This is a genomic window from Vitreimonas sp., from assembly GCF_035627415.1.
Taxonomy (GTDB): Bacteria; Pseudomonadota; Alphaproteobacteria; order Caulobacterales; family Aquidulcibacteraceae; genus Vitreimonas.
The window spans coordinates 216764-272994 of sequence record NZ_DASPLU010000031.1 but is presented as its reverse complement, the minus strand read 5'-3'; the positions used below and the strand labels follow the sequence as shown (position 1 = coordinate 272994).

The 56231-nt window shown below is 65.2% G+C and carries 53 protein-coding genes and 1 tRNA gene (2 of these 54 running past the window's edge); 24 read left to right on the top strand and 30 right to left on the bottom strand.

Going from position 1 to position 56231, the window contains the following annotated elements; genetic code table 11:
* Window positions 1-125, top strand: partial view of a hypothetical protein gene (locus tag VEA80_RS17460; RefSeq protein WP_325062058.1) — the 3' portion only. Its footprint begins 118 nt before the window's first position; the window shows 125 of its 243 coding nt (coding positions 119-243); its start codon lies beyond the left edge, outside the window; the stop codon is at window positions 123-125.
* Window position 126: 1 nt separating this feature from the next.
* Here the strand turns inward: VEA80_RS17460 and VEA80_RS17455 are convergent, their stop codons facing one another.
* Complete coding sequence (locus tag VEA80_RS17455; RefSeq protein ID WP_325062057.1) at window positions 127-507, bottom strand: helix-turn-helix transcriptional regulator; 381 nt, start codon at window positions 505-507, stop codon at window positions 127-129.
* Window positions 508-989: 482 nt separating this feature from the next.
* Between VEA80_RS17455 and VEA80_RS17450 the strand changes: the two genes are divergently transcribed.
* Both VEA80_RS17450 and VEA80_RS17445 read left to right on the top strand, forming a co-directional pair.
* Window positions 990-2150: a lactate 2-monooxygenase gene (locus VEA80_RS17450; protein ID WP_325062056.1), complete on the top strand. Its 1161-nt coding sequence runs from the start codon at window positions 990-992 to the stop codon at window positions 2148-2150.
* 34 nt (window positions 2151-2184) lie between these two features.
* Window positions 2185-3480: a citrate:proton symporter gene (locus tag VEA80_RS17445; RefSeq protein WP_325062055.1), complete on the top strand. Its 1296-nt coding sequence runs from the start codon at window positions 2185-2187 to the stop codon at window positions 3478-3480.
* Between the two features lie 129 nt (window positions 3481-3609).
* On the opposite strand, the gene VEA80_RS17440 is transcribed toward VEA80_RS17445, so the two are convergent.
* The 3 genes from VEA80_RS17440 to leuC are packed head-to-tail and all read right to left on the bottom strand — an operon-like array spanning window position 3610 to window position 6665.
* A complete protein-coding gene (locus VEA80_RS17440; protein WP_325062054.1) occupies window positions 3610-4611 on the bottom strand; it encodes a phosphoglycerate dehydrogenase in 1002 nt (333 codons plus the stop codon).
* Window positions 4612-4621: 10 nt separating this feature from the next.
* Entirely contained in the window at window positions 4622-5236 is a 615-nt protein-coding gene (gene leuD / locus VEA80_RS17435; protein ID WP_325062053.1) for a 3-isopropylmalate dehydratase small subunit, read from the bottom strand.
* Window positions 5226-6665, bottom strand: coding sequence for a 3-isopropylmalate dehydratase large subunit (leuC, locus tag VEA80_RS17430; RefSeq protein WP_325062052.1), 1440 nt, complete (start codon window positions 6663-6665; stop codon window positions 5226-5228). Before leuC ends, leuD begins: the two co-directional genes overlap by 11 nt.
* Window positions 6666-6855: 190 nt before the next feature.
* On the opposite strand from leuC, the gene VEA80_RS17425 reads away from it, so the two are divergent.
* Window positions 6856-8589 (top strand): IlvD/Edd family dehydratase, encoded by a 1734-nt coding sequence (locus VEA80_RS17425; RefSeq protein ID WP_325062051.1) that lies wholly within the window; start codon window positions 6856-6858, stop codon window positions 8587-8589.
* 37 nt (window positions 8590-8626) lie between these two features.
* On the opposite strand, the gene VEA80_RS17420 is transcribed toward VEA80_RS17425, so the two are convergent.
* The 4 genes from VEA80_RS17420 to VEA80_RS17405 all read right to left on the bottom strand — a co-directional run bounded on the left by VEA80_RS17420 (window position 8627) and on the right by VEA80_RS17405 (window position 12954).
* Entirely contained in the window at window positions 8627-10009 is a 1383-nt protein-coding gene (locus VEA80_RS17420) for an FAD-binding oxidoreductase (protein ID WP_325062050.1), read from the bottom strand.
* Window positions 10002-11183: a hypothetical protein gene (locus VEA80_RS17415; protein WP_325062049.1), complete on the bottom strand. Its 1182-nt coding sequence runs from the start codon at window positions 11181-11183 to the stop codon at window positions 10002-10004. The genes VEA80_RS17420 and VEA80_RS17415 overlap by 8 nt, the downstream gene beginning before the upstream one ends.
* A gap of 99 nt (window positions 11184-11282) precedes the next feature.
* Window positions 11283-11591, bottom strand: coding sequence for a DUF4387 domain-containing protein (locus tag VEA80_RS17410; protein ID WP_325062048.1), 309 nt, complete (start codon window positions 11589-11591; stop codon window positions 11283-11285).
* Window positions 11584-12954 carry an acyclic terpene utilization AtuA family protein gene (locus VEA80_RS17405; RefSeq protein WP_325062047.1) on the bottom strand — a complete coding sequence of 457 codons (1371 nt, stop codon included), beginning with the start codon at window positions 12952-12954 and terminating at the stop codon, window positions 11584-11586. The genes VEA80_RS17410 and VEA80_RS17405 overlap by 8 nt, the downstream gene beginning before the upstream one ends.
* A 214-nt stretch (window positions 12955-13168) precedes the next feature.
* On the opposite strand from VEA80_RS17405, the gene VEA80_RS17400 reads away from it, so the two are divergent.
* The gene (locus VEA80_RS17400) at window positions 13169-13537 is read left to right on the top strand and encodes a hypothetical protein (protein ID WP_325062046.1); all 369 of its coding nucleotides are present in this window, start codon (window positions 13169-13171) and stop codon (window positions 13535-13537) included.
* Window positions 13482-14075, top strand: coding sequence for a fumarylacetoacetate hydrolase family protein (locus tag VEA80_RS17395; RefSeq protein ID WP_325062095.1), 594 nt, complete (start codon window positions 13482-13484; stop codon window positions 14073-14075). The genes VEA80_RS17400 and VEA80_RS17395 overlap by 56 nt, the downstream gene beginning before the upstream one ends.
* Here VEA80_RS17395 and VEA80_RS17390 read toward each other — a convergent pair.
* Together VEA80_RS17390 and VEA80_RS17385 are read right to left on the bottom strand one after the other, a co-directional pair.
* Window positions 14026-14967, bottom strand: coding sequence for a LysR family transcriptional regulator (locus VEA80_RS17390; RefSeq protein ID WP_325062045.1), 942 nt, complete (start codon window positions 14965-14967; stop codon window positions 14026-14028). The genes VEA80_RS17395 and VEA80_RS17390 overlap by 50 nt on opposite strands.
* A gap of 121 nt (window positions 14968-15088) precedes the next feature.
* Window positions 15089-16516, bottom strand: coding sequence for an MFS transporter (locus VEA80_RS17385; RefSeq protein ID WP_325062044.1), 1428 nt, complete (start codon window positions 16514-16516; stop codon window positions 15089-15091).
* Window positions 16517-16838: 322 nt separating this feature from the next.
* On the opposite strand from VEA80_RS17385, the gene VEA80_RS17380 reads away from it, so the two are divergent.
* From VEA80_RS17380 to VEA80_RS17370, 3 genes are all read left to right on the top strand, one after another.
* Entirely contained in the window at window positions 16839-19193 is a 2355-nt protein-coding gene (locus VEA80_RS17380) for a TonB-dependent receptor (protein WP_325062043.1), read from the top strand.
* Between the two features lie 94 nt (window positions 19194-19287).
* Window positions 19288-20931: an MFS transporter gene (locus VEA80_RS17375; RefSeq protein ID WP_325062042.1), complete on the top strand. Its 1644-nt coding sequence runs from the start codon at window positions 19288-19290 to the stop codon at window positions 20929-20931.
* Window positions 20932-20944: 13 nt separating this feature from the next.
* Window positions 20945-22180, top strand: a complete 1236-nt coding sequence (locus VEA80_RS17370; protein ID WP_325062041.1) for an MBL fold metallo-hydrolase — start codon at window positions 20945-20947, stop codon at window positions 22178-22180.
* A 113-nt stretch (window positions 22181-22293) separates the two neighbouring features.
* On the opposite strand, the gene guaA is transcribed toward VEA80_RS17370, so the two are convergent.
* On the bottom strand, window positions 22294-23871 hold the full coding sequence (guaA, locus tag VEA80_RS17365; protein ID WP_325062040.1) for a glutamine-hydrolyzing GMP synthase: 1578 nt from the start codon (window positions 23869-23871) through the stop codon (window positions 22294-22296).
* Between the two features lie 268 nt (window positions 23872-24139).
* On the opposite strand from guaA, the gene VEA80_RS17360 reads away from it, so the two are divergent.
* The 3 genes from VEA80_RS17360 (at window position 24140) to VEA80_RS17350 (ending at window position 25733) form a co-directional block, all read left to right on the top strand.
* Window positions 24140-24361, top strand: a complete 222-nt coding sequence (locus VEA80_RS17360) for a DUF2061 domain-containing protein (protein WP_325062039.1) — start codon at window positions 24140-24142, stop codon at window positions 24359-24361.
* 73 nt (window positions 24362-24434) lie between these two features.
* A complete protein-coding gene (locus VEA80_RS17355) occupies window positions 24435-25418 on the top strand; it encodes a hypothetical protein (RefSeq protein ID WP_325062038.1) in 984 nt (327 codons plus the stop codon).
* Between the two features lie 81 nt (window positions 25419-25499).
* Window positions 25500-25733 (top strand): hypothetical protein, encoded by a 234-nt coding sequence (locus VEA80_RS17350; RefSeq protein WP_325062037.1) that lies wholly within the window; start codon window positions 25500-25502, stop codon window positions 25731-25733.
* A gap of 614 nt (window positions 25734-26347) precedes the next feature.
* Here the strand turns inward: VEA80_RS17350 and VEA80_RS17345 are convergent.
* A complete protein-coding gene (locus tag VEA80_RS17345; RefSeq protein ID WP_325062036.1) occupies window positions 26348-27562 on the bottom strand; it encodes an NAD(P)/FAD-dependent oxidoreductase in 1215 nt (404 codons plus the stop codon).
* Between the two features lie 73 nt (window positions 27563-27635).
* Between VEA80_RS17345 and VEA80_RS17340 the strand changes: the two genes are divergently transcribed.
* Entirely contained in the window at window positions 27636-27914 is a 279-nt protein-coding gene (locus VEA80_RS17340; protein ID WP_325062035.1) for a hypothetical protein, read from the top strand.
* A gap of 99 nt (window positions 27915-28013) precedes the next feature.
* On the opposite strand, the gene VEA80_RS17335 is transcribed toward VEA80_RS17340, so the two are convergent.
* The 6 genes from VEA80_RS17335 to VEA80_RS17310 are packed head-to-tail and all read right to left on the bottom strand — an operon-like array spanning window position 28014 to window position 34488.
* Window positions 28014-29294 (bottom strand): RsmB/NOP family class I SAM-dependent RNA methyltransferase, encoded by a 1281-nt coding sequence (locus VEA80_RS17335; RefSeq protein WP_325062034.1) that lies wholly within the window; start codon window positions 29292-29294, stop codon window positions 28014-28016.
* A gap of 56 nt (window positions 29295-29350) precedes the next feature.
* On the bottom strand, window positions 29351-29956 hold the full coding sequence (locus tag VEA80_RS17330; protein ID WP_325062033.1) for a Uma2 family endonuclease: 606 nt from the start codon (window positions 29954-29956) through the stop codon (window positions 29351-29353).
* 45 nt (window positions 29957-30001) lie between these two features.
* Window positions 30002-31462 carry an IMP dehydrogenase gene (gene guaB / locus VEA80_RS17325; protein WP_325062032.1) on the bottom strand — a complete coding sequence of 487 codons (1461 nt, stop codon included), beginning with the start codon at window positions 31460-31462 and terminating at the stop codon, window positions 30002-30004.
* A 57-nt stretch (window positions 31463-31519) separates the two neighbouring features.
* Window positions 31520-32713 carry a hypothetical protein gene (locus VEA80_RS17320; RefSeq protein ID WP_325062031.1) on the bottom strand — a complete coding sequence of 398 codons (1194 nt, stop codon included), beginning with the start codon at window positions 32711-32713 and terminating at the stop codon, window positions 31520-31522.
* A gap of 24 nt (window positions 32714-32737) precedes the next feature.
* Window positions 32738-33442 (bottom strand): RlmE family RNA methyltransferase, encoded by a 705-nt coding sequence (locus tag VEA80_RS17315; RefSeq protein WP_325062030.1) that lies wholly within the window; start codon window positions 33440-33442, stop codon window positions 32738-32740.
* Window positions 33439-34488: a Ppx/GppA phosphatase family protein gene (locus tag VEA80_RS17310; RefSeq protein ID WP_325062029.1), complete on the bottom strand. Its 1050-nt coding sequence runs from the start codon at window positions 34486-34488 to the stop codon at window positions 33439-33441. Before VEA80_RS17310 ends, VEA80_RS17315 begins: the two co-directional genes overlap by 4 nt.
* Window positions 34489-34719: 231 nt before the next feature.
* On the opposite strand from VEA80_RS17310, the gene hspQ reads away from it, so the two are divergent.
* Together hspQ and VEA80_RS17300 are read left to right on the top strand one after the other, a co-directional pair.
* Window positions 34720-35043, top strand: coding sequence for a heat shock protein HspQ (hspQ, locus tag VEA80_RS17305; protein ID WP_325062028.1), 324 nt, complete (start codon window positions 34720-34722; stop codon window positions 35041-35043).
* A 124-nt stretch (window positions 35044-35167) separates the two neighbouring features.
* Window positions 35168-35590, top strand: a complete 423-nt coding sequence (locus VEA80_RS17300) for an ester cyclase (protein ID WP_325062027.1) — start codon at window positions 35168-35170, stop codon at window positions 35588-35590.
* A 6-nt stretch (window positions 35591-35596) separates the two neighbouring features.
* On the opposite strand, the gene astB is transcribed toward VEA80_RS17300, so the two are convergent.
* The 7 genes from astB to VEA80_RS17265 all read right to left on the bottom strand — a co-directional run bounded on the left by astB (window position 35597) and on the right by VEA80_RS17265 (window position 44303).
* Window positions 35597-36946 carry an N-succinylarginine dihydrolase gene (astB, locus tag VEA80_RS17295; RefSeq protein WP_325062026.1) on the bottom strand — a complete coding sequence of 450 codons (1350 nt, stop codon included), beginning with the start codon at window positions 36944-36946 and terminating at the stop codon, window positions 35597-35599.
* Window positions 36943-38391, bottom strand: a complete 1449-nt coding sequence (astD, locus tag VEA80_RS17290; RefSeq protein WP_325062025.1) for a succinylglutamate-semialdehyde dehydrogenase — start codon at window positions 38389-38391, stop codon at window positions 36943-36945. The genes astB and astD overlap by 4 nt, the downstream gene beginning before the upstream one ends.
* Window positions 38381-39415: an arginine N-succinyltransferase gene (locus VEA80_RS17285; protein WP_325062024.1), complete on the bottom strand. Its 1035-nt coding sequence runs from the start codon at window positions 39413-39415 to the stop codon at window positions 38381-38383. The genes astD and VEA80_RS17285 overlap by 11 nt, the downstream gene beginning before the upstream one ends.
* Window positions 39412-40674 (bottom strand): hydrolase, encoded by a 1263-nt coding sequence (locus tag VEA80_RS17280; RefSeq protein WP_325062023.1) that lies wholly within the window; start codon window positions 40672-40674, stop codon window positions 39412-39414. Before VEA80_RS17280 ends, VEA80_RS17285 begins: the two co-directional genes overlap by 4 nt.
* A gap of 89 nt (window positions 40675-40763) precedes the next feature.
* A complete protein-coding gene (locus VEA80_RS17275; protein WP_325062022.1) occupies window positions 40764-41831 on the bottom strand; it encodes an OmpA family protein in 1068 nt (355 codons plus the stop codon).
* A gap of 188 nt (window positions 41832-42019) precedes the next feature.
* Window positions 42020-42997 (bottom strand): OmpA family protein, encoded by a 978-nt coding sequence (locus VEA80_RS17270; protein WP_325062021.1) that lies wholly within the window; start codon window positions 42995-42997, stop codon window positions 42020-42022.
* 280 nt (window positions 42998-43277) lie between these two features.
* Entirely contained in the window at window positions 43278-44303 is a 1026-nt protein-coding gene (locus tag VEA80_RS17265; protein WP_325062020.1) for an OmpA family protein, read from the bottom strand.
* A gap of 577 nt (window positions 44304-44880) precedes the next feature.
* On the opposite strand from VEA80_RS17265, the gene VEA80_RS17260 reads away from it, so the two are divergent.
* Together VEA80_RS17260 and VEA80_RS17255 are read left to right on the top strand one after the other, a co-directional pair.
* Window positions 44881-45303 carry a hypothetical protein gene (locus VEA80_RS17260; protein WP_325062019.1) on the top strand — a complete coding sequence of 141 codons (423 nt, stop codon included), beginning with the start codon at window positions 44881-44883 and terminating at the stop codon, window positions 45301-45303.
* Between the two features lie 46 nt (window positions 45304-45349).
* Window positions 45350-45425 (top strand) — tRNA-Lys (locus tag VEA80_RS17255).
* A 7-nt stretch (window positions 45426-45432) separates the two neighbouring features.
* Here VEA80_RS17255 and glpK read toward each other — a convergent pair.
* The 5 genes from glpK to VEA80_RS17230 all read right to left on the bottom strand — a co-directional run bounded on the left by glpK (window position 45433) and on the right by VEA80_RS17230 (window position 48998).
* Window positions 45433-46917, bottom strand: a complete 1485-nt coding sequence (glpK, locus tag VEA80_RS17250) for a glycerol kinase GlpK (RefSeq protein WP_325062018.1) — start codon at window positions 46915-46917, stop codon at window positions 45433-45435.
* 31 nt (window positions 46918-46948) lie between these two features.
* Window positions 46949-47263 carry a hypothetical protein gene (locus tag VEA80_RS17245; RefSeq protein ID WP_325062017.1) on the bottom strand — a complete coding sequence of 105 codons (315 nt, stop codon included), beginning with the start codon at window positions 47261-47263 and terminating at the stop codon, window positions 46949-46951.
* A 9-nt stretch (window positions 47264-47272) separates the two neighbouring features.
* Window positions 47273-47665 (bottom strand): hypothetical protein, encoded by a 393-nt coding sequence (locus VEA80_RS17240; RefSeq protein WP_325062016.1) that lies wholly within the window; start codon window positions 47663-47665, stop codon window positions 47273-47275.
* An 11-nt stretch (window positions 47666-47676) separates the two neighbouring features.
* Window positions 47677-47892, bottom strand: coding sequence for a hypothetical protein (locus VEA80_RS17235; protein ID WP_325062015.1), 216 nt, complete (start codon window positions 47890-47892; stop codon window positions 47677-47679).
* A gap of 143 nt (window positions 47893-48035) precedes the next feature.
* On the bottom strand, window positions 48036-48998 hold the full coding sequence (locus VEA80_RS17230; protein WP_325062014.1) for a nitronate monooxygenase family protein: 963 nt from the start codon (window positions 48996-48998) through the stop codon (window positions 48036-48038).
* Between the two features lie 242 nt (window positions 48999-49240).
* Here VEA80_RS17230 and VEA80_RS17225 point away from each other — a divergent pair, with 242 nt between their 5' ends.
* From VEA80_RS17225 to recQ, 7 genes are all read left to right on the top strand, one after another.
* Window positions 49241-51139: a methylmalonyl-CoA mutase family protein gene (locus VEA80_RS17225; RefSeq protein ID WP_325062013.1), complete on the top strand. Its 1899-nt coding sequence runs from the start codon at window positions 49241-49243 to the stop codon at window positions 51137-51139.
* Entirely contained in the window at window positions 51136-51837 is a 702-nt protein-coding gene (locus VEA80_RS17220) for a GH25 family lysozyme (RefSeq protein ID WP_325062012.1), read from the top strand. Before VEA80_RS17225 ends, VEA80_RS17220 begins: the two co-directional genes overlap by 4 nt.
* Before the next feature lie 190 nt (window positions 51838-52027).
* Window positions 52028-54181: a methylmalonyl-CoA mutase gene (scpA, locus tag VEA80_RS17215; RefSeq protein ID WP_325062011.1), complete on the top strand. Its 2154-nt coding sequence runs from the start codon at window positions 52028-52030 to the stop codon at window positions 54179-54181.
* Between the two features lie 3 nt (window positions 54182-54184).
* Window positions 54185-54532, top strand: a complete 348-nt coding sequence (locus tag VEA80_RS17210) for a hypothetical protein (protein ID WP_325062010.1) — start codon at window positions 54185-54187, stop codon at window positions 54530-54532.
* A 60-nt stretch (window positions 54533-54592) separates the two neighbouring features.
* Window positions 54593-55339, top strand: coding sequence for a lysoplasmalogenase (locus VEA80_RS17205; RefSeq protein WP_325062009.1), 747 nt, complete (start codon window positions 54593-54595; stop codon window positions 55337-55339).
* Window positions 55340-55544: 205 nt separating this feature from the next.
* The gene (locus tag VEA80_RS17200; RefSeq protein WP_325062008.1) at window positions 55545-55877 is read left to right on the top strand and encodes an endonuclease domain-containing protein; all 333 of its coding nucleotides are present in this window, start codon (window positions 55545-55547) and stop codon (window positions 55875-55877) included.
* 116 nt (window positions 55878-55993) lie between these two features.
* On the top strand, window positions 55994-56231 hold the 5' portion of the coding sequence (gene recQ, locus VEA80_RS17195; protein WP_325062007.1) for a DNA helicase RecQ. It continues 1601 nt past the right edge of the window; 238 of the gene's 1839 nt are visible here — the first part of the coding sequence; its start codon is at window positions 55994-55996; its stop codon lies off the right edge, out of view.

The following is a 56231-nucleotide window of genomic DNA, read 5'->3' as shown; positions in this document are numbered from 1 at the left end:
AGACGCTGGACGAATTGGTTCGAACGCTCGACATCGCGGAGATCTGCCTGCTCCGGCTGCAGGCGGGCCGCATGGATATCGAGGCGGACGAGGCGCCCCCTCCAGGAAGCGCCATCGGCGGCTGACTCAGTCTTCTCCAATGGCGTGGACCAGCTCGAGAATCTGGCGCCTCAGTCGCGGACTCTTGAGCGCCGCGTAGCGGCGGAGCAGCTCGCGCGCGCCGGGAAGGTCGAGAGCGGCGCTCATTTCCTCGGCGCCTCCGCGCGGTTCACTGCCCTTCAATCCGCTGAAGAAACTCGCGACCGGAACGTCGAGGGCGGCGGAGATATCCAGCAGCCGGCTTGAGGCGATCCGATTGACGCCTTTTTCGTATTTCTGCACTTGCTGGAACGTCACGCCCAGCAGCTCAGCCAGGCGCTCCTGGCTCATGCCGATCTCGATCCGGCGCACGCGCACCCGATCGCCGATGATCTTGTCGACAGCGCCCGCCGATCGTTCGTCACTCACGGCTCCACCCCCCGCGCGACTGCAACCCGCCGTTTAGCCCCACGGGCGCAAAGTGCAAGCGGCGCGCATGGGTTTACGCTTATCCTTTCCCCGCCTCCGGTCCCGCCGTTCGCACCCGCAGCGAACTGGCGCCGGCCGATTTCCGCGGCGCGCCTCGGCGCGCATGACGACTTCGAGATTGGCGCCGCTCTCGGCCTCCAACGATCTGATTGCGCGAGGACAGACGCGAGGTCTCGGCTCTGCCGGGCTTCGATCCCCATCCCGATTGCTCAGCACAGAAGCGGCCATGGGCGCCAGACCGGAGAAGCAGCCAAGGAGTCCGAGCGAGAACCCGCGTTCGAACGGCTCGCGCTCGTCCGAAGCCAGCGCCACATGCCCCTCGCACAACCCGTCTATGCTTGGCAAACATAGACTCATGTCATGGGCCCTGTTGCCCGTCGCTATACGGTCACAGACCATAGGCGCACAAAGCGGAGGACGACTTGACCCAGTACGGGGATTACCAACTCGCGATCTATTTCGCCGGCCTCAGTGGTCAACTCCCGAAGTACCCGGTGGACTTCGCTTCCTGGAAGGCTCGCGCCGAGGCTGCGATGTCGCCCGCGGTTCTGAACTATGTGCAAGGCGGCTGTGGGGATGAGCACACGCAGGACGAGAACGCACGCGCCTTCCAGAAGTGGGGCATGGTGCCCCGCATGCTTGTGGATGCGAGCAAGCGGGATCTGTCCATCGAGCTGTTCGGCTGCAAATTGCCTTCCCCGCTCTTCATGAGCCCGATTGGCGTGACGGGTCTATGCACCCAGGACGAGCACGGCGATCTGGCTGCCGCGCGCGCATCCGCTGAAACGGGCGTGCCGTTGGCCGTTTCCACGCTCACGAACGATCCTATGGAAGAGATTGTTAAAGCGGCTGGCGACACGCCGGCCTTTTTCCAGCTCTACACGCCGAAGAACAATGATCTGGCCGCCAGTTTGGTGCATCGCGCCGAGAATGCCGGCTATAAAGCCATCATCGTTACGCTCGACACTTGGGTGACCGGCTGGCGGCCGCGCGATCTCAACAGCTCCAACTTTCCGCAATTGCGCGGCCATGTGCTGCAGAACTATTTCACCGATCCCGTCTTTCTGAAATTGCTCGGCGGCAAGCCGCAAGACGACCTACGCGCCGCAGTCGGATTGTGGGCGAGCCTGTTCGGCAAAGTCCTGACGTGGGACGATCTTGCCTGGTTGCGCAGCCTGACCAAGCTGCCAATAGCGCTGAAAGGCATCTGTCATCCCGATGACGCGCGGCGTGCTGCAGATGCGGGCGTCGACGCGATCTATTGCTCCAATCACGGCGGGCGCCAGGCCAATGGCGGCATCGCCGCCATCGACATGCTTCCCGACGTTGTCGCAGCCGCTGGCAAGCTGCCGGTGCTGTTCGACTCCGGCGTGCGTTCCGGCTCGGACGTCATCAAGGCGCTTGCGCTCGGCGCGAGCGCTGTGGGGATCGGACGCCCTTACGCCTATGGGCTCGCCATTGGCGGAGCCGATGGGGCGGCTCATGTGCTGCGCTCAATCCTCGCCGAAGCCGATCTGATGATGGCGGTGAACGGCTATCCCACACTGGCCGATGTCCGACGCGAAGGCGCGAGGCGCACATAAGAGCAGACGCTCTTTCGAACTTGAGGCTCATTGAATGCTTGCTCTCCTCGGCTTCGCGATGATCGCGACGTTCATGATTTTGATCATGACGCGCGTGCTTGCGGCCGCCGTCGCCCTCGTTCTCATTCCCATTGTTTTCGGGCTGCTGGCCGGCCATGGCGCGGACATGGCGGGCATGGCGATCGAGGGGCTTTCTGAGCTCGCGCCCATCGCCGTCGCACTCGCGTTCGCGGTTCTCTACTTCGCCATCATGATCGACGCCGGCTTGTTCGACCCGCTCGTGCGAGCCGCCGTACGCTTCTCCAAGGGCGATCCGCTGCGCGTCACCATGGCCACGGCCACCGTCGCTACGCTCGTTGCGCTCGATGGCGACGGCGCGACCGTGGCGCTCGTCACCATCGGCGCCTTTCTTCCGCTCTACCAGCGTCTAGGCATGAACCCGCTTATCATTGCGGTGCTGCTCTCGCCCGCCGCCCTGAGCGGATTCACCCCTTGGGGCGGCCCACTGGCGCGCGCTTCGGCTGCGCTCAACGTTAAAATGTCCGATGTGTTCATTCCACTCATCCCGACATTGCTTGCAGGTATCGCCACCGTCTTCGTTATCGCTTGGTGGCTTGGTGTGTCCGAACGCAAACGGCTCGGCGTGGCAAACCTCGAAACGGACACGACCGATCAGCTTTTCGACCGCCCGCCTGGAATCGCGCGGCCCCGCTTGCTCTGGGTGAATCTGGCGCTGACGCTGGCGCTCATCGCCGCCATCATCGCTCAGTTCATGCCCTTGCCCATCGCGTTCATGATCGGTTTCTCGCTGGCGCTGGTCATCAATTACCCGAAAGTCTCTCAACAGCGCGATCGCATCGCCGCGCACGCGGCCAACGCTCTGCCGATTGTCATCCTGATTTTCTCCGCAGCGATCTTCACCGGCATTCTTGAAGGCACAGGAATGGTGGAGGCGATGGCTCAGGGATTGGTGAACGTGCTGCCTGAGCAGATGGGCCCTTACTTCGCTCCAATCATTGCGTTGGCCGGCGGGCCGCTGACGTTCATCATGTCGAACGACGCGTATTATTTTGGCATCGTCCCCGTGCTCGCCGAAACGGCGGGGCACTATGGCGTGACCCCCGTCGAAGTGGCGCGAGCGTCCTTGCTTGGTCTGACGATCCACTCTTTGAGCCCACTGATCGCGGCGATCTACCTCGTGGCCGGTCTGCTCAAAGTCGAGGTGGGCGATCTGCAACGCTTTGGCTTGCCGTTCGCCGTGCTGATCTTCTTCGTCCTGATCGCAACCGCGCTTCTCACTGGCGCCGTGCCGATCGTCGCGACGAGATAGTTCACGCAACCCTTCAATCTCGCGGACGCTGGAGACGATGCGTCTGCAACGGGCGCAATCGGCGTGGCCCGCTTTGCAGCGAAAAGATCGGGTCGATCCGAGCGTCCGGACCCGGGAGAAAGGCGGGCGCTACCGGCGTCCGTCGACCACTACGCAAGCCTTTGGCGGCGCTTTGCCGTCCAGCACCGCCACAACGCACTCCGAGGCGATCATGTTGGTGCGGTCGAGGCCCTCGCGCGTGGACGCGCCGGCGTGCGGCGCCGCTACGACATTGTGCAACGCCAGCAATTCGTCGGTGACCGGCTTCATGGCGGGATCGCTCTCGCTTTCGAACACATCGAGGCCGGCGCCCCCTAAACGGCCATCCTTCAGCGCAGCCAGCAAGTCCGCATCATTGACCAGCCCGCCGCGGGCGCAATTGAAGACGAATGCTCCCGGCTTCATTTGTTCGATCGCCGCCGCGTTTATGATGTGGCGCGTCTGCGGCGTCAGCGGCGTGTGCAAGCTGATGTAGTCGGACTCCCTAAGGATCGTCTCCACATCGACGAACTTCACCCCGGTCTTGGCGGCATACCCGGGGTCAGGATTGACTTCAGACACCTGAATGTTGGCTTCGAACCCCTGCAAGCGCTGAACAAGGCTGCGTCCGATGCGGCCGAGCCCGATAATACCAACTGTTTTCCGGTAAAGATCCGCGCCCAGCAAAATCTTCCACGGCCCCGTTTGCATCTGTGCGTGCGCCTCGCGGAAACGGCGACCCACAGCGATCATCATTCCGATCACCTGATCGGCGACGGTGGCGTCGTTGCCGCCTGCCGCGATCGTCACGACCCGCCCCAAATCGCGCGCAGCTTCGGTATCCACGCGCTCGTAACCGACACCGCGCCGCGACACGATCTGCAGCTCCGGCAACGCTTCCAAGACCTCACGCGTGATCCGCGCATGGCCGACGATCCAGCCAGAAGCGTCGCCGATCAGGCTTTTGATGGCAGGAACGTCGAGCGTGGCTTCAGTATAGCCTTCCGGCATCCTCGCGATCACGACGTCACAATCATGCGCCCGCAAGTACGCGATCGAAGCCTCGTCGAAGAAGTTCTGGGTGACGACAACGCGCCGCAATTTCGATGTCATCACCTGGTCCTTAAGATCGAAGCCATGGACTGGCGGCGAAATGGGCCGCCTCGAACCGCGCAATCGCCTCGCGCCCCTGCCACGTCACGCCAATCGCATCGAGCCCACGCAGCAAGGCGTCCTTCCGTGGCGCATCAATGTGGAACGAGAACTGGATGCCTTGGCCAGTCACCGTTTGATCGAGCAGATTAACCGTGACCTGACGACGTTCGGGAGCGCTCACCGCCTCCGAAAGCAAAGCGACATGTTCTGCCGACGCCTCGATCGCCAAGAGCCCGTTACGGGAGCAATTGTCAAAGAAGATACCGGCAAATGTCGTTCCGATCAGAGCGCGAATGCCGGCTTGACGCAAACCCCAGACGGCATGCTCACGGCTCGATCCGCAGCCGAAATTCGGACCAACGACAAGAAAGCGCGCATCGCGCCACGGCGCTTGGTTCAGTATGAAGTCCGGGTTGGGCACGCCATCCGCGCCAAAACGCACGCCGTAGAACAAGCCAGCGTCGAGACCTGCGCGGTCGATGCCCTTCAGAAACTGCTTGGGCATGATCACATCAGTATCGATATTGGCTGCCGGCATCGGCGCAGCGACGCCCGTGCAGACCGTGAACGGCTCAGCGCCCATGGGACACGTCCGTCGCACGCACGTCGGCAATTCGTCCGGCGATGGCGGCGGCCGCCACCATCGCCGGACTCATCAGATGCGTCCGCCCCCGAGCGCCCTGACGACCTTCAAAATTGCGATTCGTACTCGAGGCGCAGCGCTCCTCCGGCGCCAGCACGTCGTCATTCATGGCAAGGCACATCGAGCAGCCTGATTGGCGCCATTCGAAGCCTGCGTTCTTGAACACTGCATCCAGCCCCTCGGCCTCAGCCTGGCGCCGTACAGAGCTTGAACCGGGAACGATCATGGCGCGAACATTTGGCGCCACGCGCTTGCCGCGCAGCACCGCCGCCGCCTCGCGCAAATCCTCGATGCGCGCATTGGTGCAAGAACCAATAAAAGCGCGGTCGATCTTGATCGATGCAAGCGGCTGGCCGGGCGACAGGCCCATATAAGCCAACGCCCGCTCACAATCGCGCCGCTTGTTCGCGTCGCCAATTTCTTTCGGGTCGGGCACGAGCGCTGAAACCGGCCCCGCTTGATCTGGACTGGTGCCCCACGTCACCATCGGCTCGATGTCGCGCAAGGGCAGATCGATTTCCGCATCGAACACCGCGCCGGGATCTGACCTCAACGCACGCCACGCCTCGAGGGCGCAAGCCCACAGCTGGCCCTTGGGCGCCCGCGGCTTGCCTGCAATGTAGTCGAACACGGCTGTATCGGGCGCTGACAACGCGCCGCGCGCGCCGCACTCGACCGCCATGTTGCACATCGTCATCCGCCCCTCGACACTGAGACTGGAGAGCCCGTCGCCTGAGAATTCGATAGCGTAGCCTGTGGCCCCGGCAGCGCCGATCTTGCGGATCAGCGCCATCACAATGTCCTTCGCTGTGACACCCGGCGGCCTTGGACCGTTCAAGTTCACGCGCATATTCTTCAGCCGCCGGTAGACCACTGTCTGCGTCGCCAGATAATGTTCGATATCCGACGTGCCGATGCCGAAGCCGAGTGCGCCGAAGGCGCCATACGTTGTCGTGTGGCTGTCCCCTGCGGCCACCGTCATCCCGGGGAGGATTGCGCCCAGCTCCGGCATCACGACATGTTCGATGCCCTGCATCGGATGCAGCACGTCGAAAAGCTCAATGCCAAAGTCGGAGCAGTTCTGCGCAAAGTAATCGGCTTGCAGCTGGCCGCCGGCGTCCGGCATAGCGCGCGTCCGTCCCGCCGCAGTTGGATTGACGTGATCCACAACGCCAAGCGCCGCGTCTGGACGCCACACCTTGCGCTTTGCGTGACGCAAACCGGAGAACGCTTGCGGGCTCGTATACTCGTTTAAGACGGTCCGATCGATGTAGAGCAGCACCAGGCCCACATCTGCATCCAACGCGCGCACGCAATGAGCATCTACGACCTTGTCGTATAGCGTTCGGTGAGCCCGCTCTGCCGTCATCCTCCTTGGTGCTATCAGATCGTCCGAGCGGGGTGGGATGCGAACTTGGCATGATATCATGCCCGCCGCTTATTGGCGTATCCGCTTCAATCTCGATAGCCTTTTGAGGTCCAAACGGCGCCTGACTGGCGCACGCACGGCGCCCGCGCACCGGGCCAGACCGTCCACCAAAATGAAGAGAGAGCCGCCTATGAGCGACGGATCGAAGAAGCCACGGCGCTCGCAATTGTCGTTTGGCGGCGCGCTCAACGGCTTTACGCCGCGCTCCTGGATGCGCGCGAGCGGCCTGCCTGAAGATCAGTTCGATGGCCGGCCCGTCATTGGAATTTGCAACACCTGGTCCGATCTCAATCCGTGCAACATCCACTTCCGTGAAATCGCAGAGCATGTCCGCGCTGGCGTTCTCGAAGCCGGAGGGTTTCCAGTGGAATTCCCCTCCATGTCGCTGGGCGAGAACCTGATGCAGCCCACGACAATGCTGTACCGCAACCTCGCCTCCATGGAAGTCGAGGAATCGATCCGCGGCAACCCCCTCGACGGCGTCGTGCTGCTCATGGGCTGCGATAAGACCACGCCCGCGCTGATGATGGGTGCGGCGAGCGTCAATCTGCCGACGATCGGCGTTTCGGGCGGGCCAAAGCTCAACGGCAAGATGCGCGGCAAGGAACTCGGCGTCGCTGACTTGTGGAAAGCTGCCGACGATCTGCGCGGCGGCAAAATCGGACTCGCCGACGTCGCGGAGATGGAGTCCTGCGTCAACCGCTCCAACGGCCACTGCAACATCATGGGCACCGCCTCGACCATGGCGTGCATGGTCGAGGCCTTGGGCGTCGGCCTTCCCGGCAACGCTGCCATCCCCGCCGTCGACGCGCGCCGCACCGTGCTTGCGCGCCTCGCCGGCCGCCGCATCGTGGAAATGGTGCGCGAAGATGTGAAGCTGAGCGACCTTCTCACCCGCGCTGCGTTTGAAAACGCCATTCGCGTCAACGCCGCCATAGGCGGTTCGACCAACGCCATCATCCACGTTACCGCTATCGCGCGCCGGATGGGCGTGGAGCTCACTGTCGACGACTGGGATTCGCTCGCGCGCCCAGTACCCACTTTAGTGTCGCTGCAGCCCAACGGCCCGCACATGATGGAGGACTTCTTCGAGGCCGGCGGCTTGCCGCCCGTGCTGCGCATGCTCGGCGAGAACGGCATGCTCCATAAGGACTGCATCACCGCGAACGGCCGTACGATCTGGGAGAACGTCGAGAACGCGCCGTCTTACCGGCCTGAAGTCATCAGCACCTACGAAGAGCCGTTCAAGCGCAACGCCGCGCTCGCCGTGCTCAGAGGCAATCTCTGCCCGCACGGCGCCGTGATCAAACCGTCCGCGGCTGATCCGCAATTGCTGAAACACAAAGGCCGCGCCGTCGTCTTCGAGAGCTTCGAAGATCTCCAAGCGCGCATCGATGACGAGAACCTCGAGGTCGACGCTTCCTCTGTGCTCGTGCTCAAGAACTGCGGTCCGCGCGGATTTCCAGGCATGCCGGAGGTCGGCAACTTCAAACTGCCGAAAAGGCTTCTGCAGCAAGGCGTGCGCGACATGGTGCGCATCTCCGACGCGCGCATGAGCGGAACCGCCTTCGGCACGATCGTTCTGCACGCGTCACCGGAAGCCGCTGTTGGCGGCGCCCTCGGCCTCGTCCGCGACGGCGACATCATCGAGCTCGATCTCGACGCGCGCAGCCTGACACTCCACGTCAGCGATGAGGAATTGGCAAAGCGCCGCGAAACCTGGCAGCCGACGCAGCACCAAGCGTCACGCGGCTACACCAAGCTCTATGTCGACACCGTCAACCAAGCCAGCGACGGCGTCGATCTCGATTTTCTCGTCGGCTCGAGCGGGCCGAACGTAAAATACGTGCCGGACGCACACTAAGAGCAGAACGATGGCGCCGCCAAGCGAGGCGGCGCTCCTAGAGCACCTTGCCGCGATTGAGAAGCCCATGCGGGTCGAGCAGCGCCTTCAGCTGCTTCATCAGCGCAATCTCTTCTGCGCTGCGCGAGACATGAAGCCACTCTCGCTTCTCCGTGCCGACGCCGTGCTCCGCTGACATCGAGCCGCCAAAGCCGCCAAGCTGGGTATAGACGATTTCTTCAACCCGCTTCTTCGCCGCATCGCTCCACGGCCGCGGCGAGACGATGAGGTGCAGATTGCTGTCGCCAATATGGCCATAGACCAGCGAGCGCACGTCATCACCCCACTCCGCCGCTAGCGCCGCCCGCATACCGGTGACAAATTCCTGCATCCGCGGCAACGGCAAGCTCACGTCGAACATCACGCCCGGCGCCAGCGCCTTGATCAGCACCTCGGATTCCTCGCGGATCGCCCAGATCGCATTCCTTTGGCTCTTCGACGCCGCCAGAACCGCATCCTCCGCAAAGCCCCGCTCGAAGCACTCCGCCAAAAGCGCCTCGACCATGGCGGCGTCGCGCACGTCGTCGGTGCCAGTGGCCTCCAGGATCACATAAAAGCCGTGGCCTCCCGGCAGTGGCGCTTGATGCTTGCGGCTCTCGACTGCGACAAGCTCGTAGAATTCGCGCCACATGACTTCAAATGAACTCAGCAACGATCCGAGACGCTTGCTCGCGAGGCCAAACACGCGCTTGACGTTCTCAAAGTCCTTAATTGCGAGAATGGCGGTCGCCTCGCTGGTGGGGGCCGGCCGCAGGCGCAATACGGCGCGCGTCACCAGGCCGAGCGTTCCTTCGCTGCCGATGAACAATTGCTTCAAATCGTACGCCGCGTTGTTCTTGAGCATCGCATTCATTGATGAAACGATCGTGCCGTCCGCTAACACCGCCTCTACGCCCAGAACGTTCTCGCGTGTCATCCCGTAACGGATCACGCTGTTGCCGCCCGCATTGGTGGCGATATTGCCGCCGATGGTGCAAGAGCCCCGCGCGCCGAGATCGACGGCATAGATCAAGCCTTGCTCGGCCGCCGCCTCATGCACGGCTTGCAGCGGCACGCCGGCCTCGACGGTCATGGTCATCGCCACAGGGTCGATAGCCTCGATCGCGCGCATGCGCTCGAACGAGATCATGACGTCCGCCTCGTTAGCATCCGCGCCGTGCGCAAGTCCGGTCAAGCCGCCGGCTGGCACCACTGGCTGACGGGCGGCGGTGCAAAGCTTCATGACCTCAGCGAGTTCGGCTGCATCGCGCGGGCGCACAACGGCCTTGGCGCCGCACGACGTGCGCCCAGACCAATCGCCTGGGCGCGCTCTTACGGCCTCGCCGGTGATTAACCCCGCATCACCGACGACGGCGCGGATGGCCTCAAGTGGGTCAGGCACGCAGCGCCCGCTCTTCAGCCGTGAAGCCGGTCGCGCCGTCCTCCAGTTGAACGCCCAGCGTGTTCGCCAAGGTCGACATGTAGACGTAAAGCGCATGAACGCCGATCACGTCCAAAGGCGCTTCTTCACCGTACTTCAGAACGCCGACCCAAGTGGCGTCGGTCAGCCAGCCGCCGGTGTGCATCTCATCAACCGCAGTGACCATGAGCTGGTCGGCGGCCTCGAGTTTGGCGCTGGACGAGCCGATCGCCACCTCTCGAATGTCGGCGTCGCTCAAACCCAGCGCGCGGCAGGCCTCGCGCTCCTGCGCCCAGAGGTTTTCGCAGCCATAAAGCCACGCTGTGCGCAAGCCGCCCACATGCACCAGCCGCTGCGGCAATAGACAATCCTTCTGGCGGAGGATGAACGACGCGATCGTGCTCACGAAACTCGGGAAATGCGCGAACGAACGCATCAGCTTCGTCTCTACGATCTTGTCGCCCTTCAACGGCTTCAGCGCCGTGATCTGCGCTTGATTATAGTCGGCCGGGCGCACCGGCTGAAGGCGCACAGGATATCCGCCGGCCGGCGGCGTCGTTAGCGTGCGCGGCCGCTGCGGAGTCTCGCGCGGCCCCAGCAGTTCCGGCCGATATCCCGGCACGTCGGCTTCGAGTTGAGCGCCGACCGAGTTGGCGAACGCCGCCATTAGCACATAAACGCCATACGTCCCCGCGGCATCGGCAACGGCTTCCGGATGGTAAGCGCGCATCGCGGCCCAAGTCTCATCCGACAGGCGGTGATCGTAATAGAACTCGTCGGCGGCGTTGGCGAAGATGCGATCAAGCCCCTTCAGCCGCGTATTGGCGGGCCCTTGAGCGACAGCAAGCAGGTCCTCGTCGTTGATCCCATCCTTCTGGGCCGAGAGGCGATGGCGCGACCACAGATATTCGCAATCATAGAGCCACAGCGTCCTCTGGCAGATGAACTGGAACAGGCGCATCGTCAGGACGTGGTGGTCCTGGCGAACATCGAGCCCTTCATTGATCGACGCGGCGTGCGCGAACTTGATCATCACGCGCATGACGTTTGAGGCGTCAGGCTTTCCCTTTCGCCCCATCATCTGGCTGCGGTGGCGCTCAGCGTCGGACAGCTTCGAAAAATCGACGATCGGCTCGATGCGTTGCGGGTAGATCATCGCCGCCCTCCATTGACGCGCTTGGGCGTCGGCAAGCTTAGGACACGGCCTGCTCACGCCGCCAATACTTCGTAACGAAACCAACAATGCGTCGTGCGATCAGTCGAGCTCGAGATCGAGCAAATAGACGTATTGCTGTCCTGAATGCAGATCGCGCTCTTCAATGCTGCCCTGCGGCGTCTTCCGCGGATACGATATCTTCAACACCTTCAGACTTGGCACCGGATAATGGGAAACGCCCTTTGGATCGATGCCATAGATTCTTGCGATCGAACTTGCGCTCAGGGCCGGGCTTTGCACGTAGCGGTCGTAATTCTCCTGGCTGTCGAACATGAGATCGATCGTCACCCAGAACGGGCCCGCCACCTTTGACCGGATGTTGCGGCACACTTCTTTGAGCTTAGGCATCGATCAGCTCCATGCGCACGAGTTCCATCGGATCATCGACGCTTACAACGTGGTTCAACACGAACTGGTAGACCGGGCCGCGATCGACGTCGCCGGGCGTAAACGGCCAGCCGTAGCTCGGCAGCTCCATGCCCATCCGCACCGGCATATGGAAGAAGTAGGGATTGCACGCCTTGGCGATATGACTCGCCAATTCCTGCGTCTTCGCGGTGAAGATGCCCATGAGCCCGATTTCAAGCGGCTTCGAACCCGGCGGCGGCTTGACGCCACTCACGCCGTTATAGCCGTACATGCGCAGCGAGATATGAAACTCGCTTTCGTCAAGGCCGGTCGCTGACTTTGCGCGCTCAGTCAGGCGCAACAGCATATGATCATGAAACACGTCCGGCTCCGCCAGAACGTTCGGATCGGCGATGCCGACGATCATGATCGTTTGAAACAAGCTGCCCGAAGCGCCTTCGAGCTTCATCGTGTAGGGCTTTGGATCCCAGACCGAGCCCGTCACGCGAACTTTTGAGTCTGTCAGCGCGACATACTCGCAGCGGGTCACATCAAGCTCGCCGCCCGGTTCGGTCAGCCGCCAAGGGCTCTTATTCTCATAGAGCAGATGCGCCGAGATGCTCTCAGGAGTGGCTTTGAACTTCGGCGACGCCGGTTCGACATCGAAGCCGTCTTCGTGGATTTCGATCAACACGCCGCGCTGACCGGTATTGGCCGAGGTCGACTGGCCGCCGCACTCGGCGATCTTGCCCGCGTGCCAGCTGGGCCCTGCGGGTGCGCCCTTCCACAACGCGAAGGCGGCGATTACGGCGGGATCGGACGTGCGCCCGCCAATGATGATGTCCGCACCCGCGTCCAGCGCCTTGTGGTAAGGCTCCGGCCCCATCAGCGCGACGATGTGCAAGCAGCTGTCGATCGCCGCGTCATCCAGATCGCCGAGCGGCGGCAGATTGGCGATCTTTCCCTCGGCAAGCTTGCGCTTGATGACATCGTGCTGTTGCTCGGAATAGAGCAGCGCGATTTTCGGCGAATAGCCCTTCTCGCGCGCGATCTCCAGGACGATGTCGCGCGTCCAGTGCACGTTCATGTCGCCGCCGGCTTGGGCGGCCGTACCGATCAGGATCGGGATCTTCGCCTTCTGCTGCGCCGCCATCATGATGGCGAGGTCTTTTTTGACCGAACCGCGATCGTTCTTGGAAATGCCTTTGGCCAGATAGGCGGCGCCGGCGTCCGTTGAGCCCGCGTCCATGGCCATCGCCTGCGCGCCCCATTCGATCGCGTAGTCGACTTCCTCGGCGAACAGGCCGACGCCGAGCGAACCCTGCGGCACGTAAATCTTCACCGGTTTGAACGGGTCCGCCATCTGCTTCCTCACCTGAACTTCCCTCACGCCTAAGAGCCTCGGTGCGCCGTCGCCAATAGAAAAGCCGACACATATCATGCGAGCGCAGCAAATCGGGCGCGATGCGGAGAACGCAACGTAGCATGCAAAACAAGCAGCGGAGCGGCGCTTCAAAGTGATCTAGCAAAGGTCAAAGACTGCGGCGGATGGCGCCCGTCCCGTGAGGTGAGACCAGATGCGCTTCATCAGCTATTCCACCGCCGCAGGCGAAGGCGTCGGCATCCGCAGCTATGACGGTTATCGCGGGCTTCCGGTCGCTGAACTGGGCTCAGACCTGGCCGGCTTCATCGGCCATGGCCACGGCCCGATGCGCACGCTGGGCGTGCGGCTTGGCAGCGCGCCCTTGCTTACCGCCGGCGCGTTCAAACTGCTGCCGCCGATCCCGAAGCCGGACAAGATCTTCTGCATCGGCCTCAACTATCGCCGCCACGCCGAAGAATCCGGCCAACCGATCCCCGAATACCCGGTTGTCTTATCCGACCAGCGTCGTGCCGCACGACGCGCCTCTGGTGCGGCCCAACGCATCGACCTGGTTCGACTATGAGGCCGAACTCGCGGTCGTGATTGGCGCAGGCGGCCGCCACATCAAGAAGGAAAGTGCGCTCGAACACGTCGCGGGCTATGCGGCCTTCAATGACGGCAGTGTTCGCGACTACCAGATCAAAACGCCCCAATGGGGCATGGGCAAGAATTTCGACGCTTCGGGATCGTGGGGCCCTGAACTGGTCACGCCGGACGAGCTGCCGCCGGGCGCCAAAGGCCTGCGCATTGCCGCCCGCCTCAATGGCGAGACGGTTCAGGATTCAAATACGGACGACATGATCTTCGACGTGCCAACGCTGATTGAAGTGCTCTCCGAAGCGATCACGCTGGCGCCCGGCGACGTCATCGTCACCGGCACGCCGGAAGGCGTCGGCGCGGCGCGCAAACCGCCGCTCTGGATGAAACCCGGCGACACCTGCGAGATCGAGATCGGCGAGATCGGGGTGCTCACCAACACGGTGGTGCAGGAGCGCGGCCAAGCTGGCGACGCTATGAAGATTCTCCCCGACTGGCGTCCGCAGGCTCGTTCATCGCCTTGACGATGGACCAGAATTGCTCCGCCACCGGGCTCTGGCGCGCACGGGCGCGGTAGAGCCGAACATCGATCGGCACGTCCCACTCTTCGCCGCCGGCGCGCACCAAGCTTCCCGCTTCCAGATCGCGGCCGACGACGCTCATCGGCAGCCAAGCAACACCGCGCCCGGTTCGCGCCATCGCCGCCAGCACGGTGGCGACGTGCGCGGTGAAGGCGGGCGCCAACCAGGCCGGCGGGCCGTCGCGCGACAACGTCGCCGCAAGGATGCGGCCCATGCCGGAGACATCGCTGTAGGCCAGATGAGGCACCGGCGCGTCCATCGATCCGGGCAAAGCGAACAGGGGCGATGCTCCGTCTGCCGCCGGCGCACACACCGGCGTCAGCGTGTCATTGCCGATCACCACCGAGACAAAATAATTCGGCATGAACGGGATCGGCGTCGAAGGATGGTGATGGCAGAGCAGGAACTGCGCCTGCCCCTGCAGCATGATTTCTTCGCAGCCGGCCATGTTGTCGGTGACCAAGCTGACGGACGCGGCGAAATTCTTCTCCGTCTCGATCCGCTCCAGCCAGTCTGGGAAGAAAGTGATCGAGAGCGCGTGCGTCGACGCGAACTTCAGCGCCGAGGTGCCTCCCGCAGCCGCCTCACGCACTTGATCGCGGCCGTTGAGCAAGCGCCGCAACACGTCTTCTGCGATCGGGCGAAACTGCTCGCCCGCCTGCGTAAGCTCGATGCGATGGGTCGCCCGGTCAAACAAGGGCGCGCCGAGCCAAGTTTCCAGCATTCTGATCCGACGGCTAAACGCGGGCTGCGAGACATTCTGCTTCTCAGCGGCGCGCGAGAAGCTTCCGGTCTCAACCAAGGCTAGAAAGTCTTCCAGCCAATCGAACTCCATGGTCGGACCCCTTCTCCGCAGCGCCCAGCATACCCCCTCCGGGCTGCCGGGCGACAGGCCGCGCCGGCGTAATCGCAGTCATTACCGCCACAGAGCGACTGTTGTTCGTCGAGCGTTCCGGTCAAGCCGGGTCGCGGCTAGGCGTCGCACGCGGCGCGGGTCCCTCGATGCCAGCCTCAACCGCGATCTCACGCGCATACTGTGCATCACGTTTGTCCAGCGCGAGTCTGATCTCGGCATGCTGCTTGGGCCCAAGCCGATAGCCCACCATAGTCAGCGCGCCGAGAGCACAGAACAGGAGCGGACCGGCCAGATAGACAATCTGCAGGTTGTTGATGGCATCGGGCGTGTTCACCGCCCCTTCCTGTGCGTTGTAGCCCATCCATGCCAGCACGGTGAACGTCACGCCAACGGAGATCGCGCTCGACACCTTGTTCGTCATCGTCGTGACCGCGTAGAGCAACGCGGACCGCTCACGGTTCTGCTGCAAGCGAATTTCATCCGCAGCGTCGGCCGTCATGGCCTTGGTCAGCACGTTGAACCCGGACGCGAACGACCCGACGATAAACATCGCCACAAGGCCGATCACCAAGTTTCCCTGAGGAATAAGCGGCAGCGAAAGCAAACCGAGGCCATAGCCGACCACAGAGAAGATCGTGGTGCGGTGCTTCGAGAAGATGGTCGCAAGCTTGCCCATCAAGGGTGCGCCGAAGATGCCGGCAAGAATATACGTCACCAAGAGGACGCTCGCCTGCCCGGTCGTGAAGCCCCGGCTCTCCGTGAAGTAGAAGAGGTAAATGGCGCTCGTCCAACCGGTGCCGAACGTGAGAGCAAGGTCGCAAGCTGCAATGCGCAGAAAGGTCGGCCGCCTGAGCACGGAAATGTAGTCGGCGAAGCGGACGCCATGATCCGACGGCGCCGGAACGATGCGTTCGGGCGTGCTGAACACCAATATCGCCGTGGAGACCGGCGCCAGCACCAGAACCCACCAGCCCATGATCGACACATTGGCGGCGTCGTTGACGCCGAGCGCCTCGCTGATGATCGGGATCAAGATGACCGAAGCCCCGCCGCAAAGGCCGACCGCGGTGAGCGCACCGAAGACCCGCGAGCGGTCGTTGTAGGTCGGCGCCAGCGTCACCGCCCATGCCCGGTGCGACAGATCCAGCATTGATTGGCCCAGATAGACAATCAGCAAGCCCATCACGAGATACGCTAACCCGACGCTCGCGGGCGCGAAGAACATTGCCGCCACGCCCGCCATCAGGAACGGGCAACCCACGATGGTCCACAGCCGGTAGCGTCCCCAACTGGTCTTGGTCTTATCCATCAACAGGCCGAGCAGCCCGTCGAACGGAATGTCGATCATGCGCACAATAAAGAACGCCATACCGACAAGCGCCAACTCGAGTCCGACGTGACTCGCAAAGTGGCGCGGCAGATAGACCGACATTGAGATGTTGATCGCCGAGATCGGCAGGCTAGTCGCCGAAAACGCGAGAATGCGCGCCAGCGACAGCTGCACCCCGCGAGCGGGTGTGTCGTTCATGGACAACTACCTGACCAAAGAGTGAATCCGCGCTGCACGTTCTGCCTCCCAAGCCGCTGGTCGGTCGGCGGCGCGAGGCGGTGGCGGCCGGCCACCTGCCTGTTCGCGATCCTCAGCCGCCACTTGCTGTTGTAGCGAAGCCACGTCCCGCGCCTCGCCGTCCGGAGCCCCGAATGACTGGGCCGACCCTCGCAGCCGAGCCTCCCGCATCCAAGCCCAACGACAGCGATCATTTCATTCGGGATTTGCATAACGAGGGGCCGAAACACGGTGTTAGCGTCTCTGCTAACCTCGAGACAAATCGGGGATGGGGAGGACGTGTATGCTGAAATTTACCGGTCGGGCGAGTCTCCTCGTCGGGGCGTCGCTGGCGACGTTCCTCTGCGCGCCTACGATTGCGGTCGCACAGGAGACCGCAGTGGAGGAATCTGACGAGCTGATCGTCACCGCGCGCCGACGCGAACAGAGCGTGCAGGACGTACCGGATGCGATTTCGGTGTTCTCCGAGGCCGTGATCGAAGCCGGCGGTCTGGATGAGGTCGACGAATTTGTAGAACTCACGCCAAACGCAAAGCTCACAACCGATTCCGAGACCTCGAGCGAAATCTCCGTTCGTGGCAGCGGCCGCAACACGCAGGACGAAGATCCAGGCGTCGGCGTCTATCGCGACGGCGTTTATATCGGCGGCCGCCTCTTCTCGACAGCGACGTTCTACGACTTGCAACGCGTCGAAGTGCTGCGCGGACCGCAGGCTGGCCTCTACGGTCGCAACGCCGTCGGCGGCGCGCTCAACGTGATTACACAACGTCCTGAGCTCGACGACCTGAGCGGCTACGGCGAATTGCGCGCCGGCAATTTGGAGCGGCAAGAATTCCGCGGCGCCGTCAACATTCCCGTGGGCGACCAAGCCGCGCTGCGTCTCTCTGGCTTGATGATCAATCAGGATGAAGGCTTCGACTACATCGTCAACCAGGACCACTACACGGACGCCGGTGAAACGGGCTCAATCCGCGCGCGTTTCCTGCTCGCGCCGACGTCGAACCTCGAATTCCTCACCAGCTTCGAAACCATCGAAACCGAAGGCTTCCAGCGGCTGATTATGGATTCGCCGAACGGAACAGGCGGCTTCCTGGACAATGAAGATGTGCTGCCGATCCCGGGCAATCCGGGCTACAGCGCCGACGACACCGACAATCAGTTCCGCGACTGGCCGACGTTCCAGAACTTCGACCAGTGGCAGTTTACGCAGGAGGCGAACTGGACCGTCGACGCGGGCACTGCCACGGCGATCGTAAGCTACCGCGATGCGGCCTACGATCTCAGCCGTGACGATGATTATACCGAGTTCGAGATCAGCGGCCGCCAATATAATGCGGCGCAACAATCGACATTCGCCGAGCTCCGGTTTGCCGCGGACCCCGTCAACGGCTTCAGCTATATTGTCGGCGCGAACTACCTCAAAGAGGATGTCGATCTCACATACAACTCTCTGAACGGGGGCGATTTCGCGGGCGCGCTCTTCGGCCTCAATCTGGCCGACATGTACGCCACCGGCGTGACCCCGCCAGGGTCAGAGCCGATTTGGGATGCGCTCTTCGGCGTGCCGATCCCGGACGGCACCTCCATCGCGGCGATCGGCCTGACGCCTGGCCTGACGGGTCTCACCGGCTTCCTGGGCGACTCCGCCTACATCCGCTTCGACAACGTTCAGAGCTTGAACTCCGTCGCCGTGTTCGCTGAGGCCAACTACGAGATCAACCCGCAATGGGAGATCTGGGCCAACGGACGCTGGACCCGTGACGAGAAGGACATCACCTTCGGTCAGACCTTTGTCGGCGGTTGCGACGCCTGCGTAGAAGTGATCGGCGCGTTCACGGGCGCGACCTTCGAAGTATCGGGGGAGAATAGCGCCTCGTTCGAAAACGTCAGTTTCGGCGGCGGCGTCAACTGGCGCCCAAGCGCGGACATTCTCGCCTACTTCAAAGCGGTCCAAGGTTTCAAAGCCGGCGGCTTCAATCCAATCTCGGCCACGCCGGAACTGCAGGCCTTCGATTCGGAAACCACCATCGGCTACGAGGCCGGCCTTAAATGGGAGCTGTTCGAAGGCCGCGCGATCTTGAACCTCGCGGCGTTCTTGCAGGATCGCTCTGACGCCCTCGTTCAGATCGACGATCCCAACCTCGATCTCAACACTCTTGGCGTCAACGCGGGCGAAATCCGCAACCAAGGCTTTGAAGTCCAGTTGAGCCTACTGCCGACGGAAGGTCTCCGGTTCGATCTCGTCTACGGATATCTCGACGCGAAGTTCGAAGATTTCGTCGCCGGCGGCGATGATTACACCGGCAACCGCGTGCCGCGGACCTACGAGCACTCGTTCTCCGCCATCGTGAGCTACGACACGCCGCTCACCGCGAACCTCGATCTCTACTCGTTCGCCTCTTACAACAACGCCTGGAACGGCTTCACCGACAACGACAACCTGGCCGAGCTCGACAATCCCGAAACGATCGACCTCGCGGCCGGCGTTGAAACGGATCAGTGGCGCATCGGCGTGTTCGTCAACAACGCCGCCGATAATCGCTACGTCGCGTGGGAGCGGGCGACCGACCTCGTAAACCGTCGCGGCACCTTCGCCGCGGGACGCACTTACGGGGTGCAGATCAAGCACTCCTTCTAGCGATGGAATTTCCGCGTACTCGTCCCTCCTCCCGGAAGAGAGTTTCGCCAGCGGTCCTTTGGACCGCTGGCCCTTTTTTCTGTGCAGGCGCGTTTTGAACCTTCGTGGACTCGTAAGCAGCGCCGCACGGAGCTTTGCGGAGTGGCGTGCGCTGACATTCACGCCGCTTGGCGATCGACTGTTCCGAACGCTCTGGGTTTCGGCGTTTGTCTTCAATTTCGGCGCAGTGATCCAATCGCTTGGCGCCGCCTGGATGATGACGACGCTGCACGGGTCCGAGTTCATCGTGTCGCTGGTGCAGACGGCGACGCTGGCGCCGTTTCTGCTCCTGTCCCTCCCTGCAGGCGCGCTGGCGGACAGCTCCGATCGTCGCGTCATCATGCTGATCGCGCAGATTGGCGGCTGCGTGATTGCCGGCGCGCTCGCGGTGCTCGCCTATTTCGACGCGGTGACTCCTGCGCTGCTGCTCGTCGCGACGGCCATGATCGGAGCGGTGATCGCAATCCAGCAACCGGCATGGCACGCCTCCGTCGGCGATCTCGTGGCGCGCGAGAACCTGCCTGCCGCGATCGGCCTCAACTCGCTCGCCTTCAATATGGCGCGGTCAACCGGTCCGGCGCTCGGCGGTCTGATCATCGCGCTAAGCGGGCCGTTTCTGGCCTTTGCGCTGAACGCGCTCGCCTTGTTCGGCGCCGCGATGGTGATGGCCGTGAACAAGCTGCCTCAGACGCCTCGCGCCGCGCCGCCAGAACCATTGCACGCGGCCATCTCCTCCGGCTTGCGCTACGTCATCATGGCGCCCGCGCTTCGGAGCACGCTGCTTCGCAGCGCTTTGCTCGGCCTCGGCGGCGGCGCCATTTGGGCGTTGACGCCCGTCGTCGCTCAGCAGCGCCTCGACGCCGGACCGATAGGCTACGGCCTTCTTCTCACCGGTTTCGGCGCTGGCTCGGTGTTGGGCGCGCTGCTCAGTTCGACACTTCAGATTCGCCTTGGCGCCCAACGCCACCTCCAAATGGCCATCGCGCTCGTTGCTGTCGCCACCGCAGGCCTGGCCTTCAGCACAATCACACTGCTTTCCGTGGTCTTCATGGCGGCGGGCGGCTTCGGCTGGAACGCCGCCATGACGACGCTCACCAGCGCCATCCAATTCGGCAGTCCGAAATGGGTCGTTGGCCGCGCCGTCGCGCTCAGCCGCCTGGCCACCTTTGGAGCGCTCGCACTGGGCTCGGCGCTTTGTGGTCTCGCCGCGGAGGCGGCGAACCTCGCCATCGCCTGCTCGGGCGCCGCGCTTTTCCTCATCGGCAGCTTGCTTGTACCCGGCATCGAACGCGTACCCGACCGGAGCTCGCCCGATCTCAGCGCAAGCAGCCGGGATGCGCGCTCGGCTCGCGCTACGCTGACGCCGAGCAGCGGCCCGCTCACGATCCTCATTGAATACCAAAGCGCTCCCGGCGACACGGCCGCGTTGATGGAAGCCATCTTCGCGCTTGGCCACATTCGCCGTCGCGACGGCGCCACCAACTGGAGCGTTTCGCAAGACATCGACGATCCTTCGCTATGGGTCGAGCGCTTCGATGTCGCGACGTGGAACGACTACATACGCGGTCTTGCCCGCGGCACGGTTGCAGACGAACCGCTGCACGAGCGCGCGCGCCGTTTCCGCGTCGATCGCCCTGTGCGCCGGCTCCTCAGGCGCCCCCCTGGCGCGACGCCCATCAAAGTTGACGAACCCAAGTGAGTTGGAGGCGAGAATGTCGTCACGAGCGATTGCCCTTGTGATATCCGGGTGCCTACTGGCGGCGTGCGCCGGCGCGACGCCGCAAGACGCTGCGCTTGCCTTTTCACACACCGCCGACCCGGCTCGGCCGTTTCGCGGCCCGATCCGGCCCGACCTGCCATTGGCGCGCGGTTACAACGATGCGGCAAGAGCGCTGGCGTACGCCGATGACAATCCGCTCATCCGTTGGGCATATCGCGTGTGGTGCGAAACCGGATATCGCAGCCCCGAGGACGCCGGCGCTGGGCAGGAAGTCGACGAACTCATCGATCCGGCGCAAGATCTCGTCTCCCCGCAGGGCTTCTTCCACTCCCGCTTCGCACGCACGCCGATGCCCTCGGGCGGCGCACGCTTTCTCGACAACGCCTGGTATTTCGGCGCCGATGGTCTCGGCGTCATCGTCGTGCGCACACCGGACGGGCTGTTGATGGTGGACACGATGACGACGCCAGAAGAGTTCGAGCAGGTGGTTTTGAGCGAGATGCCAGCGGCTGGGCTCAACCCTGCCGACATCCGTTACGTCTTTCTCGGTCACATGCACGCCGACCACACCGGCGGCGCGAATGTCGTTCAGCGACTGGCGCCGGAGGCCAAAGTCGTCATGGGCGCACCGGACGCGGCTATCGTCGATCAAGCGCGTGAAGCGCTGCGGAACGGCGAAACGCCGCCGCCCGGCGCCACCGTGCGCTGGCGCTCGCGTCCCACTGATGCGGCAGAGGCGGCCGCGCTGCACCAAACGCGGCTGCGCTCTGTCCCAAACCGGATCGACATGCGCATCGAACCGGAGCCTGGCCAGACCACGGGCTCTGCTCGCATTCGCATTGGCCCAAGCACGGAAGTGGTGGCGGTGCTCAATCCGGGTCATACGCCGGGACAGATGTCGGTGATCATCCCCGTGCAGCATCAGGGCGAGACGCGTCAGCTCCTGGTCCTCAGCGGCAACGACAACCCCGACGAGGCCGCGCAATACGCCCGCTCGATGGACTACCTGCGCTCTGTCGCCGCCCAGGTCGGCGCTGACACGCTGATCAATACGCACGGCTACCAGAGCGCGATGTTCTACCACTTGCGTCGGCTGCAGGCCGATCCGTCGGCCTCCAATCCGTTTGCGATGGGCCGCAGCGGCGTCGACCGGTTCCTCGGCGTCTTCGCCGAGTGTCAACGCGCAACACACCAGCGCCTCGAAGACGGGACCTGGCTCGCGTTCTGACGAACGCAAAGCGCCCGGCGAACGGCGGCGAGTTTTCGCCGATGTTTCGGCGGCTCTTCAGAGCGTCGGATCGGGAGCGCCGACTTTGGCGATAGGTCCCGAAGCGCCCTGAATCATTCCCACTCGATCGTGCCCGGCGGCTTCGACGTCACGTCGTACACCACCCGGTTCACGCCGCGCACTTCGTTGATGATGCGCGTGGCGGCGCGGCCGAGGAAGTCCATCGAGAACGGGAAGAAGTCCGCCGTCATCCCGTCCGTCGACGTCACCGCGCGCAGTGCGCAGACATATTCGTACGTGCGCCCATCGCCCATCACGCCCACCGTCTTCACCGGCAGCAGCACCGCGAACGCCTGCCAGATCGTATCGTACAAGCCCGCCTTGCGGATTTCGTCGAGATAGATCGCGTCGGCCTCGCGCAGGATGTCGAGCTTCTCGCGCGTGATCTCGCCCGGCACGCGGATCGCGAGGCCCGGCCCCGGGAACGGATGGCGGCCGACGAACGTCTCCGGCAGCCCAAGCTCACGCCCCAAAGCGCGCACTTCGTCCTTGAAGAGATCGCGCAGCGGTTCGACCAGCTTCATGTTCATGCGCTCAGGGAGCCCGCCGACATTATGGTGCGACTTGATCGTCACCGACGGCCCGCCGATGGCGCTGACGCTCTCGATCACATCCGGATAGAGCGTGCCCTGCGCCAGGAATTGCGCGCCGCCGACTTCGTGCGCGTGCTGCTCGAACACGTCGATGAAGAGCTTGCCGATCGTCTTGCGCTTCGCTTCCGGATCGGACACGCCCGCCAGCGCGCCCAAGAAACGCGCGCTCTCGTCGGCGTGGATCAGCGGAATGTTGTAATGATCGCGGAACAGCGAGACCACCTGTTGCGCCTCGTCCTTCCGCATCAGCCCGTGGTCGACGAACACGCAATGCAGCCGGTCGCCGATCGCTTCGTGGATCAGCACCGCCGCCACCGAAGAATCGACGCCGCCGGACAATCCGCAGATCACCGTGCCGTCGCCCACCTGCGCGCGGATGCGGGCGATCGCTTCGTCCTTGAACGCCGCCATCGTCCAATCGCCTTTCAAACCGGCGATCTTGTGCGTGAAGTTCTTGAGCAGCTTGCCGCCGTCCGGCGTGTGCACGACTTCCGGGTGAAACATCGTTGTATAGAAGCGCCGCGTCTCATCGACCGCGATTGCGAACGGGGCGTTCTCGCTGGTGGCGATCACTTCGAAGCCCTCCGCCAGCTCCGTCACCCGGTCGCCGTGGCTCATCCACACCGGATATTTGCCGCCGACAGTCCAGCAGCCCTCGAACAGCGGCGACGCTTTCCGGATCTCGACATCGGCGCGGCCGAACTCGCGCGCGTGCCCGCCCTCGACCTTGCCGCCGAGCTGCACCTGCATCGTCTGCTGGCCGTAGCAGATGGCGAGGATCGGCACGCCCAACTTGAACGCCTCGTCCGGCGCCCGCGGGCTCGGCTCGTCCAGCACGCTCGAGGGCCCGCCCGAAAAAATGATCGCCTTCGGCGCGTAGCTTTTGAGGAACGCGGCGTCGACCCTGTTGTACGGATGGATCTCGCAATAGACGCCGTTCTCGCGCACGCGCCGCGCGATCAGCTGCGTCACCTGTGATCCGAAATCGATGATGAGAACGCGCTCATGGACCTGAGCGCTTTGAGCGGGGTGGGCCATGGCCTGAAATGGAGCGCGTCGCGAACCCCGTCAATTGCGCCGCCTGCGCAGCTGCTGCGCGGAAAACAAGAGCCGCCAAGAGTGAGCCCGTCATCCCGGCCGGAGGCGCGAAGCGCCGTAGAGCCGGGACCCAGGGGCAATAGCTCGGACCTCTCCAAGCTGGACCGCGGGCCTTCAGGCCCGCATGTCTCACCCCCCACGGCAGACGCCCCTTGCACCCCCACCCAGAACCGCCTACATGCGAATCGTTCTCAATAGCGACTGACCCATGCGCCTCGCCCTCAAGACCGGCTCCTATTCGCTGATGCATTTCCTGGTGGCGATTGCCGTCACCTTCGCCATCACCCAAGACTGGCGCGCCGCCCTAGCGGTCGGCGTCATCGAACCCGCCGTCCAAACCCTCGCCTACTTCCTCCACGACCGCTTCTGGAGCCGGATCGAGCAACGCGAGCTGGCTCTGTCGCATGCCCTCGCTCCCCCGCAGGAATAGTCTACGCCCGCCCCGGTTGCATCGACTTATCCCCAATGGTTAAGTTCCGTTAACCAACTCGGGGGAGGCGGAAATGGACATCGTGCAGTCGTTGGCGGGCGTGGGGTTACCGACGACGTGGGAGGCGTTCGTCGGACTTTGCATCGCGATTTGGTACTCGATGCCTTTCCGACTGTTCTGCCTTCTGTTGTTCGTTCTCTGCACGATTTGGGTCATCGCAAAAATATACAGCGGCGATTTACAAAACGCCGAGCGCGGTCCTGTCGCCATCCGGCGTCACAGCGCAACTTCCATCCCGAGCGATACAATCATTGTCCCTCGCACCTTGGTGCCGTTGTCGATGGATGGTGTGCAGGCGCGCGTAACGTTCATGTACGTGTATGATGGTCACCGCGGAAAGCGCCAGCACGCCAAGCTGTTCACTCGCAACATGCAACTTAGCGTTTCGGCGAGTAACCTGCGTGCCCTTGTCGACATGGCTAAAGGAAACGAGGTGCCGGACGTGGGCACCGAAGAGGTATTTTGGCCAATCCTCGATATCGAAACAGATACACCCACCCAAGGCTATCCGACGTGCGATCGCGCTCAGGAACACGCGCGCGTTTGCCGAATTCTGGAACGTTGGTCTGGCGACGACGCGCTACAGCTCATTTCTTTGAGCGAGCCGGTCATGGACGATGTGCGCCAAGCACGCGAAGATTTCATCGAGCAGCGTGTCTCGAATCTCCGAGCTTCGAAGTCGAAGAACTTGCTCGACCGAATCCGCCATTCCGGCGCTGCCGCCAAGAGACCAGGCGCGGTCGGCAACTACTATCTCAAGTTCCAGTTCTCAAACGATCCTGCGTTCGTCCTCATGAAGCATCCTGATCGCGATGTTCGGATGACGGCGTGGCTGACTGTTCTCACCAGCGTCTTCGCGCTGGCGATGGAGTTGTTGCCCTTGGAAGCAACGCCTCCCGCCGGAGTCGCTGGAGCGGCGGCCGCACCGATCGATCGCGCGACGCAAGACGCAACTGCGCGTAGTTCTCCTCGGGTTCGTCCTCCAGTCAGACCGTAAAGGGCTACGCGAGAAGCGCGACCGCTCGAAGCACGATGGATGCACCCAAAGCGCTCCAAGCCAGCGAACGAAGAGACGCGGTTGCTCGAGCATTTCGTCGCCGGCACGTCAGCGCCGACAACCGCCGATCTCGTCGGCATCAACAAGAAGTCTTCGCTTTCAACCCCCTGGCCGCCGAGCGGCGCCTCGCCACGCCAGTCGATCAAGGCCATCCAAGAGTCTGGACGCGCCGTGCTGCACTGCGACCTCTATCATGACGCCCAAGCGGGGATACGCCTCCTGCTTATCCACGCGCATTCGCCGCTAATCCCCTGAATCTAAACGGACGAGAAGAATCTTATCCGACAGGCGAGAAGCAGCCGTATAATAGCTTCGTCCTGATCGAGAGGAATTCGAAGACGTCCGAAGCTTCTGAATGTCAGGACAGCGGCTGGCGCGGCAAGCGTCGCTTCGATGAAACGGAGAAATCCAAATCATCGTTGAGGAAGTCGAGTGGGACCTACACTCCACCAGGCGAAGCGAACGATGCTTGCGTTGCCTGCGGGGCCTGAAACCGCAGGGTCCAGAGTTGTTTCGGATGACTCTGACGCGCTGAACCGGCTCGTGGTCATAAGGAGCTAAGACCTCTGCGTGCGCAACCATGCAGATGAGTCAAAAACTCCTGGCTCGCCAATCCGGGACAAACGGCCGTTACGGGGCGCGTTCGACGCGCGGCGCCGCTCAGCGATGATCGGCGCGACTTAGGCACTATCCCAGCGCGTCCGACGCGCCCCGCCTCTCGCTTTGGAGGCAGTACGAAACGAAACTCGCGCAGCGGCGAGCGCTCGCGCGCGTCCCTCGCCCCGCGCTGAAGGCGCGGGGGAGGGATCGAGGGAGGGGGACAGTGAAACCGCACAAAAGGCTGAGCGAAATCGACATTTCCCCTCCCTCTATCCCTCCCCCGCTCGCGTACGCTCGCGGGGCGAGGGAAGGCCAATCGCCGACACCGGCGCGCCCCATTCTCCCGCGACCAACGCCGCCAACATCTGCGGCGCCGGCGGAATGCGCGACAACGGCGAGAGAAGAAAATCCCGCAGCCAGGCAATCATCGCGCTGTCGCTCTGATAGGCCGGCGTGAACAGATAGGAGACCGCCTGATACAATCGAATGTGCCAAAGCCGCGTCCGCGCGTACTCGCCGAGCGCCGCATCGAGATTGCTCTGCGTCTCCAACGCGCGCGCCAACGCGAACGCATCCAAGAGCGCCATGTTCGCGCCCTGCCCGAGCTGCGGGCTGGCGCAATGCCAGCTGTCGCCCACATGCGCACAATGACGCGACACCGGCGCACGCAACGTGCGGTGCGCGTAGGACGCAAACACCAGATCGTCGTGCGATCGGATCTGCTGCAGCAACGGCGCCGTCGCCGGCCACAGCGCCAGCACTTCGTCTTTCCACGCCGCAAGCGGCGTTGCGCGCCAGGCGGCGTGATCGGCGTGCTTCAAGCTCCAGAAGAACGCCGTCTGCTGCCGCTCTTCGCCTTGCAGGCGCCCGATCGGCAGCACGCCCGCCATCTTGCGCGCGGCGACATAACGCTGCTCCAGCGCCGCCGGATCGAACGGCCCGGCCCAGTCCAAGCTCGCCCACAACGCGCCGAACGGCAGCGGCGCATCAGGCGGTCGCGACAACGGCGAACGCATGCCGAGCGCATCGACAACAAGATCGAACGTCGCGCTTTGCTTGCCGCCGGCGAAGGCGAGCCGTCCATCGCTCGCCCCGACAATCTCATGCCCGCTGACGATCTCCGCCCCGCTCGCCAGCGCCGCATCGTAGAGCGCCTGAAACAGCGCGCCGCGATGCACGCCCAAGCCGCAGGCCGCTTGCCTGCCGCGCGCCCGATAACGCACGTCGAGTACGATGCGTTCGCCGCTCAAGCCATAGAGCCGCTCGATCGGCGAGCCGAGCTCACGGACCGCACGTCCGGCGCCGATCGCGTCGAGCACATGCAAACCCACCGGCTGCACGATGATGCCCGAGCCGAGCGGACGCGGCGTTTGCAAACGGTCGTAAACCACAACCCGCGCGCCCTGCTGGCGCAGCAGCGTCGCGAGCGCGAGTCCCGCGACGCCGCAACCGGCAATGGCGATGTCGAGCGGCGCGCGAGTCATATCCCGATATGCTTATCAGAAATTATCAACACTTCTGAACGGAACGCTAACCGACGCGGCGCATGCTTCGTCCATGGCCGCGATTTCAGGCATCGCGCCGGCAGCTCCACCCCAAGCTCCGCCGGCGCACGATCAGAAAGGAGGCCGCGCGGCCGTCGAATTCGGCGCAGCGGTGACGCACCAGGACCTCGTTCGCGAGAAGCTCCGCGTCGATCCCGCCGCGCTCGCCGACAAGATGCGCAAGGCTCAGCGCGCCAAGCTCGCCGATCCGCGCGAGCAGCGCATGGCGCAAGACAAGGCCGAGTACGAGGAGTCGCTTCGCAAAGGCCAGTACGTCGATATCGAAGCCTAAGCGCCGGCAAACTGCTCCCCCGCTCGCGGGGGAGCTGTCAGCGTGCGAAGCACGATGACTGAGGGGGCGCTGGCACGGACACTCGCCGCATTTCCCCAGTTAACCGCGCCGCTCCAGCGCGGCGATGAAGAAGCCGTCGCAGCCCGTCAGCAGCGGCGTCATCTGCGCCGCCAGCCCGCGCGGATACATCGGCGCAATCACGGTTCCCAATCCTACAGGCGCGAAGCTGTCGTAAGATGCGAGGAATGCAGCCACCGCATCCTCGTTCTCTTCCGGCAGCACCGAACAGGTCACATAAACCAGCCGCCCCCCCGGCTTCACCAAAGGCGCCGCCAGCCTCAGCGCCTCCTGCTGCTCCTCGCGCCGCTTCGCCAAAGCGTTCGGCCTGAGCCGCCACTTCGAATCCGGATTGCGCCGCCAGGTGCCCGAGCCCGTGCACGGCGCATCGACGAACACCATGTCCATCCGCCCGCGCAAATCCTCCAACACATCGCGTGTGCGCGCCGGCGCGCGGATCTGCAGATTGCGCACGCCCGCGCGTTCAGCGCGCTCACGCAGCGGCGCAAGCCGGCGGCCATCGACATCGTGCGCGAAAATCTGCCCCTTGTTTTCCATCAGCGCCGCCAGCGCCAATGTTTTGCCGCCGCCGCCCGCACACACGTCGGCGACTTGCATCCCAGGCGCGGCGCCCGACAAGAGCGCCGTCAGCTGGCTGCCCTCGTCCTGCACCTCGAACCAGCCTTTCAAAAAGGCTTGCTCGCTGGCCCAAGGAAACGTCCGCCCCTGCGCCCAGGGAATCCGCACGCCGTCGGGCGCACGCGGCGCCGCCAGCGGCGCCTCCTTCAGCTTCGGACTTTCGGAGAGCGCCGCGATCAGCTTCTCGCGCGAAGTCTTCAAAGTGTTCGCACGCAAATCCAACGGCGCCGGCGCCGCCAGCGCCGCGCCTTCATCCCCGCGCGCCGCCCCAAACGCGCGCTCGAAACTGGAGTCCAGCCATTCCGGATAATCCCCCCGCACCCAGGCCGGCGCGCCCTCCAGCGTCGCATCCGCCAGCGCCGTCCGCTCCGCCTCCGTCGGCGGCGTGGGCGCATGCGGATCGCCGTAACAGCTCTGCTCGATTTGCTCCGCGCTCCAGCCGAACCCCCACCGCAACGCCCCCCACACCCAAGCCCGCGGCGTATCCGCCCCCATCCGAAACGCGCTCGATTGCTTCCACCGCAGCGCCCCGAACACGAGATCGCCGATCTCGGCGCGGTCCTTCGAGCCGGCGAAGCGATGCGACAGCATCCAGTCCTTCACCGCATCGGCAGCTGGCCGACGCTGACTCTCGAGCGTGGAAAGAATCTCTATCGCGGCCTGCTGCCGCGCGCCTGGACGCATGGGAGGAACCCCGAAGAAGCGCGAACCCAAACGGCTCGCAAAAAGAAGTTAGGCGATCAGTCCGCGTCGTCGAGCGGCGTTTGCGGATCGAGATCGGCGACGCGCAGCACGAAATCCGCAATCCGTGTCGGCCTCAGCTCGTCCTCGAACGGCACGCGCTTCGGCTCGCCATAAGCGCCATCGCGAGGGTTGAGATGCACATGCGTGCGCCGATTTCTGACATCGACGACCCAATATTCCTCGACCCCGTGGCGCGCATAGCGCGAGGCGCTGTCGCGCAAATCGTCCGCCAGCGTCGTGTCCGCCACTTCCGCCACCAGCAGAATGCGCTCGCTCGGCGTTTCCTTCACCAAGGGCCCCGCCGACAGAACATACACATCCGGCGAGGGTCCATTGTAGCGCGACAGATGAAGCGTCGTCTGAAGACCCACAACGAAACCCTTCGGCTCCAGCGCCTGGAACACACGCGCGCCAATCTTCATCACGTAATGAATGTGGCGCAGCCCATCCGCCGGCATTTTGTGGATCTCCCCGTCCAGCAATTGCGTGCGCTTATATGGGACCTTGCCCGCCGCTTGGAGCGCGAGGACTTCGTCCATCGTGAACGGAAGGCGGGTCGCCTCACGGGCGATCGGGCGGGGAAGAACGGCGGTATCGCTCATAGTGGCAATATAGCACTTGCGGACCCGCCGGTCATCCCGAGGCGCTCAGCCCCCCAGCGGGTAGTTCGGCGCCTCACGCGTGATGGAGACATCGTGCACGTGGCTTTCGCGCAGGCCCGCGCTCGTGATCTTCACGAACTTCGCCTTCTCGCGCATCTCTTTCAAATTCGCCGCGCCGACATAGCCCATCGAGGCGCGCAGGCCGCCGATCAGCTGGTGGATGATGTTCGCCACCGGGCCCTTGAACGGCACGCGCCCTTCGATGCCCTCCGGCACGAACTTCATCTGATCGGTGACTTCCTTCTGGAAGTAGCGATCGGCCGAGCCGCGCGCCATCGCGCCGAGCGAGCCCATGCCGCGATAGCTCTTATAGGAGCGGCCCTGATAGAGAATGATGTCTCCCGGCGCTTCTTCCGAGCCCGCCAGCAACGAGCCGATCATCGCCACTTCCGCGCCGCCCGCGAGCGCCTTGGCGAGATCGCCCGAGAACTTGATGCCGCCGTCGGCGATCACCGGCACGTCGGCCTTCGCCGCCGCCTTCGCCGCATCCATCACCGCCGTCAACTGTGGCACGCCGACCCCGGCGACGATGCGCGTGGTGCAGATCGAACCCGGGCCGATGCCCACCTTCACGCCGTCCGCGCCCGCATCGATCAGCGCCTTCGCGCCATCGGCGGTCGCGACATTGCCGGCGACGATCTGCGTCTTGTTCGACTCGCGCTTGATCCGATTCACCGCCGCCAGCACCGCACTCGAATGGCCGTGCGCCGTATCGATCACGACGACATCGACGCCCGCTTCGATCAGAGCCAGCGAGCGCTCATAGCCTGCGTCGCCGATGGTCGAGGCGGCGCCCACGAGCAAGCGGCCGCGCTCGTCCTTGGCCCGGTTCGGAAACGCCTGCGCTTTCTCGAAATCCTTCACCGTGATGAGACCGGTCACGCGGTTCGCTTCGTCGGTGACGATCACGCGCTCGATGCGGTGCTTGTGCAGCAGCTTCTTGGCTTCGCCCTCGTTCACCCCGTCGCGCACCGTGATGAGATCGTCCTTCGTCATCAAGTCGGCGACGCGCTCCTTCATGTCGGCGAAGCGCATGTCGCGGTTGGTGAGGATGCCGACCAGTTTGCCGCTCTCGCGGTCGACCACCGGGAAGCCGGAAATCCGCCGCGCCTCCTTGATCATGACGATCTCGCCAATGGTCATATCCGGATGGATGGTGATCGGATCGATCACCATGCCGCTCTCGAACTTCTTGACCATCTTGACCTGATCGGCCTGCTCGGCCGGCGTCATGTTGCGGTGGATGATCCCCATCCCGCCCGCCTGCGCCATCGCAATGGCGAGCCGCGCCTCGGTCACCGTATCCATCGCCGCCGAAATGAGCGGGATATTGAGGGAGATCGAGCGCGTCAGCCGCGTGGCGGTGCCGACATCCGCCGGCAGCACTTCGGACGCGCTCGGTTCGAGGAGCACGTCGTCAAAGGTCAAAGCTTCACGGATTTCCATGGACGGCTGGTAGAGATTCTGGGGCCGGTTGTCCAGTCTTCGCAGCTGCGCGCGCGGCTACCTGATATCCACGTCTGGAAACGGATAGGCCTGCCTCTCGCCGAACCGCGTCACCTGGAAGTCCCAAAGCCGTTGCGCCAGGGCCGGCCACCGCGCCGCAATCTCGGGGTGAGCGCGCCACGGCTCGGCGCCCGGAATCCATTGCTCGCCCAGTTGAGTTCTCTGAATGGCGCGGATCAGATGACGCGCGTCTTCGTCCGACGCCGTGGACAGCGCGTCCAGCGCCTGGGTTTCGATGAGCCCATAGGCTGTTGGATAGTCCCCATGCTTGGCGATAAATCTGATCGCCATGCCAAGCTGCCAAGGGTTGGGCTCGTTGGCGAGAATGCGCTCGAACAGCGGCGCGGCCTCCGGGTGGTCGCCGCTGATGAGCGCGTTCAGCACAAACCACATCTGGTCATTGGTAGAGATGGCCGGCACTGCTCGATCGGCAAATACCAAAGACGCCAATGCTTGCGCGGCAGACTGCTCCTGATCGGCGGCGCGCGAACGAAATGCGTATCGGGGTGTCTCGCCACGCTCCAAGCCTTCGTAACTCTCGATCAGATACTGTGTTGGCTTCCATTCGGAGCGCGACATGAGATGGCTCAGTATGTCGCGCGCGCGCTCGCGCTCCTCTTCTGTTTGCGGGTTGGCCAACTCGCCCTCGAGCAGGCGCTCCAGGGCTGCCAATTCCTGCATGGGTTCATATTCCGACTGAATGGCAAGATACTGACGCACGGTGCGCGGCCAGAGCGCGTCGGGGCCGAAATAGTCTTCATTGACCCGCGCGAACGGAAAGCCGAGCTGACGCCACTGCCCTTGTGCATCGCGCGCCAGGAACAAGAGCACAGGCTGGCCTCTGCGAAACGTCTGCCGAATGCACATCCCGGCGTGGGCGTCCGGATGCGCTCCGATCAGCCTATTTGCATCGCCCAATTCGACCTGCCCGATTGTAGTGCCCGGCAACGTCAGATCGCGCGGCGTCTCGCCCTTCAGCGCCTGCTGGACACGAAAGCGGACACTGGGCCCGTCATCATCATTCCAGCTTACACTCCGCCGCTGCGGCGTTGCGACGACGATCGCGTCGGCAATCTGGACAAGCTCGAAATTGGACGGGGCAACATAATCGGCAGTGACCGAACAAGCCTGTGCGGCGTGAGAACAAAGCGCAGCCGCTGCGGCGGCAAATCCAAAGAGCGTTCGAAACATCAAAGTCCCCTTACCAGCCTCGGTTCACGCCTTCCGTCCCATCGCCACGACATATACTTCCGAGCTTTCCGCGCGGCTCGCAGGCGGCTTGGCGTGACGCACCGTGGCAAAGCCCTGCTTCAGCCGCGTGAGCAGCTCCGTATCGAGCCCGCCCTGGAACGCCTTGGTCACGAACGCGCCGCCCGGCGCGAGATGCGCCAGCGCGAACTCGGCCGCCGCTTCCGCCAGCGCGCCGGTGCGGACTTGGTCGGTCTTGGCGTGACCGGTGGTGTTGGCGGCCATGTCGGAGAGCACGAGATCGGGCGGACCGCCGAGCGCTTCGAGCAGCACCGGCGGCGTCGCCGGATCGGTCAAGTCCATCTGGAAGAACGTCGCGCCCTCGAGTGGATCGATCGGCAACAGGTCCACGCCAACCACTTTGCAGCCGCGCTTGACGCACACCTGCGCCCAGCCGCCGGGCGCGGCGCCGAGGTCGATGACGCGCAGGCCGCGCTTCAGGAACTGAAACTGCTCGTCGAGTTCGATCAGCTTGTAGGCCGCGCGGGCGCGATAGCCGTCGGCGCGGGCGCGGGCGACGTAGGGATCGTTCAGATGCCGCTTCACCCAATTGCGCGAGCTTTCGTCGAGCTTCTTGTTCTTCACGCGCGTCTGCAGCTGGCGTTCGCCGCCGCCGGCGGCCTTCGGCGGCTTCGCTTTCCAGCGCCGCTTCGGAGGCTCTTCGTCGCTCATGCCGCGCCTTTCGCATGCGCCGCCATCAGCCGCATCAGCACGCCTTCGCGCAAGCCGCGATCGGCGACGCGCACGCGCTGGGCGGGCCACACCCGCAGCACCGCATCCAGGATCGCTCCGCCCATGACGACGAGATCGGCGCGGTCCTTGCCGATGCACGGATTGTCGGCGCGTTCTTCGCGCGACTGCGAGAGCAGCGTCGCGATGGTGCGGCGGCAATCGTCGACATCGAACCACATGCCGTCAACGCGGGCGCGGTTGTATCGCGGCAGATCGAGAAAGACGCCGGCCAGGCTCGTCACCGTGCCCGACGTGCCGATGATGTCGGCGCGCCCTTCCGCGAACGCACGACGCAGGTGCTGCGCCGCGCCGACCGGGGCAATCATATCGGCGAGCCGTCCAACTAGCGCCTGGTACCAGGCGCGCTTGTCGCCGCCCTCCGGCTCCGGCTCGTCCTCCGCCAAAGTGACGACGCCGAGCGGACACGTGCCCCACGAGACGATCGGCGGATCGAGTTTGCCGCCGAGCACATCGGCAGGCGCCACCCACGACATCTCGGTGGAGCCGCCGCCGATATCGACGATCATCGCGTGCTCCGCGCGCGGCTCGAGCAAGCTGGCGCACCCGAGCACCGAAAGCCGCGCTTCCTCCTCCGGCGAAATCACGTCGAACTTGAGCCCCAGATCCTTCTCGACGCGGCTGAGAAAAACCTGCCCGTTGGACGCGCCGCGGCACGCCTGCGTCGCCACGCAGCCCACCGCGACCGGGGATCGCGCTTCGATGCGCTGTGCGCAGGCGGCGAGCGCCTGGTACGCGCGCGCCATCGCGCCTTCGCTCAAGCGGCCGGTGTGCGCGAGCCCTTCGCCCAAGCGGACGATACGCGAGAATCCGTCGACGACGCGCAAGCTGCCGTCGGCGTTCTGCGTCGCCATCAAGAGGCGACAATTGTTGGTGCCCAGATCGAGCGCGGCGAAGACGGGTGCGCGCGATCGCGGGCCATGGCGCGCGTCGCTCCGCGACGTCTGCGCCCGCCCATCACTGACCATGGTTAATCATTCCAGCGGAGCGCGAACCCCGCAAACTGCTGTTTCGCCGGAGATGGTAGCGAATTCGCGGTCGCGCGACACCCCGCTTTTCGCCCACTTTTCGCCCCGATCGCGCAGCCTGGCGCTTGGACAACACACTTATTCGTGTGCCGGGCTCCAATCCTTGTGGCGGGCGTTCCCCGTACATACGTTACCTGAGCGAAGGATAAGGAGGTAACGAAGGAGGAGAAGATGCAAGAAGCGAAATTCTCCATCGGCCAAGTGGTGCGACACAAGCTTTTCCCGTTCCGCGGCGTCGTCTTTGACGTGGATCCGGAATTTTCGAACTCCGAAGAATGGCTGGAAGCTATTCCGGAGCCCGTGCGCCCCGACCGTAAGCAACCCTTCTACCACCTCTTCGCCGAGAATTCCGACAGCCACTACGTGGCCTACGTCTCCGAACAGAACCTCGTCCCGGACGACAGCGGCGAGCCGATCGACCACCCCTCGATCGATCTCCTGTTCGATGAGACGGACGATGGCGAATACAAGCTGCGGCCGGAGGCGTTGAACTAACGCTCGGGCTCCTCGCAAAAACTGGGTCGGCAGCCGCAGCGATGCGGCTGCCGATTTTGTTTGCGCGAACCCACCCCGCACCTCCGGCGTTTCCCAAGGAACGAAGCCGAAAGAGGCCGTCTGCATGTCGACCGCAGCCGAGAACAAGCGCCGCTATGAGCGCTTCGTCGATCGTGTCGTCAACGCCAAGGACTACGATGTCGCCGACGAGATCATCGCGGCTGATGTCGTTTCGCACGATCCGTTTCCAGGCCAGAAGCCCGGTCCAGCCGGAGTCAAGGACACGTTCCGCCAATTCCACGCCGCCTTCCCGGACCTGCGCGCAGAGATCGCGAACCTGATCGCCGAGGACGACAACGTCGCATGCCACTTGGTCGTGACCGGCACGCACACAGGCGAGTTCATGGGCCACGAGCCGACCGGAAATCCGATCCGCTTCGAGGAAGTCCTGGTGCTGCGCTTCGAAGACGGCAAAGTCGTCGAGCATTGGGCGGTCGCCGACGTGCTCGGGCTGATGCAGGCGATCGGCGCCGTGCGTATGAACTAGAGCCGCCTAACCGCGCTGGAACGGATAGAAGTCCCCGCCGAGCGGCAGGATGCGCGTCAGCTCATCGAGCGCCGTTTGTGTTTCCGCCACCAGCGCTGGATCGGCGAGATCGGCGGGGGCGAGTTCTTCGCGGTAGTGCGTCTTGATCCAAGCTCCGAGCCTTCCCGCCAGCGCATCGTCCAGGAAAAACCCCTGCGCAGCCGCTGCGCGCTCGCGCGCCGTCATGACGATGCGCAAGCGCAAGCACGCGGGCCCACCGCCATTTCGCATGCTTTCGCGCACTTCGACATACTCCACCTGCCCGATCGCCGCGTTCGGCTGCGCGATCATCTCGGCGACGAACGCCGCCGTCTTGTTGTTCTCGCGCACTTCGGTCGGCGCGATCAGCGTCAGCGCGCGCGCGCCGGGCAAGCGCAGCAGCTGCGAGTTGAAGAGATAGGATGTGACCGCATCGTCGAGCCCCACACGCGCGCGCGGGACTTCGATGAACACCGGCGCGAAGTCCTTGACCGCCGATCGCACTTGGGCGTAGAGCGCGGCCTTGTCGGCGAACGCGTCCTGGTGATGGAAGAGCACGTGCTCGTGCGCGACGCCGACGACATCGTTATGAAAGGCGCCTGCGTCGATCGCTTCGCTGGCTTGGCGGGCGAAGATGGTGCGGGCGGGATCCAGCTCATGCCGGCGCGCCAGCGCATGGCAGGCTTCGAGCGTCTGCCGCGCCGGAAAGCCGGTGCGGATCTCGGCCGCGGTGCGGCCGTAGACGAAGATCTCGACGCCCGTTGCGCCCGGGTTCGCGGCCATGCGCATGTGATTGGCCGCGCCTTCGTCGGAAAGGACGCTGTGCGGCATGAGCGCCGGGTGAACGGCAAAGCGCGCTTCGTCCGGCATCAGCCGGCGCAGCGTGCGCTCGGTCTGCTCGGCTTCGAGGATGCGGTGGAGCATCGTCTGCAGATTCGCGACGGAAGCGTGCAGGCGCCCATCGGCGCAATCGGCGCTCGGCGAGATCGTCGCCGCGTTCGCCGCCCACATCGCCGACGAAGCGAGCGCGGCGCGCCCGATCGTAGGTTCGCTCTTCCAGGCCTTCTCCCACACTTGCCCATCGCTGCCGCTGAAGCCAAGCGAGCGCAGCCAGGCGATGTTCGGCCGCTCGTGCGGCGGCAACACGCCTTGCGCGAGGCCGAGCGCGCGCAAGCGCTGCATCTTCGCCAGCCCCTGCAGCGCTGCATCGCGTGGGCGCGCGATCGTATTTGCATTGCGCGCCGAAGCGAGATTGCCGACCGAGAGCCCCGCATAATTATGCGTCGGACCGACGATGCCGTCGAAATTGATCTCCTCGGCGGTCGCGTCGGTCGTCATTTCGGCAGCCCGGGGGCCGCGATCGGCGCCGCCTTCTCCGCCAACTGCGTCGCCACCGGATACGCGACATAGTCCGCCGCATAATACGCGCTCGGCCGCAGCGAACCGGAGAGTCCTGGGCCGCCGAACGGCATCGCGCCCGAGGCGCCCGTGGTCGGCCGATTCCAGTTCAGCACGCCGGCGCGCATTTCGTTCTTCACCCGCGCCCACAGCGTCGGATCGTCGCTGATCAACCCGCCGGCGAGCCCGTAGCGCGTGGCGTTGGCGACATCGAGCGCGTGGTCGAAATCGCTGACGCGATAGACTTGCAGCAGCGGGCCGAACAGCTCTTCGTCCGGCGGCGTCAAGCCGGTGACGTCGATGATCGCCGGATGCACGGTCGCGCCCTCACGCTTCACCGGCACGATCGGCTTTGCGCCCATCGCCATGAGTCCCTGCTCGAACTTCACCGCGCGTTCGGCGCTTTCGGCGTTGACGAGCGGGCCGAGGAACGGTTCGGGCGTCTGCGTCGCCGGGCCGACTTTGATGTTCGGCGTCAGCGCCGCCAGCGCTGCGATGATAGTGTCGCCGTCCGGGCCTTGCGGCACGATCAGACGGCGCGCGCACGAGCAGCGCTGGCCGCTGGTGGCGAAGGCAGAGTGGACGATCAGGTTCGCTGCCGCTTGCGCATCGACGGGCGGCCAGACGATCAGCGGATTGTTGCCGCCAAGTTCGAGCGCGAGCACGACGTCAGGCCGGCCGGCGAACTTCTTGTGAATGAGCGCGCCGGTGTGCGCCGAGCCGGTGAACAACACGCCGTTGAGGCCCTGGGCGTCGAGCAGCGCAGCGCCGGTGTCGCGGCCGCCTTGCAGCAGGTTGAGCACGCCCGCCGGCAGTCCCGCTTCTTCCCACGCTTCCGCCATCAGCGCGCCGACGCCTGGCGTCAGCTCACTCGGCTTGAACAGCACGACATTGCCCGCGAGCAAAGCCGGCACGATGTGGCCGTTCGGCAGATGACCCGGAAAATTGAATGGCCCGAACACGGCGAGCACGCCGTGTGCGTGGTGCGAGAGCGTCATTGCGCCGAAGGCGGCTTTCTCTTCGCGGAAGCCGGCGCGTTCGGATTGGGCGCGGATCGAAAGCTCGATCTTGCCGATCATCGCCTGCACTTCGCCCTTGGCGTCCCAAAGCGCCTTGCCCATCTCGCGGCTGATCGTCTGCGCAATCGTCTCGGCGCGTGTCTCGATCGCCTTGCCGAACGCGCGCACAACGGCGATGCGCTCCTCGACCGGCCGGCGCGACCAGGACGGGAACGCGAGCCGCGCGGCGGCCATCGCCTCGGCGACATCGTCGGCGGTGGCGGCGCGGCCTTCCCAGACTCTGTCGCCGCTTGCGGGGTCGTGCGAGGCGAAGCGTTCGCCGCCGCCGGCGCGCCAAGCGCCGTCGATGTAAAGTTCAGTGCGCATCTTCCAACCAGACCAGAGCTTCTTCCCCCGCTTCCAGCTTCAGCGCCGCGAGCACGGCGGCGTCGACTTTGGCGACGCCATCGCCAAGCGAGGCGCGCGTCGACACGCAGCGGAAGTCGCGGATCCGCGCCGTCGCCGCCAAGGCCCGCGTTGCGCGCTCGCCCGGTTCTCCCGGTTCCAGCTTCAGCCTGCGCGCTTCGCGGCGCGTGCGGATGGCGTCACGCGGCGCGCTCATCAGGGGGCCGGCGTCGAAAATGTCGACCACGTTGGAGAAGCTGAAGCCCTCCCATTCCAGCAGCCGCCGCGCGCCCTCGCCGTCCTTGTGGCATTGGCCGATGACGGCGCGCGCCTCCTCTCCCAGCAACTCCACGTAGATCGGATGTTGCGGCATGAGGTCGAGAATGAACTGGTTGTCAGTGGTGGCGCTCAGCTTGTCGGCTTCGCTGAAGTCCATGCGGAAGAAATGCCGGCCCACCGCCTCCCAGAACGGCGACACGCCTTCGGGCGAGACGACGCCGCGCAGCTCGGAGACGACGCGGCTGCGGAAACGCTCGGGCTGCGCCGCCATCAGCATGTAGCGCGATTGCGCCAGCGCCCGGCCGACACCGCCGGCGCGGTGCTCGGGACGCACGAATAGCGAGCCCACTTCGGAGCAGCCGGTGAAATCGTTGACGCCGATCAGCACGCCCAGGTCGAAGCGCCGGTTCACCACCGCGGAAGACTGCGCCTCGGTGATCAGCCGAAAATTGAAGAAGGGCGGCGTCTCGCCGATCGTCGCCTTGACGCCGGCGCAACCAGCGAGCGCGCCGGTCTCGATGTGTTCGAGCGCGATGAAGTAGCGCTCGGCCCCCGCGCTCTGCACATCCGAGCCGTAGCTGCGTTCGGAAAGCGCGAGCTTGTCGGCCATCGCCTTATCGTCGAGCATCAGGCTGGTGAAGCCGGCGCCGGCGATTTCGCGGAGCTGTTTGAAGCCGGCGAGGTCCGCCGGCCCAGCCGCGCGCATGACGTAGACGGGCGCGCTCATTTGCCGAGGCTCCGCACGTCGAAGGCGCCGCTGTTGAGGCCGGCGAGCATCAGAAACGAAAGCTTGGCGCGTTCGCTGAAGGAAGAAAGCAGGGCGAACTCCTGATCGCTGTGCAGACCGCCGCCGCAGGGGCCGAGCGTGTCGATGTTGGGGCAGCCGGCGGCGGCGAGATTGTTGCCCTCGCAGACGCCGCCGGAAGATTGAAACTTGAGATCAAGGCCGAGCGCTTCGCCGGCGGCGCGCGTCCAGCTTACGATCGTGCGCTGCTGCACGTTGAGCGGCTTCGGCGGCCGGGTGATGCCGCCGTGCAGATGCGCGCTGATGCCGTCGCGCGCGTGGGCGGCCTCGGCGATGCGGCGCGCTTGCGCTTCGCCCCAGGCGGCGCCTTCGGCGTCGGGGCTGCGGATGTTGAAGCGCAGCACCGCGCGGTCGGGCACAACATTGACGGCGCTGCCGCCGTCGATCGCGCCGACATTGAAGGTGACGCCCTCGCGCTGGGCGTTGAGCGCATTGAGCGCCAGCGCCGCCTCGGCGGCGGCGATCACAGCGCTGCGGCCGTCACTGAATGCGCGGCCGACATGGGCGGCGCGGCCTTTGACGATCAGGCTGAAATTGCCCGAACCCTTGCGCGCATCGACCAATGCGCCGTCGGCGAGCGCCGGTTCGTAGGTCATGCCGACCTGCGCGCGCGCGCCGAGCTCGGCCAGCAGCGGCGCGCTCGCCATCGAGCCGACCTCTTCGTCGGGGCTCAGCAGCACTTCGTAGCCGACGAGCTTGTCGCCCGGCGCCGCTTCGAACGCTTCGAGCGCCGCCAGCATGACGGCGATGCCGCCCTTCATGTCGGCCGTGCCGGGCCCGCGCAGCATCGCCCCATCGCGCCACGGCTTCTGGAACGGATGCGCGGCGGGAAACACCGTGTCGTAATGGCCAGTGAGCGCCACCTGCACCGGCGCGTGCGGCCGCACGCGCACGCGGATCGAGGCGCCGTGCTCGATATCGATCACCTCTCCGTCCGGCCGCACGCGCTGCGAGGGCTGGAGCTCGACTTCGGCAACCTCTCCCGGCAGCGCCGCAACCGCGTCCAGCAACGGAGCGCGCATGCGCGTTAGACCGGCCAGTTCGTAGGAGCCCGAATTGATCGCCGACCAGGCTTCGGTGCGCGCCGCCAGCGCTTCGCCTTGGGCGTCGAGACGTTCCAGAAACGGCTCGAGGCCGGCGCCCAGGCTGCGCGCCGGTGGTGTCGTTACGTCGGCTGACATGGGGGCGGAAACTGCCCGCCCGGCGGGCTCAAGTCCAGCGCGGCGACGCAAAACGGGCCCGGCGTTCAGCCGGGCCCGCCTCGCTGGGTCTATCGGAAGCTGATCGTCACTGCGGTGCGGCGGTTGAGCGGCTCGCGCACGCCGTCCGCCGTGGCGCGGGCGAGTTCGGTTTCGCCGCGGGCTTGCGTCGTGATCGAGCCGGCGGCGATGCCGCGGGCGACCAGCGCATCACGGACCACCGAAGCGCGACGCTCCGACAGGCCTTGGTTGTAGGTCGGCGAACCCGAGGTGTCGGTGTGGCCGACGACGACGACGCCGCCGACATCGCACTGACGCGCACGGTTCACGGCCGCATCGATGGTTTCGAGCGCGGCCTGGTTCAGGTTCGAACGATCCCACTCGAAATACACGACGAACTCAGACGTCGGGCACGTCGTTACGGGTGGCGGCGGCGGCGGCGGCTGCACCGGCGGCGGTGGCGGAGGCGGCGGTGGCGGCGGAGGTGCGGCGGCGGCGAAGCGATAGTTCACGCCGATGCGTACGCTGTCCGTCTCAGGCGTGATCCCTTCGTCGTAGCCATCCGCTGGAAACGAAAACCGCGTCTGGTCCATTTCGTCGTGGCGATATTCGATGAAGCCACTCCAATTCGAAGCGAAGCGGTGTTCTGCGCCAATGCCGTAGGTCCAGCCGTCGACGTCCTCATTCACCGACCCCGTTGTCGGCGCCGTCGCATCGACGTCCATGCGCACCCAGCCGGCTGTCAGGTAAGCGAGCGTATTCGGCGTCAACAGGTATCCGCCGCGTGCTCGAACGGAATATTCCGAGTTGATCTCGACGCCGTTGACATCGCCGCCCGTGCCGCCGTCGTCGCCTTCGCGGTCGCCCCACGTGCCCTGCGCTTCGAGCCCGAGCACCCAGTTGCCGCCCAGTTGGAAATCATAGCCGGCTTGGACGCCATAGATCCAACCGCTGACGTCAGGCGCGTCCTGGTCGCTGAAGATATATGGCCCACCCACGTTGCCGTACGGCTGGTCGGCTTCGCCCTCCGTGTAGCCGGTGTGAGCGCCGACATAAAAACCCTGCCAATCCTGCGCGGAAGCCGCGCCGGCCGTCAGCGCAGCCATCGCGGCTGCGATCGTCGAGATGCGCTTGAGCATGTGTTCCCCTCCCGTCGAAAAAAGGATCGCCCCGTCGATCCCGCCCGCCCGAAGGGATCAAAGGTGAGCCAAGTCTCGCTCCGGCCTCGCGGCGCGACCAGGGTTTCCTGGTTACAAATTCTTCAGACGCGAACAAAAGGGCCCGGCTTTTGACCGGGCCCTTCGCCGTTTCAGTCAAGCCTCGCGGATCAGCCGAAGCTGATCGTCACCGCCGTGCGGCGGTTCAGCGGCTCGCGCACGCCGTCCGCAGTCGGCCGTGCGAGATCGGTTTCGCCGCGGGCTTGCGTGGTGATCGAGCCGGCGTCGATGCCGCGCGCGACCAGCGCGTCACGCACCACCGAGGCGCGGCGTTCCGACAGGCCCTCGTTGTATTGCGGCGAGCCCGACGTGTCGGTGTGGCCGACGACGACGACGTTGCTCACGTTGCACTGACGCGCGCGGTTCACGGCCGCATCGATGGTTTCGAGCGCAGCTTGGTTGAGGTTCGAACGATCCCACTCGAAGTAGACGACGAAGTCAGATGTCGGGCAGGCGACGATTTGCGGCGGCGGCGGCGTCGTCACCGGCGGCGGCGGAGTCGTGGTGACCGGCGGCGGCGGCGCTTCTTGCGCGCCGAAGCCCCAGCGAATACCGACCATCACCGCTTGCTGCTCGTAATCGGCGTCGAAGGTGTCGAAGTCGATTTCCGGCGCCATGAAGTAGCGATAGCCGATATCGAGCACGGCGTTTTCGCTCATCGCATAACCGACGCCGGCCATGCCCTGATAGGCCCAGCCGTCGGCGTCGTCGAACGCGTCGGTCTCGGCGTTGACGTAGCCCACGCCCAAGCCGAGGTACGGCTGGAAGCGGCCGCCGCGGTTGAAGTCGTAGTAGACGTTGGCCATCGCCGACCAGACCTTCACTTCGTCGGCGAGCGTATCGATGTCGTTGTTGCGATAGTCGATCGCGCCCTCGGCGCGGAAGCCGCCGGCGAAGCCGTAGCCTGCGCCGACCGAAGCGACGAAGTCGTCTTCGAGATCGTAGCTCGTGACGCTATCGTCGATTTCGCCGTCAATGCTGGTGCCGACGTCGAGACGTCCGTACCAACCTTCTTGCGCGTTCGCGACGGTGGCCGCGCTCGCCATCAGTATGGCGATCGCCAACGTGCGCATCAGTTTCGATTTCATCTGGCCATCCCCTGAATCTGTTCGGCCCCATAATGGGCCGCGTTTTGCGGCTGCGTTGAAGGGTGTGCTTCCAATACCCCGCGGCAATGGCCGTTAACCACTTTTCTCCCGTCTTGGCGCGAATTTTCTCAATGCGTGCGCGGCGGGCACGCGCAGTTCCCCGCACAGGTTAGCGCCGCGCGCGTCATACGTGCGCCAGGCGATTTCGAGCGCCGATCGACCCAAAGCAAAAGGGCCCGGCTTGCGGCCGGGCCCTTCGCAGTTCTGACTAAGCTGACGCTTAGCGGAACGTGATCGTCACCGCGGTGCGGCGGTTGAGCGGCTCGCGCACGCCGTCCGCCGTCGCACGGGCGAGTTCGGTTTCGCCGCGGGCTTGCGTCGTGATCGAGCCGGCGGCGATGCCGCGGGCGACCAGCGCATCACGGACCACCGAAGCGCGACGCTCCGACAGGCCTTGGTTGTAGGTCGGCGAGCCGGACGTGTCGGTGTGGCCGACGACGACAACGCCGCCGACATTGCACTGACGCGCGCGGTTCACGGCCGCATCGATGGTTTCGAGCGCGGCCTGGTTCAGGTTCGAACGATCCCACTCGAAGTACACGACGAACTCAGACGTCGGGCACGTCACCGGCGGCGGCGCAACCGGCGGCGCGGTCACGGGCGGCGCGACCGGCGGCGGCGCCACGACCGGAGCGGCCGGCGCGGCGAACTGGTAACGCAGGCCGACGGTGATGGCCTGGTGCTCGTAGTCGAACTCGCCGGTGACAGTGCCTTCGTCGAATTCGGCGCCTTCAGCGACGAAGTGACGGAAGCCGACATCCAGATCGAGTTGTTCGGTGATGCCGACGGCGACGCCAGCCATCAGCTGATAAGCGGTGACGGTGTCTTCGCCTTCGATGAAGACGATGCCGTCGGTCGCCGAGCCGTTCAGGCGCGCAGCGCCGACGCCCGCGCCGATGTAGGGCTCAAGCGCGCCGCCGCGGTTGAAGTCGTAGAACAGGTTGGCCATGGCCGACCAAGCGTGCAGGTCGCCGTCGAGCACGACGTCTTCGTCGAGCTGATTGAAGCGGTGGCCGAGTTCGCCTTCGAGGCGGAAGCCGCCGCCGAACGCGTAGCCGAGGCCGAGATGTTCGGTCCAGTCGTGCTCCAGCGTGACCTCGCCGCCGAGGTCGTCGGATTCGACCGTGCCGTCGAACGACCAGCCGATGTCAGCGCGGCCGTACCAGCCTTCCGTCGCGTTCGCGACGCCGGCGGTGCCCGCCATCAGAGCCGCAAGCGCGACCGTCTTCGTGATGCGCGATTTCATATTCACCCCTCTAAAGTGGTCCCCTACGCCGCCGATCGCTGCGACGCAGCGTTCGCGCCTAGCGCGCTTACGGCCTAGGCAGGAACGAAGCAGTAGGAGACGTTAATCTCCTGCCGCCGCTTACCGAACCGTTACTAACCGGCCCAGTTCCCGCCATAGTCCCTTAATGCCGGATACTGGCGCCCAAAAGCCACGAAGTCCATGCGATCTCCGCGACGAGTCACCGGATTTGCCCGCCGCCGGGGCCTTTTGCGGCCCGCCCGTGGCCTTGGCGCGACACAGGGCTGAAACGAAAAGGGCCGCGCCCCCTCCAGGCGCGGCCCCCGTCCCCTCATCGCCCCTGCGTTCGTCCTCAAAAGCGCTAGCTCGAGGACGTCCCCCGCCGAAAAATCGATGAGCGCCGGCACTCTGCTGTCCGAAGCCGCGGGCCGCCAGCGTAGAAGGCGCCATGCTGCGGCATTTCCTCTCTGTTGTTGCGGTCTCGACACACGATCGCGTGATGGAACGCCCAGTAGCGGCATTGGGTTGGGGCTCTGCTCCCAAACTCCTCCCAAACTCCCGTCAGTGAGGTTCCCCCGTGCCAAGAGCAGAACGCGATCCCTATGCCGCGCCGCATGCGCCCAGGTCCGTCAGCGGCCCTCTCCTGAGATACGCGATCATCGCCGGCCTGCTGGCGGCCGCCGGCGCAGGCTACGCGACTCTGAACGAGGGGCCGGGCCTGACGGATCGCGTCCCCGCGGTGCAGGTTGCCGAGCCGGAGCCGGAGCCGGCCGCCACGCTGGCGGACGCGAGCCAAGATCCGGCCTATCAGGCCGCGCAAGCCGCGCCGCCGCAAGCCGCGCCCACGCCGCCTGCGCCGCCGCGTCGCGCCGCCGCGCGCACCCCTCCGCGCCAGGCGCCGCCCGCCGCCGCCGAGTCGACGCCCCCTGCGGCGGCCGAACCTGAGCCGCCGCCGCTCGCCACCGCGCCTGCGGCCACGCCGCTGCCGCCGGAGGGCTGAGGTTGCGTGCGCGCCAGCATCGGCTTAAACGCCGCGCTTCGCGTGCGAGCCCGTAGCTCAGTCGGTAGAGCATCTGACTTTTAATCAGGGGGTCGCGGGTTCGAATCCCGCCGGGCTCACCATGCGGCGCTAGCGGCGCGCCGCGCAGAGCGCCGCATCCACCGCGGCCCGCCAGCCCGCGCGCAGCTTCTCCCGCTCCGCCGCGCCCATCCGCGGCGCCCAGCGCGCGCTCGTCGCCGCGCCAACGCCGTCCAAGGATTGGATCAACCCCGCGCCATAGGCGGCGAGCTTTGCCGCGCCCAAAGCCGTGACTTCCTGGAATTGCGGCCGCGCCACCTCGACCTCGCAGACGTCCGCGAGAAACTGCATCGCCCAACCGTTTGCGGTGAGGCCGCCGTCGATCAGCAGGCGCTCGATCCGCGGCGCGCCGTCAGCGCGCAGCGCGTCGAGCAGATCGGCGGTCTGATAGCCGACCGCTTCGAGCCCGGCGCGCACGATATGATCGAGCGTTGAATCGCGCGTCAGCCCCACGATCGTGCCGCGCGCCTCGGCGCTCCATTGCGGCGCGCCGAGCCCGGCGAACGCCGGCACCAGATAGACGCCGCCATTGTCGCGCAGCGAGGCGGCGATCGCTTCGGAGTCGGCGGACGTCTTGATCAGCTTCAGCCCGTCGCGCAGCCATTGCATCGTCGCGCCGGCGGAGAAGATCGAGCCTTCGAGCGCGTAAGCGAACACATCGCGCGTCTCATAGCCGATCGTGCCGAGCAGGCGGTTGGCAGAATGCGGCGCCGCTTCGCCCATGTTCATCACCAGGAACGCGCCGGTGCCGAACGTCGCCTTCGCCATGCCCGGCTTGAAGCAGCCGTGGCCGACCAGCGCAGCCTGCTGATCCCCAGCCATGCCATGGATCGGGATCGCTGCGCCGAAATGCGCCGCATTCGCCTCCCCGAAATGCGCGTCGCAGGCGCGCACGTCCGGCAGCAGACTGCGCGGCGCGTTGAACAGCGCGCACATCTCCTCGCTCCACTGACGTTTCGAGATATCGAACAGCAATGTGCGCGAAGCGTTGGTGATGTCGCTCGCATGGACCCGGCCTTGCGTCAGCCGCCAAACGAGAAACGTCTCGATCGTGCCGAACGCCAGTTCGCCGCGCTCCGCCCGCGCTCGCAGGCTGGGCTGATGATCGAGAATCCAGGCGATCTTAGTGGCGGAGAAATACGGATCGAGCAGCAGGCCGGTCGTCGCCTGCACGCGCTCTTCGTGGCCACCTTCCCGCAGCGCTGCGCAAAGCTCGGACGTGCGCCGGTCCTGCCAGACAATCGCCTTGTGCACGGGCGCGCCGGTGGCGCGATCCCACACCACCGTCGTCTCGCGCTGATTGGTGATGCCGATCGCCGCGATCTCGCCGACGCCGCCGATCTGCGCGACCGCCGCGCGGCACACTTGAAGCGTCGCCGCCCAGATCTCCTCCGCGTCGTGCTCGACCCAACCCGGCTGCGGATAGTGCTGCGTCAGCTCGACCTGCGCCGTCGCGCGCGGATTGAACTCCAGATCGAAGACGATGGCGCGCGTCGAGGTCGTGCCCTGGTCGATGGCGAGGATGTGCTTGCCCATGGCCCGACAAAAGAGCGCGCCGCGGCGAAGGTCAACCGGCGCCGCGCTCGGCCAGCGCTTCGCGGAAGCCGGCGGACGCCGCGCGCACACGCGCCAGCGCCGCGTCCATCTCCTCGGCGCTGACCGCCCGCCCCGCCGCCGCCATCGCTTCCACGTCGGCGCGCACCGCCGCAAGTTTCAGCGCGAGATCGTCGAGGTTCGTCGTCACGACGCCGCCGAACGCGAGCGCCCGCGCGGCCAAATCGAGAAGCTCCGCAGCCCGGCTGCGATGCTCCTCCGGCACGAGAGGCAGGAGCGCCGACAGCGCGGCGAGCAGGAGCTGCACCTGCAAGATCAGCTTGGACATGAGACGCTCCTATCGGTTTGAGCGGACCAGGGACTGAAGCTCGGCGACCGCAGGCGCCGCGGAGGCGACTGCGCGCTCCAGCCGCGACTGCGCTGCGCTCGTCCGGGCGGCGCGATAGGCGGCGAGCGCGCCGTGCAGCGCTTCCACAACCGGCGTCGCCGCCGCTTCGGCCCGCGCCAGCGCCGCGCGCGCTTCGGCCGGTGTCGCCGGATCGCGCACGATGTCGGCGGCTTCTTCCAGTATGGCGGCGTAGCTCTGCGTCAGCGCGTAGGCGCGCTGATCGAGCGTCCGCGCCGCGGCGACCGGGTTTTCGATCCGCGTCCCGCCGACCGGCAAGGACGCGCACGCGGGCGTCGCCGCGAGCACAAGGGCAAGCGCGAAGACGCGCATTGAACGATGCATGGCTGTTCTCCTCAAACGATGGGCGCGCGGGCCCGGGTGCGGCCGATGGCGACGCCGATCAGCCCGAGGGTGACGACGAGATCGATGAGCGCGGTGGCAAGTTCCTGCGCCGCGCCTTCGGGCAGCGCGACGCCGAGCCGCTCGGCGGCGGCGGCGATGGCGATCGCGGCGGCGCTGCGCAAGGTGAGCGAATGGATCGCCGGTTTTTCAGTCTGATGGTTGGTCATGAACTCCTCGCTTGATGAGCTGAGGAGTTTAAGGCTGCCGGAGCGCGGTCGGATTGAATCGCTTAAGCGCGCCGCGCTTCGGAGCCGCAACCGCTTGATAGGCTTTATGATGTGGGCGCAAGCCGCCGCGCAGAATGCGGGGATTAGCCGGCGCACGATCCCCGTTTCGCCGCATCATATTCGCGCTTCAAGCGCGCGACGAGATCGGCGGTGGAGACCACTTCATGCACGGCGCCGACGCCCTGGCCCGCGCCCCAAATTTCTTTCCAAGCTTTCGCCTTGGAGCCCTCGCCGCCGCCGAAGCTCATCTTGCTGGGATCGCTGGTGGGCAGATTGTCAGGATCCATCCCAGCTTTGATTATCGAGCCCTTCAGATAATTGCCGAGCACGCCGGTGAAGAGGTTGGAATAGACGATGTCGCCCGCGCTCGAGTCGACGATCATTTGCTTATAGGCTTCCGGCGCATTCGCTTCCTTGGTGGCGATGAAGGCTGAGCCGATATAGCCGAGGTCCGCGCCCATCACTTGCGCCGCCAGGATCGCTTTGCCGGTGGCGATGGCGCCGGACAAGAGCAGCGGACCGTCGAAGAATTCGCGAATCTCGTGGATCAGCGCAAACGGCGAGAGCCCGCCGGCGTGCCCACCGGCGCCGGCGCAGACCGCGATCAATCCGTCGGCGCCCTTCTCCAGCGCCTTCTTGGCGAACGTCACGTTGATGACGTCGTGCAGCACGATGCCGCCATAGGAATGGATCGCCTCGTTCACTTCCGGCCGCGCGCCGAGCGAGGTGATCACGATCGGCACTTTGTGCTTCACGCACATGGCGACGTCATGCTCGAGCCGCGCATTGGTCTTGTGGACGATCTGGTTGACCGCAAACGGCGCCGCTGGCGCATCTGGGTGCGCCTCGTCATAAGCGGCGAGATCGTCCTTGATGCGGTAAAGCCAGTCGTCGAGCAACGACTCGGGCCGCGCATTCAGCGCTGGAAACGAGCCAACGATGCCGGCCTTGCACTGTTCGGTCACCAGTTCGGGGTTGGCGATGATGAATTGGGGCGCGCCCACGGCCGGTAAGCGCAGCTTGTCGAACAAAGGCGGCAGGGCCATCATCGTCTCCTAAAGCGCCGGACTTGAAATGCGACCGAGAGGTTGGGTCGACCGCTTGTCGCATTTCAAGTCCAAAAAGGCGCTTTAGACTCAAGAGTCTCAGCGCAGCTTATGGATTTGAAATTCGCTCCACGCGTGCCACCACCCCCAGGCGAATTTCAAATCCGCTGCGCTGGTTGCGTAAGGCGTAGCTTGCGGCGAAAAGCGCGTCGATGCCTGACATGGCGTCAACTGGAGCGGAAATGACTGAGACCACCCTCTCCCTCGGCGAGCCGGCGGACGAAGCGGCTTGGCGTGCGCTGGTGGAGCAAGGCTTGAAGGGCGCGCAATGGGCGCGGCTCGTCGGCAAAACCGCCGACGGCATCGCCATCGAGCCGCTGTACCGCGAGCCGGATATTGCGACGGCCGACGATGTTTCCGGCGCGCCGGGCGCTGCGCCATTCATCCGCGGCGGCCGTGACGGCGCCTGGCTGATCCGGCAGGCGTACGATCACCCCGATCCCGCGCGCACGAACCAGGACATCCTGGCGGATCTGACAGGCGGCGTCGGCGCGATCGAACTCGTGATCGACCCGAGCGGCGCGCGCGGCGTTGCGATCCGCGATGCACGAGATTTGGACGTTGCGCTCGCCGGCGTCATTATCGAAGCCGCGCCCGTCTCGCTCGACGCGGGCGAACGCGGCTTGTGGGCGGCCGGCCTGCTTGAAGCGAAGCTCAAAGGTGTCGCCGCGCCGGGAACCGCATTCAATCTCGATCCCATCGGCTCGCTGATGCGCACCGGCGCGCAAGGCGCCGACTCAAAACACATTGCGGCATGGGTCCAGCGTCTGCGTTGGGCGCTGCCCGACGCCAGAGTGGTCCGCGCCGACGCCCGTCCCGTGCACGAAGCTGGCGGAAGCGAAGCGCAAGAGATCGCCGCGGCGCTTTGCAGCGGCATCGCGTATTTGAGGATGGTCGGTGATGAACACGCCCTCAGCGCGGGCGCTTGGATGCAGTTCGCCATCTCTGCCGGACCCGATGTGCTGGTAGAAGCGGCGAAGATGCGCGCACTGCGGCTCTGCTGGGCGCGCGTCATGGAAGCCATCGGCGCCCCGCCCGAAGGGCGCGCCGCGCACATTCACGCCTTCACCTCGCGCCGGATGCTGACGCGTTACGACGCCTGGACCAACATCCTGCGCATCACCACCGCCGCGTTCGCCGCCGGCGTCGGCGGCGCCGATATTGTCACGACCGGCAACTTCACCGATGCGCTGGGCCTGCCGACGCCGTTCGCCCGCCGCGTCGCCCGCAACACCCAACACGTGCTGCTCGAAGAATGCCGCCTCGGCCACGTCGCCGATCCCGCCGGCGGCGCCTGGTTCGTCGAAAAGCTCACGCGCGAGCTCGCCGCCAAGGCCTGGGAGATCATGCAGCTGATCGAGAGCAAGGGCGGCATCGTCGCATCGCTCGATCTGCTCGCCGATCTCGTCGCCGGCGCCCGCAGTGCGCGCCAGAAGCTCATCGCCACGCGCCGTGAAACAATCACCGGCGTCACGGATTTCCCCCTGCTCGATGCGGTGGCGCCGGAAACATCCTCCCCCGCGCGCGGGGGAGGTCGCGAGCGGAGCAAGCGGGAGGGGCGCGTCCCCAACAACTCCCCCCTCAGTCTCGCTGCGCTCGACAGCTCCCCCGCAAGCGGGGGAGCATTTCATCCCATCCGCTGGGCCGAACCGTTCGAAGCGCTGCGTGACCGCGCCGAAGCGATCCGCCCGCGCCCAGCGGTCTTCTTCGCCACACTCGGCCCCCTCGCCGCCTTCGGTCCGCGCGCGCAATTCGCGCGCAACCTGTTCGCCGCCGGCGGCGTCGCCTCCATCGGCGAAGAAGAGCACTATGCCTCGCGCGATCAGATGATCGACGCCTTCCGCAGCCAATCCGCCCGCGTCGCCGTTATCTGCGGCGCCGACTCCGCTTACGCCGAACACGCGGAAAACGCCGCCCAGCGCCTCAAAGCCGCCGGCGCCGACTGGGTCCTCCTCGCCGGCAAGCCCGGCGACAGCGAAACCAAACTCCGCGCCGCCGGCGTCGATCAGTTCATATACGCCGGCCAAGACGCCGCGGCCGAGCTGGAAACGCTGCAGACGGCTTTAGGGATCGGCGGATGAAGCGCATCGCGCTCATCGCCGGCGCGCTCGCCGTCCTTGCGGCGCTGGTCGCCATGCTCGGCGGCTGGTGGACGCCGTGGGCGAGCCGCTACATCCAGGGCGTCGACGTCTCCTGGCATCAGGGCCCGATCGATTGGCGCGCGCTCGCCGCCGACGATGTCGCCTTCGCCTACATCAAGGCGAGCGAAGGCGCCGATCACGTCGATCCGCGCTTCGCCGTCAACTGGCGCGAAGCCGATGCGGCGGGCCTGCGGCGCGGCGCCTACCACTTCTTCACCCTATGCCAGCCCGGCGCGCGCCAGGCCGCCAACTTCATCGCCGCCGTGCCGCGCGCCGACGGCGCTTTGCCGCCCGCGCTCGATCTCGAACACATGGGCCCTTGCCGCCGCGGGCCGACAATGCCCGACGTCATCGCCGAAGCGCGCATCTTCCTCGACCGCGTCGAAGCGCATTATGGCGTCAGACCCATCATCTACACCACGCGCGAATTCCACGACGCGCACCTGACCGCGCTCACTGGCGAGCGCTTCTGGCTCCGCTCGCTCGGCGTCGAACCGCGCTTCCGCCAACGCGACTGGATCATCTGGCAACACCACAATCGCGGCCACAAAGACGGCGTCAACGGCCCCATCGACCTCAACGCCTTCCGCGGCGACGCGGCGGCCTTGGCGGCTTTTGCGAGCGGAGCCACAAGTTGATGGGCCGCAAAAGTACGCGCCACCCTCTCCCTCCTTTGGGAGGGAGAGGGCAGGATGAGGGTGGAGCATCGCCGCTTGGAGCATTTGCGCGAGCGAGCGACTGGGCGCTCGAAACGTCAGCCGCCCGCGCTGCCCCCTCACCCTGCCCTCTCCCCCTCGCGGGGGAGAGGGTTCTCTTGGGAAATCGCTCATGACACTGCCCGACTTCAGCAAGCTCACACTCGACACCGATGTTGCATCTGCGACTACGTCGACGCACCAGCCCTGGCTCACGCCCGAAGGCATCGCCGTTCGCACCGCCTACGCCGCCGCCGATCGCGCGAACCTCGACTTCGTCGACGGCTTCCCCGGCCTCGCCCCGTTCGGCCGCGGGCCCTATCCCACCATGTACGTCCAGCAACCCTGGACCATCCGCCAATACGCCGGCTTCTCCACGGCCGAAGACTCGAACGCCTTCTACCGGCGCAATCTCGCGCACGGGCAAAAAGGCCTCTCCATAGCCTTCGATCTCGCCACCCACCGCGGCTACGATTCCGATCACCCGCGCGTCGTCGGCGATGTCGGCATGGCGGGCGTCGCCATCGATTCCATTCTCGACATGCGCACGCTCTTCAACGGCATCCCGCTCGACCAGATGAGCGTCTCCATGACCATGAACGGCGCGGTGCTGCCGATCATGGCGCTCTATATCGTCGCCGGCGAAGAGCAGAACGTGCCGCACGCCAAGCTCTCCGGCACGATCCAGAACGACATCCTCAAAGAATTCATGGTGCGGAACACGTTCATCTATCCGCCGAAGCCCTCGATGCGGATCGTTTCCGACATCTTCGCCTACACCGCCGCCGAGATGCCGAAGTTCAACTCGATCTCGATCAGCGGCTATCACATGCAGGAAGCCGGCGCGACCGCGGACCTCGAGCTCGGCTACACTTTGGCAGACGGCGTCGAATACATCCGCGCCGGTATAGCCGGCGGGCTCGACATCGACAAATTCGCGCCGCGGCTCTCGTTCTTCTGGGCCATCGGCATGAACCCGTTCATGGAGATCGCCAAACTGCGCGCCGCGCGCCTCCTCTGGTCGAAGCTCACGGCTGAGTTCAATCCGAAGGACGACAAATCCCGCGCGCTACGCACGCATTGCCAAACCAGCGGTTGGTCGCTCACCGCCCAGGACGTCTACAACAACGCCGTCCGCACCTGCGTCGAAGCCATGGCCGCCGCCTATGGCGGCACGCAATCTTTGCACACCAATTCGCTCGACGAAGCGCTCGCGCTCCCCACCGACTTCTCCGCCCGCATCGCCCGCAACACACAGATCCTGCTGCAGAGCGAAGCCGGCGTGACGCGCCCCGCCGATCCCTGGGGCGGCTCCTACTACATCGAACGCCTCACCGCCGACCTCGCCGCGAAAGCGTGGGCGCACATCGAGGAAGTGGAAAAACTCGGCGGCATGGCGCAGGCGATCGATCAAGGCTTGCCCAAGGCCCGCATCGAAGAAGCCGCCGCGCGCACCCAAGCGCGCATCGACACCGGCCATCAGACGATTGTCGGCGTCAACAAATACAAGCTCGACGAACCCGAAGACATTCCGGTTCTCAAAGTCGACAACGCCAAGGTCCGCGCGATGCAGCTGGAAAAGCTCGAGCGCCTGAAGCGCGAACGCAAACAGGTGGAAGTCGACGCTGCGCTCGAAGCGTTGGAAAGCGGCGCCCGCGGCAAAGGCAACCTGTTAGACCTCGCCGTCAAAGCCGCCCGCGCGAAAGCCACAGTCGGCGAAATGAGCGCAGCCCTCGAGCGCGCCTTCGCCCGCCACCAGCCGCCGATCCGGCTCGTCACCGGCGTCTTCTCGCGCGAAGCCGGCGACGACGCCGCCGTCGAACGCGCGCGCCAAAGCGTCCACGCCTTCGAGGACGCCGAAGGCAAGCGCCCGAAAATCCTCGTCGCCAAGATGGGCCAAGACGGCCACGACCGCGGCCAGAAAGTCGTCGCCAGCGCCTTCTCCGATCTCGGCTTCGACGTCGAAATCGGCCCCCTGTTTGCGACACCGGAGGAAGTCGCCGACCAGGCCATCGCCAGCGGCGTCCACGTCGTCGGCGTCTCCTCGCTCGCGGCCGGCCACCTCACGCTAACTCCCGCGCTGCGCGCTGCATTGGTCGAACGCAACCGCCCCGACATCATGATCGTCATCGGCGGCGTCATCCCGCCGGAGGATGTCGAAACGCTAAAAGAGATGGGCGCCGCGGCGGTGTACCCGCCCGGCGGCGTGATCGCCGACATCGCGCAGAACCTACTGACCGCGCTGAACGAGAAGCTCGGTTACGCGCAGCCGGCGCGGCGGGATTGAGCCATGTGGACGTTGGCCGTCATCTTCGCCTTCGTCTATGCGCTTCCGGAGCTGACGCTGCTAATCGCTTACTCCACTCTGGAAGCCCTGGGCTATTCAGCGTTGTTCGGCATCGCAATGACACTTGTTGTCCAGCGCCTGGATGGGCCGCCACGCGCGCTCGCATTGATCATTGGCGGCGTGACCTTTGGATTTCCCGTTCCCATGATGCTGTCCGCTGGCTACCCAGTGGACGTCTCAGGCATCTGGGTCGGGCGCGCGATATGGTTCTCAATCGCCACGGTGTTGCTATTGATCGCCAACACCCACCTCAAACGGCAGCAAGCGCAGGATCGCGGTGCGCGGCGCTAGCGCGGCTACCGGCAGGCTAGCTGCTTGTCTCTGGCACATCGAACCAGCATGACGCTGCTCATGAAGTGGTTCTTGCTCGCACTCTCCGCCCTCCTCGCCCTCGCCTACGGCGCGTTCGGCGCGAGCCTCTACGTCGGCGAACCGCCTTACGTGCTGCCGGCGCTGCGCAAATCGTCCGGCATCATCGTGCTAGTGCTGATTGCACTATGGAGCGCGGATGGCGGCAGGTTGGACCGCGCGGCTCCTGCCGCGCATGCGGCGCGGAGCGCCGCGCTCCAACCTGCAAACGCCAGCGCGGCCCATAACAAGGTCCTCGCCGCCGCGCTCCTCTTCGGCGCGCTCGGCGACGCGCTGCTCGCCTGGAGCCCAGACACGTTCCTCTACGGCGCGTTCGCGTTCCTGATCGGCCACCTCTTCTACATCGCGCTTTTCCTGCGCTCCGGCCTCGGCCTCGCCGCGCTGAAGCAGCCGCCGCGCGCACTCGCCGCGCTCGCGCTGATCGCCGCCGCCCTAATCATGACTTCGCTGCTCGTGCCGCGCGACAGCGCCATGTTCATCCCGCTCAGCGTCTACACCGGCGTGCTCACGCTGATGGCGATCATCTCTTTCACGCTCCCCGCCGCGCGTTGGCTCGCTATGGCCGGCGCAGTGCTCTTCTTCATCAGCGACGGCTTCGTCGCCTGGAACATGTTTCATCCCGACCCCGACCCAACGCTCGCCCACTGGCGCAGCTTCGCCGGCTGGATGATCTACTGGGCCGGACAGGCTGCGCTCTGCTTCGGCGCGCTGGGTTTGCACAAGCGCTGACTGGCGAGCGCAGAGCTACCGACTCCCCGCCCCCTTGCGGGGCGGGGTTGGGGGTGGGGGTGACGGCGGTGCACCCCGCAGAACGAAACGCACGATGACAATTGCAAGTAGTCGCAATAGTCTCGTGCAAATGAGCGACAGAACGAAAGGATGACTCACACCGCCGGGCGTCGCAGCGCGGCAGAAATCCGATCGCGCCGTGCCGATGGCAAGGCGATCGCGCAAGCAGATGACGCCTGCGGAGAAAGAACTGTGGAGCGCACTGCGCCGCATTGCGCCGGAGCAGGCGCACTTTCGCAAACAAGCGCCGCTCGGCCCGTTCATTGTCGACTTCGCAAGCCACGCAGCAAAGCTCGTCGTCGAACTCGAAGGCGGCGCCCATAATGCACCGGACGTTGCACGGAGCGACGCAAGACGTCGCTCCTGGATCGAGGGCCGAGGCTACCGTGTGCTGCGCTTTCGGAATGAAGAAGTCATCAAACACGCCGTCACAGTCGCCAGGTACATAGCCGCCGAAGCGACAGCGCGAATGACGTGAACCGCAGCGCGCCAGCATTTGCACGGGCGCCGCCGTTACCCCTACCCCCAACCCCGCCCCGCAAGGGGGCGGGGAGTCGCTTGGTTGGGCGACCCATTCCGTGTAGCTCAACGCATGTGACTCACCCCGATCTCACCGCCGCCCGCGACATCCTGCGCCGCGTGTTCGGCCATGACGACTTCCGCGGCCTGCAGGCCGACGTCATCGCCGAAGTGCTCGAAGGCCGCGACGTGATGGCAGTCCTCCCCACCGGCGGCGGCAAGAGCTTCACCTACCAGATCCCGGCGATGCTGCGCCCCGGCGTCGGCCTCGTCGTCTCGCCGCTCATCGCTTTGATGCAGGATCAAGTCGCCG

Bases quoted from the DNA above. Each gene is read 5' to 3' on its own strand.
- VEA80_RS17240 (WP_325062016.1), bottom strand. From the start codon at position 47,665: ATGCATCGTTCAATGCGCGTCTTCGCGCTTGCCCTTGTGCTCGCGGCG.
- VEA80_RS17385 (WP_325062044.1), bottom strand. From the start codon at position 16,516: ATGAACGACACACCCGCTCGCGGGGTGCAGCTGTCGCTGGCGCGCATT.
- VEA80_RS17230 (WP_325062014.1), bottom strand. From the start codon at position 48,998: ATGGCCCTGCCGCCTTTGTTCGACAAGCTGCGCTTACCGGCCGTGGGC.
- astD (WP_325062025.1), bottom strand. From the start codon at position 38,391: ATGCGCACTGAACTTTACATCGACGGCGCTTGGCGCGCCGGCGGCGGC.
- VEA80_RS17200 (WP_325062008.1), top strand. From the start codon at position 55,545: ATGGCAAGGCGATCGCGCAAGCAGATGACGCCTGCGGAGAAAGAACTG.
- leuD (WP_325062053.1), bottom strand. From the start codon at position 5,236: ATGGGCGCTGAGCCGTTCACGGTCTGCACGGGCGTCGCTGCGCCGATG.
- VEA80_RS17400 (WP_325062046.1), top strand. From the start codon at position 13,169: ATGCGCTTCATCAGCTATTCCACCGCCGCAGGCGAAGGCGTCGGCATC.
- VEA80_RS17360 (WP_325062039.1), top strand. From the start codon at position 24,140: ATGCGCCTCGCCCTCAAGACCGGCTCCTATTCGCTGATGCATTTCCTG.
- astB (WP_325062026.1), bottom strand. From the start codon at position 36,946: ATGACGACCGACGCGACCGCCGAGGAGATCAATTTCGACGGCATCGTC.
- VEA80_RS17380 (WP_325062043.1), top strand. From the start codon at position 16,839: ATGCTGAAATTTACCGGTCGGGCGAGTCTCCTCGTCGGGGCGTCGCTG.
- VEA80_RS17410 (WP_325062048.1), bottom strand. From the start codon at position 11,591: ATGCCTAAGCTCAAAGAAGTGTGCCGCAACATCCGGTCAAAGGTGGCG.
- VEA80_RS17340 (WP_325062035.1), top strand. From the start codon at position 27,636: ATGGCCGCGATTTCAGGCATCGCGCCGGCAGCTCCACCCCAAGCTCCG.
- glpK (WP_325062018.1), bottom strand. From the start codon at position 46,917: ATGGGCAAGCACATCCTCGCCATCGACCAGGGCACGACCTCGACGCGC.
- VEA80_RS17270 (WP_325062021.1), bottom strand. From the start codon at position 42,997: ATGAAATCGAAACTGATGCGCACGTTGGCGATCGCCATACTGATGGCG.
- VEA80_RS17315 (WP_325062030.1), bottom strand. From the start codon at position 33,442: ATGAGCGACGAAGAGCCTCCGAAGCGGCGCTGGAAAGCGAAGCCGCCG.
- VEA80_RS17370 (WP_325062041.1), top strand. From the start codon at position 20,945: ATGTCGTCACGAGCGATTGCCCTTGTGATATCCGGGTGCCTACTGGCG.
- VEA80_RS17335 (WP_325062034.1), bottom strand. From the start codon at position 29,294: ATGCGTCCAGGCGCGCGGCAGCAGGCCGCGATAGAGATTCTTTCCACG.
- VEA80_RS17320 (WP_325062031.1), bottom strand. From the start codon at position 32,713: ATGTTTCGAACGCTCTTTGGATTTGCCGCCGCAGCGGCTGCGCTTTGT.
- VEA80_RS17310 (WP_325062029.1), bottom strand. From the start codon at position 34,488: ATGGTCAGTGATGGGCGGGCGCAGACGTCGCGGAGCGACGCGCGCCAT.
- VEA80_RS17425 (WP_325062051.1), top strand. From the start codon at position 6,856: ATGAGCGACGGATCGAAGAAGCCACGGCGCTCGCAATTGTCGTTTGGC.
- VEA80_RS17445 (WP_325062055.1), top strand. From the start codon at position 2,185: ATGCTTGCTCTCCTCGGCTTCGCGATGATCGCGACGTTCATGATTTTG.
- VEA80_RS17275 (WP_325062022.1), bottom strand. From the start codon at position 41,831: ATGCTCAAGCGCATCTCGACGATCGCAGCCGCGATGGCTGCGCTGACG.
- VEA80_RS17225 (WP_325062013.1), top strand. From the start codon at position 49,241: ATGACTGAGACCACCCTCTCCCTCGGCGAGCCGGCGGACGAAGCGGCT.
- VEA80_RS17390 (WP_325062045.1), bottom strand. From the start codon at position 14,967: ATGGAGTTCGATTGGCTGGAAGACTTTCTAGCCTTGGTTGAGACCGGA.
- VEA80_RS17280 (WP_325062023.1), bottom strand. From the start codon at position 40,674: ATGTCAGCCGACGTAACGACACCACCGGCGCGCAGCCTGGGCGCCGGC.
- VEA80_RS17405 (WP_325062047.1), bottom strand. From the start codon at position 12,954: ATGGCGGACCCGTTCAAACCGGTGAAGATTTACGTGCCGCAGGGTTCG.
- VEA80_RS17210 (WP_325062010.1), top strand. From the start codon at position 54,185: ATGTGGACGTTGGCCGTCATCTTCGCCTTCGTCTATGCGCTTCCGGAG.
- guaA (WP_325062040.1), bottom strand. From the start codon at position 23,871: ATGGCCCACCCCGCTCAAAGCGCTCAGGTCCATGAGCGCGTTCTCATC.
- VEA80_RS17355 (WP_325062038.1), top strand. From the start codon at position 24,435: ATGGACATCGTGCAGTCGTTGGCGGGCGTGGGGTTACCGACGACGTGG.
- VEA80_RS17330 (WP_325062033.1), bottom strand. From the start codon at position 29,956: ATGAGCGATACCGCCGTTCTTCCCCGCCCGATCGCCCGTGAGGCGACC.
- VEA80_RS17300 (WP_325062027.1), top strand. From the start codon at position 35,168: ATGTCGACCGCAGCCGAGAACAAGCGCCGCTATGAGCGCTTCGTCGAT.
- scpA (WP_325062011.1), top strand. From the start codon at position 52,028: ATGACACTGCCCGACTTCAGCAAGCTCACACTCGACACCGATGTTGCA.
- VEA80_RS17220 (WP_325062012.1), top strand. From the start codon at position 51,136: ATGAAGCGCATCGCGCTCATCGCCGGCGCGCTCGCCGTCCTTGCGGCG.
- VEA80_RS17345 (WP_325062036.1), bottom strand. From the start codon at position 27,562: ATGACTCGCGCGCCGCTCGACATCGCCATTGCCGGTTGCGGCGTCGCG.
- VEA80_RS17415 (WP_325062049.1), bottom strand. From the start codon at position 11,183: ATGATCTACCCGCAACGCATCGAGCCGATCGTCGATTTTTCGAAGCTG.
- VEA80_RS17440 (WP_325062054.1), bottom strand. From the start codon at position 4,611: ATGACATCGAAATTGCGGCGCGTTGTCGTCACCCAGAACTTCTTCGAC.
- VEA80_RS17205 (WP_325062009.1), top strand. From the start codon at position 54,593: ATGAAGTGGTTCTTGCTCGCACTCTCCGCCCTCCTCGCCCTCGCCTAC.
- leuC (WP_325062052.1), bottom strand. From the start codon at position 6,665: ATGACGGCAGAGCGGGCTCACCGAACGCTATACGACAAGGTCGTAGAT.
- guaB (WP_325062032.1), bottom strand. From the start codon at position 31,462: ATGGAAATCCGTGAAGCTTTGACCTTTGACGACGTGCTCCTCGAACCG.
- hspQ (WP_325062028.1), top strand. From the start codon at position 34,720: ATGCAAGAAGCGAAATTCTCCATCGGCCAAGTGGTGCGACACAAGCTT.
- VEA80_RS17245 (WP_325062017.1), bottom strand. From the start codon at position 47,263: ATGTCCAAGCTGATCTTGCAGGTGCAGCTCCTGCTCGCCGCGCTGTCG.
- VEA80_RS17235 (WP_325062015.1), bottom strand. From the start codon at position 47,892: ATGACCAACCATCAGACTGAAAAACCGGCGATCCATTCGCTCACCTTG.
- VEA80_RS17265 (WP_325062020.1), bottom strand. From the start codon at position 44,303: ATGAAATCGCGCATCACGAAGACGGTCGCGCTTGCGGCTCTGATGGCG.
- VEA80_RS17285 (WP_325062024.1), bottom strand. From the start codon at position 39,415: ATGAGCGCGCCCGTCTACGTCATGCGCGCGGCTGGGCCGGCGGACCTC.